50 protein-coding genes and 3 pseudogenes (1 of these 53 running past the window's edge) are annotated in these 57,671 nt (G+C 43.8%); 41 read left to right on the forward strand and 12 right to left on the reverse strand.

Going from position 1 to position 57,671, the window contains the following annotated elements; translation table 11 throughout:
* On the forward strand, positions 1-928 hold a 928-nt coding region (gene dusA / locus PSI14_RS14310), incomplete at its 5' end, for a tRNA dihydrouridine(20/20a) synthase DusA (protein WP_273576523.1).
* A 91-nt stretch (positions 929-1,019) separates the two neighbouring features.
* Here dusA and PSI14_RS14315 read toward each other — a convergent pair.
* Positions 1,020-2,003: a quinone oxidoreductase gene (locus PSI14_RS14315; RefSeq protein ID WP_273576524.1), complete on the reverse strand. Its 984-nt coding sequence runs from the start codon at positions 2,001-2,003 to the stop codon at positions 1,020-1,022.
* A 267-nt stretch (positions 2,004-2,270) separates the two neighbouring features.
* Between PSI14_RS14315 and PSI14_RS14320 the strand changes: the two genes are divergently transcribed.
* Together PSI14_RS14320 and PSI14_RS14325 are read left to right on the forward strand one after the other, a co-directional pair.
* A complete protein-coding gene (locus PSI14_RS14320; protein ID WP_273576525.1) occupies positions 2,271-3,488 on the forward strand; it encodes a tyrosine-type recombinase/integrase in 1,218 nt (405 codons plus the stop codon).
* A gap of 128 nt (positions 3,489-3,616) precedes the next feature.
* On the forward strand, positions 3,617-3,895 hold the full coding sequence (locus tag PSI14_RS14325) for a helix-turn-helix transcriptional regulator (RefSeq protein ID WP_209028133.1): 279 nt from the start codon (positions 3,617-3,619) through the stop codon (positions 3,893-3,895).
* 171 nt (positions 3,896-4,066) lie between these two features.
* On the opposite strand, the gene PSI14_RS14330 is transcribed toward PSI14_RS14325, so the two are convergent.
* Positions 4,067-4,252, reverse strand: coding sequence for a YlcI/YnfO family protein (locus PSI14_RS14330; RefSeq protein ID WP_038205529.1), 186 nt, complete (start codon positions 4,250-4,252; stop codon positions 4,067-4,069).
* A 168-nt stretch (positions 4,253-4,420) separates the two neighbouring features.
* Between PSI14_RS14330 and PSI14_RS14335 the strand changes: the two genes are divergently transcribed.
* The 14 genes and pseudogenes from PSI14_RS14335 to PSI14_RS14400 all read left to right on the forward strand — a co-directional run bounded on the left by PSI14_RS14335 (position 4,421) and on the right by PSI14_RS14400 (position 16,374).
* Positions 4,421-4,546: a hypothetical protein gene (locus tag PSI14_RS14335; protein WP_262070620.1), complete on the forward strand. Its 126-nt coding sequence runs from the start codon at positions 4,421-4,423 to the stop codon at positions 4,544-4,546.
* Positions 4,539-4,946, forward strand: a complete 408-nt coding sequence (locus PSI14_RS14340; RefSeq protein WP_273576526.1) for a hypothetical protein — start codon at positions 4,539-4,541, stop codon at positions 4,944-4,946. The genes PSI14_RS14335 and PSI14_RS14340 overlap by 8 nt, the downstream gene beginning before the upstream one ends.
* Before the next feature lie 2 nt (positions 4,947-4,948).
* Positions 4,949-7,363: a primase-like DNA-binding domain-containing protein gene (locus tag PSI14_RS14345; protein ID WP_273576527.1), complete on the forward strand. Its 2,415-nt coding sequence runs from the start codon at positions 4,949-4,951 to the stop codon at positions 7,361-7,363.
* 486 nt (positions 7,364-7,849) lie between these two features.
* Entirely contained in the window at positions 7,850-8,593 is a 744-nt protein-coding gene (locus PSI14_RS14350) for an Hcp family type VI secretion system effector (protein ID WP_273576528.1), read from the forward strand.
* A 4-nt stretch (positions 8,594-8,597) separates the two neighbouring features.
* Positions 8,598-9,773: a hypothetical protein gene (locus tag PSI14_RS14355; RefSeq protein ID WP_273576529.1), complete on the forward strand. Its 1,176-nt coding sequence runs from the start codon at positions 8,598-8,600 to the stop codon at positions 9,771-9,773.
* Position 9,774: 1 nt separating this feature from the next.
* Positions 9,775-10,173: a hypothetical protein gene (locus tag PSI14_RS14360; protein ID WP_273576530.1), complete on the forward strand. Its 399-nt coding sequence runs from the start codon at positions 9,775-9,777 to the stop codon at positions 10,171-10,173.
* A 121-nt stretch (positions 10,174-10,294) separates the two neighbouring features.
* Positions 10,295-11,449 (forward strand): phage major capsid protein, encoded by a 1,155-nt coding sequence (locus tag PSI14_RS14365; protein WP_273576531.1) that lies wholly within the window; start codon positions 10,295-10,297, stop codon positions 11,447-11,449.
* Positions 11,450-11,493: 44 nt separating this feature from the next.
* Positions 11,494-12,042, forward strand: a complete 549-nt coding sequence (locus PSI14_RS14370) for an HK97 family phage prohead protease (protein WP_273576532.1) — start codon at positions 11,494-11,496, stop codon at positions 12,040-12,042.
* A gap of 137 nt (positions 12,043-12,179) precedes the next feature.
* Positions 12,180-13,188: pseudogene (locus PSI14_RS14375) on the forward strand (phage portal protein).
* Complete coding sequence (locus tag PSI14_RS14380) at positions 13,185-13,520, forward strand: phage head closure protein (RefSeq protein ID WP_074024798.1); 336 nt, start codon at positions 13,185-13,187, stop codon at positions 13,518-13,520. Before PSI14_RS14375 ends, PSI14_RS14380 begins: the two are co-directional and overlap by 4 nt.
* Complete coding sequence (locus PSI14_RS14385) at positions 13,517-13,819, forward strand: head-tail connector protein (RefSeq protein ID WP_273576533.1); 303 nt, start codon at positions 13,517-13,519, stop codon at positions 13,817-13,819. Before PSI14_RS14380 ends, PSI14_RS14385 begins: the two co-directional genes overlap by 4 nt.
* A pseudogene (locus PSI14_RS14390) lies at positions 13,819-14,244 on the forward strand (HNH endonuclease signature motif containing protein). Before PSI14_RS14385 ends, PSI14_RS14390 begins: the two are co-directional and overlap by 1 nt.
* Positions 14,245-14,362: 118 nt before the next feature.
* Positions 14,363-14,716, forward strand: a complete 354-nt coding sequence (locus tag PSI14_RS14395; RefSeq protein WP_086954051.1) for a phage terminase small subunit P27 family — start codon at positions 14,363-14,365, stop codon at positions 14,714-14,716.
* Positions 14,713-16,374, forward strand: coding sequence for a terminase large subunit (locus tag PSI14_RS14400; RefSeq protein WP_273576534.1), 1,662 nt, complete (start codon positions 14,713-14,715; stop codon positions 16,372-16,374). The genes PSI14_RS14395 and PSI14_RS14400 overlap by 4 nt, the downstream gene beginning before the upstream one ends.
* A gap of 233 nt (positions 16,375-16,607) precedes the next feature.
* Here the strand turns inward: PSI14_RS14400 and PSI14_RS14405 are convergent, their stop codons facing one another.
* Positions 16,608-17,522, reverse strand: a complete 915-nt coding sequence (locus tag PSI14_RS14405) for a restriction endonuclease (protein ID WP_273576535.1) — start codon at positions 17,520-17,522, stop codon at positions 16,608-16,610.
* Between the two features lie 525 nt (positions 17,523-18,047).
* Between PSI14_RS14405 and PSI14_RS14410 the strand changes: the two genes are divergently transcribed.
* From PSI14_RS14410 to PSI14_RS14435, 6 genes are all read left to right on the forward strand, one after another.
* Positions 18,048-18,305, forward strand: a complete 258-nt coding sequence (locus PSI14_RS14410; protein ID WP_069318057.1) for a helix-turn-helix domain-containing protein — start codon at positions 18,048-18,050, stop codon at positions 18,303-18,305.
* Between the two features lie 426 nt (positions 18,306-18,731).
* Positions 18,732-20,141, forward strand: a complete 1,410-nt coding sequence (gene dnaB / locus PSI14_RS14415; protein ID WP_273576536.1) for a replicative DNA helicase — start codon at positions 18,732-18,734, stop codon at positions 20,139-20,141.
* A 102-nt stretch (positions 20,142-20,243) separates the two neighbouring features.
* Positions 20,244-21,323, forward strand: coding sequence for an alanine racemase (gene alr, locus PSI14_RS14420; protein WP_273576537.1), 1,080 nt, complete (start codon positions 20,244-20,246; stop codon positions 21,321-21,323).
* A gap of 64 nt (positions 21,324-21,387) precedes the next feature.
* Positions 21,388-22,581 carry an amino acid aminotransferase gene (locus PSI14_RS14425; RefSeq protein WP_273576538.1) on the forward strand — a complete coding sequence of 398 codons (1,194 nt, stop codon included), beginning with the start codon at positions 21,388-21,390 and terminating at the stop codon, positions 22,579-22,581.
* 230 nt (positions 22,582-22,811) lie between these two features.
* On the forward strand, positions 22,812-23,564 hold the full coding sequence (locus PSI14_RS14430) for an RNA ligase family protein (protein ID WP_273576539.1): 753 nt from the start codon (positions 22,812-22,814) through the stop codon (positions 23,562-23,564).
* Positions 23,561-24,688, forward strand: coding sequence for an AAA family ATPase (locus tag PSI14_RS14435; RefSeq protein ID WP_273576540.1), 1,128 nt, complete (start codon positions 23,561-23,563; stop codon positions 24,686-24,688). The genes PSI14_RS14430 and PSI14_RS14435 overlap by 4 nt, the downstream gene beginning before the upstream one ends.
* 153 nt (positions 24,689-24,841) lie before the next feature.
* Here PSI14_RS14435 and PSI14_RS14440 read toward each other — a convergent pair whose 3' ends face one another.
* From PSI14_RS14440 to uvrA, 3 genes are all read right to left on the reverse strand, one after another.
* Positions 24,842-25,408, reverse strand: coding sequence for a disulfide bond formation protein B (locus PSI14_RS14440; protein ID WP_273576541.1), 567 nt, complete (start codon positions 25,406-25,408; stop codon positions 24,842-24,844).
* 12 nt (positions 25,409-25,420) lie between these two features.
* Positions 25,421-25,579, reverse strand: coding sequence for a DUF5993 family protein (locus tag PSI14_RS14445; protein WP_306309301.1), 159 nt, complete (start codon positions 25,577-25,579; stop codon positions 25,421-25,423).
* Between the two features lie 259 nt (positions 25,580-25,838).
* A complete protein-coding gene (gene uvrA / locus PSI14_RS14450) occupies positions 25,839-28,670 on the reverse strand; it encodes an excinuclease ABC subunit UvrA (protein ID WP_273576542.1) in 2,832 nt (943 codons plus the stop codon).
* Between the two features lie 270 nt (positions 28,671-28,940).
* On the opposite strand from uvrA, the gene ssb1 reads away from it, so the two are divergent.
* Complete coding sequence (gene ssb1, locus PSI14_RS14455) at positions 28,941-29,468, forward strand: single-stranded DNA-binding protein SSB1 (protein ID WP_273576543.1); 528 nt, start codon at positions 28,941-28,943, stop codon at positions 29,466-29,468.
* A gap of 67 nt (positions 29,469-29,535) precedes the next feature.
* On the opposite strand, the pseudogene PSI14_RS14460 reads toward ssb1, so the two are convergent.
* The 3 genes and pseudogenes from PSI14_RS14460 to PSI14_RS14470 form a co-directional block, all read right to left on the reverse strand.
* Positions 29,536-29,835: pseudogene (locus PSI14_RS14460) on the reverse strand (IS1 family transposase); the annotation flags it as partial.
* Positions 29,836-29,956: 121 nt separating this feature from the next.
* Complete coding sequence (gene glk / locus PSI14_RS14465; RefSeq protein WP_273576544.1) at positions 29,957-30,925, reverse strand: glucokinase; 969 nt, start codon at positions 30,923-30,925, stop codon at positions 29,957-29,959.
* Between the two features lie 165 nt (positions 30,926-31,090).
* Entirely contained in the window at positions 31,091-32,356 is a 1,266-nt protein-coding gene (locus tag PSI14_RS14470) for a DUF1479 domain-containing protein (RefSeq protein ID WP_273576545.1), read from the reverse strand.
* A gap of 647 nt (positions 32,357-33,003) precedes the next feature.
* Between PSI14_RS14470 and PSI14_RS14475 the strand changes: the two genes are divergently transcribed.
* The 3 genes from PSI14_RS14475 (at position 33,004) to PSI14_RS14485 (ending at position 37,183) form a co-directional block, all read left to right on the forward strand.
* The gene (locus PSI14_RS14475; protein WP_273576546.1) at positions 33,004-34,350 is read left to right on the forward strand and encodes an NCS2 family permease; all 1,347 of its coding nucleotides are present in this window, start codon (positions 33,004-33,006) and stop codon (positions 34,348-34,350) included.
* A gap of 261 nt (positions 34,351-34,611) precedes the next feature.
* Positions 34,612-36,261 (forward strand): Na+/H+ antiporter, encoded by a 1,650-nt coding sequence (locus PSI14_RS14480; RefSeq protein WP_273576547.1) that lies wholly within the window; start codon positions 34,612-34,614, stop codon positions 36,259-36,261.
* A gap of 22 nt (positions 36,262-36,283) precedes the next feature.
* Complete coding sequence (locus PSI14_RS14485) at positions 36,284-37,183, forward strand: carboxylate/amino acid/amine transporter (protein WP_273576548.1); 900 nt, start codon at positions 36,284-36,286, stop codon at positions 37,181-37,183.
* On the opposite strand, the gene metR is transcribed toward PSI14_RS14485, so the two are convergent.
* Positions 37,068-38,024 (reverse strand): HTH-type transcriptional regulator MetR, encoded by a 957-nt coding sequence (gene metR / locus PSI14_RS14490; protein WP_273576549.1) that lies wholly within the window; start codon positions 38,022-38,024, stop codon positions 37,068-37,070. The genes PSI14_RS14485 and metR overlap by 116 nt on opposite strands.
* A gap of 108 nt (positions 38,025-38,132) precedes the next feature.
* Between metR and metE the strand changes: the two genes are divergently transcribed.
* Entirely contained in the window at positions 38,133-40,412 is a 2,280-nt protein-coding gene (metE, locus tag PSI14_RS14495; RefSeq protein ID WP_273576550.1) for a 5-methyltetrahydropteroyltriglutamate--homocysteine S-methyltransferase, read from the forward strand.
* 448 nt (positions 40,413-40,860) lie between these two features.
* On the opposite strand, the gene PSI14_RS14500 is transcribed toward metE, so the two are convergent.
* Positions 40,861-44,184, reverse strand: coding sequence for an autotransporter outer membrane beta-barrel domain-containing protein (locus tag PSI14_RS14500; protein WP_273576551.1), 3,324 nt, complete (start codon positions 44,182-44,184; stop codon positions 40,861-40,863).
* 250 nt (positions 44,185-44,434) lie between these two features.
* Between PSI14_RS14500 and PSI14_RS14505 the strand changes: the two genes are divergently transcribed.
* From PSI14_RS14505 to hemB, 12 genes are all read left to right on the forward strand, one after another.
* Positions 44,435-45,820, forward strand: a complete 1,386-nt coding sequence (locus PSI14_RS14505; RefSeq protein ID WP_273576570.1) for a GntP family permease — start codon at positions 44,435-44,437, stop codon at positions 45,818-45,820.
* Positions 45,821-46,131: 311 nt separating this feature from the next.
* A complete protein-coding gene (gene udp, locus PSI14_RS14510) occupies positions 46,132-46,887 on the forward strand; it encodes a uridine phosphorylase (protein ID WP_273576552.1) in 756 nt (251 codons plus the stop codon).
* A gap of 144 nt (positions 46,888-47,031) precedes the next feature.
* Positions 47,032-47,814, forward strand: coding sequence for a tyrosine-protein phosphatase (locus PSI14_RS14515; RefSeq protein ID WP_273576553.1), 783 nt, complete (start codon positions 47,032-47,034; stop codon positions 47,812-47,814).
* 76 nt (positions 47,815-47,890) lie between these two features.
* On the forward strand, positions 47,891-48,421 hold the full coding sequence (locus PSI14_RS14520; RefSeq protein WP_273576554.1) for a DedA family protein: 531 nt from the start codon (positions 47,891-47,893) through the stop codon (positions 48,419-48,421).
* A 193-nt stretch (positions 48,422-48,614) separates the two neighbouring features.
* Positions 48,615-49,970 carry a DNA recombination protein RmuC gene (gene rmuC / locus PSI14_RS14525; protein WP_273576555.1) on the forward strand — a complete coding sequence of 452 codons (1,356 nt, stop codon included), beginning with the start codon at positions 48,615-48,617 and terminating at the stop codon, positions 49,968-49,970.
* A gap of 74 nt (positions 49,971-50,044) precedes the next feature.
* Positions 50,045-50,800 carry a bifunctional demethylmenaquinone methyltransferase/2-methoxy-6-polyprenyl-1,4-benzoquinol methylase UbiE gene (gene ubiE / locus PSI14_RS14530; RefSeq protein WP_273554719.1) on the forward strand — a complete coding sequence of 252 codons (756 nt, stop codon included), beginning with the start codon at positions 50,045-50,047 and terminating at the stop codon, positions 50,798-50,800.
* A 1-nt stretch (position 50,801) separates the two neighbouring features.
* A complete protein-coding gene (gene ubiJ, locus PSI14_RS14535) occupies positions 50,802-51,470 on the forward strand; it encodes a ubiquinone biosynthesis protein UbiJ (RefSeq protein ID WP_273576556.1) in 669 nt (222 codons plus the stop codon).
* Positions 51,457-53,094: a ubiquinone biosynthesis regulatory protein kinase UbiB gene (gene ubiB / locus PSI14_RS14540; protein ID WP_273576557.1), complete on the forward strand. Its 1,638-nt coding sequence runs from the start codon at positions 51,457-51,459 to the stop codon at positions 53,092-53,094. The genes ubiJ and ubiB overlap by 14 nt, the downstream gene beginning before the upstream one ends.
* A 132-nt stretch (positions 53,095-53,226) precedes the next feature.
* Positions 53,227-53,493, forward strand: coding sequence for a Sec-independent protein translocase subunit TatA (gene tatA / locus PSI14_RS14545; RefSeq protein ID WP_092519887.1), 267 nt, complete (start codon positions 53,227-53,229; stop codon positions 53,491-53,493).
* A gap of 3 nt (positions 53,494-53,496) precedes the next feature.
* Positions 53,497-53,988 (forward strand): Sec-independent protein translocase protein TatB, encoded by a 492-nt coding sequence (tatB, locus tag PSI14_RS14550; protein WP_273576558.1) that lies wholly within the window; start codon positions 53,497-53,499, stop codon positions 53,986-53,988.
* Positions 53,989-53,991: 3 nt separating this feature from the next.
* The gene (tatC, locus tag PSI14_RS14555) at positions 53,992-54,726 is read left to right on the forward strand and encodes a Sec-independent protein translocase subunit TatC (protein WP_273576559.1); all 735 of its coding nucleotides are present in this window, start codon (positions 53,992-53,994) and stop codon (positions 54,724-54,726) included.
* 120 nt (positions 54,727-54,846) lie between these two features.
* Positions 54,847-55,863, forward strand: coding sequence for a porphobilinogen synthase (gene hemB / locus PSI14_RS14560; protein ID WP_273576560.1), 1,017 nt, complete (start codon positions 54,847-54,849; stop codon positions 55,861-55,863).
* A 169-nt stretch (positions 55,864-56,032) separates the two neighbouring features.
* On the opposite strand, the gene rfaH is transcribed toward hemB, so the two are convergent.
* The gene (rfaH, locus tag PSI14_RS14565) at positions 56,033-56,521 is read right to left on the reverse strand and encodes a transcription/translation regulatory transformer protein RfaH (protein WP_273576561.1); all 489 of its coding nucleotides are present in this window, start codon (positions 56,519-56,521) and stop codon (positions 56,033-56,035) included.
* 329 nt (positions 56,522-56,850) lie between these two features.
* Here rfaH and ubiD point away from each other — a divergent pair, with 329 nt between their 5' ends.
* Positions 56,851-57,671, forward strand: partial view of a 4-hydroxy-3-polyprenylbenzoate decarboxylase gene (gene ubiD / locus PSI14_RS14570; protein WP_273576571.1) — the 5' portion only. 652 nt of this gene lie beyond the right edge of the window; 821 of the gene's 1,473 nt are visible here — the first part of the coding sequence; the start codon lies at positions 56,851-56,853; its stop codon lies beyond the right edge, outside the window.

A 57,671-nucleotide genomic window follows, 5' to 3' on the forward strand; every position in this document is an offset into this window, starting at 1 on the left:
TGACCGTCATTGCCGTTACTTTCATCGCTTATTAAGTAAAGAAGCGTTGCTTTATACGGAAATGGTCACAACGGGCGCGATTATTCATGGCAAAGGGGATTATCTGGCTTATAACGAGCAAGAGCATCCATTGGCATTGCAATTAGGTGGCAGTGATCCTGAAGCCTTGGCGCAGTGTGCCAAAATCGCGCAGGAGCGGGGTTACGATGAAATCAATTTGAATGTTGGTTGCCCTTCTGATCGTGTGCAAAACGGTCGCTTTGGTGCTTGTCTGATGGGAGAAGCGATGCTGGTAGCCGACTGTGTTAAGGCGATGCAGGATGTAGTAGATATTCCTGTTACTGTCAAAACCCGTATCGGCATTGATGAACAGGATAGCTATGAGTTTCTGTGTGATTTCATTGATACCGTCGTGAAAAACAGCGATTGCGATAATTTTGTTATCCATGCGCGTAAAGCGTGGCTGTCTGGTTTAAGCCCAAAAGAAAACCGCGAAATTCCACCTTTGGATTACCCGCGAGTTTATCAATTGAAAAAAGATTTCCCACAATTGACGTTCTCCATTAATGGCGGAATTAAATCACTGGAAGAAGCGAAGCAGCATTTGCAGTATGTTGATGGCGTGATGATTGGGCGAGAGGCTTATCAAAACCCATCCATTCTGGCACATGTGGATCGTGAATTGTTTGATCAAACAATTTCAGTGACCAATACGGTTGATACGGTTAAAGCGCTTTATCCTTATATCGAACAGGAATTGTCTAAAGGCACTTATTTAGGGCATATCACTCGCCATATTTTGGGGATTTTTCAGGGCATTCCCGGCGCACGTCAGTGGCGTCGTCATTTAAGTGAAAATGCCCATAAACAGGGCGCTGGCATTATGGTTGTTGAAAAAGCACTGGAAATGGTAACAGAGCGGATTTAATCCGCTCTGAAATTAGAAACTATAGGATCAATAAGAACTATAGGATCAATAAGAACTATAGAATCAATAAGAGCTATGGGATCAATAAGAACTATGGGATCAATAAGCTGGAACCGTGGGTTGCACGGCTTTCCAGTGTCCTGTGTGCTCTTATTGCTTCGCTCAATGGGAACTTCTGGCTTTCTGGAATGTCCACATTGATTTTGCCGCTGGCAATAAAATCAAAGAGTACTTTGCTGGCTTCATTCAATTCATCACGGGTAGTGATATAACCAGACAGAGAAGGCCGGGTGAGAAACAGCGAGCCTTTCTGGTTGAGGAGTCCTAAATTTACTCCTGTTACAGGCCCGGAAGCATTACCAAAGCTGACCATCAGCCCTCTGGGTTTCAGGCAATCGAGAGAATCCAACCATGTCGCTTGACCGACAGAATCGTAAACCACATCCACTTTTTTACCATCAGTGATGTCCAAAAGACGTTCCACGATATTATCGCGATTATAATTGATGGTCTGCCATGCTCCTGCTGCTTTGGCAAGGTCGGCTTTTTCATCTGAGCCCACTGTCCCAATCAATTTTGCTCCCAATGCCTTTGCCCATTGGCAAGCAATCAAACCAACACCCCCCGCTGCTGCATGAAATAGGAAGGTTTCCCCTGCTTGAATCTTGTGGGTTTGATAGAAAAGATAATAAACAGTCAGACCTTTCAAGAATGATGCGGCGGCTTGTTCGAATGATATGGCATCTGGCAATAGGGCTAATTTGTTTTCTTGTACATTATGTACTTCACTGTAAGCACCAGAAGCGGATAGGGCATAAACCACACGATCGCCGACCTTAATGGACGTTACATTTGCCCCAACTTTAGTGACGATACCTGCCGCTTCTGTTCCCAGCCCACTAGGTAGATTAGCTGGCGGATATAACCCGCTACGTATGTAGGTATCAATATAATTAATACCGATAGCTTTATTCTCAACTTGTACTTCATCAGCTGTAGGATCAGCAGGCGTAAATTCACAATATCGGAGTACTTCTGGGCCGCCAGTGGCGGAAAATTCTATATGTTTTGCCATGGTAACTCTCTCATCATGTTAGAAGTGTTGGAAACAGCCTCGCACGTTTACATTGCAATTGTTGCAAACTGCGTTAATGTGTCCGAAATCATTACAGACTATATATATTTACTTTGTGTTCTGAAGTTTGTCCATAATTATTATTTTCATATAAATATCAAGTAATTAATTAATCATTAAACTGTATGTTGTTACAGTGTTTATTGACGTTTTCTCACCTTTGCAGCACACTATGTATAAACAATTGTATAAATACCTTTAGCGATCATGGCTGCCGAACTAAACAAGCTCAGTGATAAAAAACTTAGAACCCTGCACGGAAAAGAAAGGGGCAATATTGAATTTTTTGCCGATGGTGCGGGGTTGAGCGCCAAAGCATCTAAAGCTGGTGGAATTAGTTGGGTTTTTACGTACCGACTTGATGGAAAAAAGTTAAACCGCCTTACCATTGGGCGCTATCCTGATGTGCCTCTGAAGCAGGCTAGAGAAACGCGGGATAAATGTCGTAGTTGGTTAGCATCTGGTAAAGATCCAAAGCTGCAATTTAACTTAGTGATGCAGGAATCATTAAAACCAGTCACTGTGAAAGACGCTATTGAATATTGGATAGAACACTACGGCAGAGAAAATCGAGTCAATATTGATACCCTTATTCTGCAATTAGAAAAACATATTTATCCTTATATTGGTGAAATGGCATTGTCTGATTGCGAAACAATATATTGGCTGCAATGCTTTGATAGAATGAAAAAGAAAGCTCCGGTGGCTGCTGGTTCTGTATTTCAATTGTGCAAGCAAACTCTAAAATTTTGCCGGGTAAGAAGGTATGCAGTCAGCCATGTATTGGATGATTTAACTATTCAGGATGTTGGAAAAAAACAAAATAAAGGCCAGCGATATTTAGACGATCATGAACTTGGTCAATTATGGGACTCCATAAATACAGGTATTTACCTACCTTATTATAATAATTTATTGAAAATTTTGGTTGTATTTGGTTGTCGGACAAGGGAGATCAGGTTATCTAAATGTTCAGAATGGAATTTGAATTCTATGTTATGGACCGTCCCAAAAGAAAATAGCAAGACAGGTGAGAAAATCATTCGTCCAATACCAGAATATATGAAGCCATTTTTAATGGATATTATTCACCAAAACCATAAAAGCGGTTATCTCTTAGGGGAAATTAAAAAACTTGAAGCAGTCGCACAATATGGCAGAAAAATATGGAAAAAATTAGAGCATGACGAGGAATGGTCTTTGCATGATTTAAGGCGAACGTTTGCAACTAAATTAAATGATATAGGCATCGCACCTCATGTCGTTGAGCAACTGTTAGGCCATGCACTGCCGGGCATTATGGCGATATACAACAAGAGCCAATATTTACCAGAGAAGCTGGACGCTTTAAACAAGTGGTGTCAGCGACTGGATGTATTGGCGGGTAATTATGAGAATGTGGTTATATTAAAAGCAGCTCAATAATGGGAAGTAATGAGTTGTGAGAATGACCATTGTGATATACACGTAACAAATGTGGCTTTCTTTTGTAATAATTTCTGTTAAGTAAAATACCCTCACAAAAACAATTAAACAGTGAGGGTAACATAATCATGCAATACAGTACTCCTACACCAGAAGAACGCCGCTCTATCCTTTCCGAATATGGTGAACCTTATGATCGTCTTATACGTGAAAAAGAACGCCAGCATATCACCTCTATTTCCAGAACGTCAGCATGGAAGCTGGAAAATGAAGGCCGCTTCCCTGCCCGTAAGCCATTAGGCCGCAATTCCTGTGCTTGGTTGCTTAGTGATCTGCTGCATTGGGTGCGTAATCCGCCAACAGTAGAGAACGTGAATAACCCATATAGCCGTAAACCTACTAACTAAAAAATAATGCAATGAAAAATTAACTGCCTTAATTGGCAGCGGTCAAATTCACCCTAAAAGCAGCTTAATTTCGGGAATAGTTGGTGTGATGATAGATATTTGCTATAGAAATTCTTTGCTATTAAATAACCATCAATTTGAGAGACAACCCTCTTTAAGAGGGTTAATTGATTATTCTTGCTCAGATGATGCTTTGGATTTGCGCTGGCGGCGTTTAATTTCACCTGTCATAGCCGAAATTATGAATTGTGCGGTACTTTCACCCTCTTCTTTAAGTTTTTCCATTGAGTCAACAAGTTCATGCGGTACACGTGCTTCTAATTTTTTTGACTTTGCATTTATTGCTTTCGTTGCCATATCTGTATCCATTAGTAGTTGGTGGCTGACAGTATACACAAAAAATTTTCGTGAAAAAGGATTGACGTGGCTGACACCTTGAGTCATTCAAGGAACAAAAACAGCGACGCCCCGAAGTGCGGTAACACTATCGAGGCGTCTAACCACAACATTATCGGAGCTAATGCTATGGCTGACATACAGTCTAACCAAACTCGCCTAAAATTTACATTCCTAATTGCATCCGGCACTCAGCGGCTGGCTGGTATGTCCTCACTGATCTTCGTATCACGTCAGGAGACACACCATGAGTAATAAACCTATCTCATTAAAACAGGCGCTATATCGCGCAAGTCTGGGTGTTTCACTCTTCACATTTATTACCAAAAAAGCTAAAGATGAATGCGAAATCAACTTAAATAATCTGATTGCACTGGCGGGCGATATTCATCAGGAGGTTCACCGAGCTTTGTTGAAACATTCGCCACAGCCTCTTGTGAATAAATTATTAAATTGCATTGTGTATAGGAAATCCGACCGATTAGATCAGGCCGCGTTTCGGGCGGGTTTATGCATCTCTTTATATGAGATCATTCTTGAACAGTCTAGCCAGCACTGTTCCGAAGAATTACATGATTTGCTTTCACTGGCCTGTGATATCAATCAGGAAGTTTACTATTCGCTTTATGCGGCTGTTAATGGCGGGGACGAGTGATCATGAGTCAGGGAAATAATATTCAAAAAAGCCGTCCGTTAGATGTTATTCGTGCAGTGAAGCAATCCGCCGCCAATCACTGGCAACTTTTGTTACCCGCCTGCGGTATTGACGTTCCGTTAAAGGGTAAGCATGGTGCTTGTCCGATATGCGGCGGCACTGATCGCTTTCATTTTATCGATGATAACCATAACGGTGATTGGCACTGCCGCCAGTGTGATGATCCCAATCACGGTGACGGGCTGGATTTAGTGGCAAGAACTAAGGGGATCGCCATCTTTTCCGCCGCTAAGTTGGTAGCTGATGTGTTAGCACTTCCCTTGACTGAACCTAAGCCAGCCAAAGAAAAGCCCAGAATGGCAAAACCGATTGCAGAGCGCATCACTGCACTGGTCGCAACCTCTGTTACGGGTGAATCCCAATATTTGGCTAAAAAGGGGCTGCAATGCCCCAATCAACGATTGTTGAAAGATGGCTCTTTGTTACTGGTTACTCAGACACTGGACGGTACGATAACAGGCGCACAGACCATCAAGCCAAACGGTGAAAAACGCCTTGTTACAGGCACGCAGAAAAAAGGGAGTTTTATACCTGTATCCGAGATTGCCGGAACACCGGACACTTTCATCATCACCGAAGGTTATGCAACAGCATTAACTGTCAGCCAGTTACATAAGGGCGTGGTATTGGCTGCAATTGATGAAAGTAATTTACTCACGATTGCCGAACAGGTCAGAACCCAGTGGCTAGATGCGAAAATTATCCTTTCTGCTGATAACGATTGGCACGAACCGGAAGAACGGGACAAAAACGGCAGGTTAAAAAAGAACGTTGGCAAAATGGCAGCAGAAAAGGCCGCTATAGCGATTAACGGCTGGGTCACGCTACCGCCTACGGCATTGAAATCTGACTGGGACGATTATCGCCAGCATCACGGCATTGAGGCAGCAAAGCAGGCATTCAGCAACGGGTTATATCAGGTTGGAGAGAAAAAACTCATGGAAGCAGAAGCGGTGATTATCCACGAAACGAAGCCCAAAAAAGCCAATAACAATCTGGCACAAATGGCAGCCAGTCAGCGCGGGGCACTGTTGGTTGAGTATTACGGAAAAATCGCGGTCAACCCTGAAAGTGAAATGACCTATCGTTATAACAGAGCAACATGGGAAAGCGTGCCGGATAGCGAGCTGCGCTGCTCTATGGTGGCAATCTTCGACCAGCACGAAACCCCTTACAGCCCGAACGGCATTAATAACGCGATTAGTGCGATGAAATTACAAATTCCTGTTATTGGTGAGCAACGGCAGGATTTAATCGGGTTCAGTAATGGTGTGTATGATTTATCAGCACAACAATTTATCCCACACCAGCCAGAACACTGGCTAATGAACCATAACGGCATCGAATTCACTCCGCCTGCTATTGGTGAAAATTTGCCGGATCATGCTCCAGATTTTTATCGCTGGCTGTCTCATGCAGCGGGGAGCAATGAAAACAAGATGAACCGTATTAAAGCCGCCCTGTTTATGATCCTGGCAAACCGTTATGACTGGCAGTTATTTATTGAGGTGACAGGCGAAGGTGGTAGCGGGAAAAGTATTTTTACTTATATAGCGACCTTATTAGCGGGCGAACACAATACCGCTAGTGGCAATATGAGAGCGTTGGATGAAGCGCGAGGGCGTTATCAGTTTGTTGGGAAAAGCCTGATTACGTTGCCTGATCAGGTTAAATATGTTGGCGAGGGCGCAGGCATTAAGGCGATTACAGGCGGCGATCTGATTGAAGTTGACGGGAAATATGAAAAACAGTTCTCCACCATTATTAAAGCTGTGGTATTAGTCACCAATAACGAACCGATGAGCTTTACCGAACGTAATGGCGGTATTGCACGGCGGCGGGTGATATTCCCGTTTAACATTCCGGTCAAAGAGTCAGAGAAAGATCCATACTTGTCGGAGAAAATCAGCCGGGAACTGCCGGTCATTATCCGCCATTTATTAAACGAATTTGCCGACCAGAACAAAGCGAAAAAGTTGCTACAGGCACAGCGCGATTCTAACGAAGCGTTAACGGTGAAAAGCAATTCCGAGCCATTGTATCGTTTCTGCGGTTATCTGGTAACCGTCAATGAGTCCACTGGGATGAAGATGGGCACTAAGAACATCAGCCCACGCGCACCGAGAGTGTATTTATATCATGCTTATCTTTCTTTTATGGAAGCGCACGGCTTTGAACGCCCGCTCACACTGACCAAGTTCGGCGAATCTCTTCCCAAAATTATGCTGGAGTACAAAAAGGAGTATCGGAAAGTGCGAACCAAGAAAGGTTATTCTTATAATGTTGAGTTGTCGGAAGAAGCCGAAGAATGGTTGCCGTCTGTGCCTGAGTGCCGGGATTTTAAATCCCTTATATAAACCTTTTGGGCTTAAGTCTGCATTCCATACATCATTTTAAATATCTATCTGTATTTAAAAGAAAATAATAGATGTATAGTTATTTCTTAGCTATACATCAAATATACATTCTCTTCATTCGAGTCAAAAAGGGGTGAACAGAGGATACAGTGAATGAATATCATATTAATTACTGCAAACCCAGGTGTAGCAAGGCTTTGAGAAGAATGTGCAGAGGGTGCATAACTGAGAGGGTGAAAAAGATTTATAGGGGCTATCTCTGGCAGGTAAATAAAAGTCGGATGATAGGAGACAGTAAAATAAGGTATCAGCCTGATTTGGTATTACCAGAAATTTAAACGATGTAATATTCTGATTTTATTTAAGAACAGAGATTAATCACAAATTTACTGCTGAATTTTTCTTCATGCTAGAATAGATAAATATTCCTGCTGTATCCTGTTTCATTCATTCGATTTTATCGGAAGTCAGATCACAGGAGACAAGATGTCACACGTTATCTACTTATCACTAAAAGGCAAGAAACAGGGATTAATTTCAGCGGGATGTTCAACGCCCGAATCCATCGGAAACCGCTATCAGACAGGAAGGGAAGACGAAATACAGGTACTGAGTGTCAGCCATTCAGTGAGCCGCGACCAGAACGCGCATCATCACCCGGTCAGCTTTACCAAACCCATTGATAAGTCCTCACCACTGTTAGCAATGGCAATCGACGGAAACGAATTGCTGGAAGCACGCTTTATGCACTACCGGACAAGCCCGATGGGACAACTGGAATTCTTTTACGAAATTAAACTGACAGGCGCAACGATTGTCGATCTGTCCTACAATTATCCCCATTCCATCAATGACAACGGCGCAATCCCCCATGAAGTGGTGATGCTCGATTATAAATCTATCTCATGCCAGCATATTGCAGCGGGGACGTCGGGCTACAGCATTACACAATTAGCCGGGCGTGAAGAAGGCAGGCCGCTTTTGTCTGGGTTCTCGAATGTGAAGCCACTTAAGAAGCCGCTGGTTGAAGAAACTCCGGTAAAATCCGCTAAACATCATGCCCGCTATCGTTGTGTGGATGATGACGGCAATCTTTTAACCGAATGCAAGTATCGGGTTTGCCTGCCGGATGGACAGATAAAAGAAGGAAAGACGGATAAACAAGGTTATACCCAATGGCATCTTACGGATGACAAACAGAACCTGAGTTTTCATATTTTAAAGGATTAATACCATGCCAACTTATACTGTCTACACAAAAATAGAGTCAAATGTACCTGCTGAACACTTGCTGTACGATTTAATCATTTATCGTAAGGACGCAAAAGGAAACCATCATATATTGCTTGATATTTTTCAGGCACAATTACAGAGTAATTATGAAACTCAACAGCATGTCACTGAAGAAACAGACGATGATCTTTCCGTGACGTATATTATGCAAATCATGCTTTACCGCAAACATGGTTCAAATACGATTCAGGCATTACAAGCCCCTTTTAAAAAGATGTATACATTGGGAGAATTCGTAGCAGGTAAAGCCTGCTCAGATAAAAAACGAGAAAATGCCTGTTATTTTGAAAGTACGATTGAAACAAAACCTGTCAGCGAGGGTGATAATACCGTTGAATTAAAACTGACTATTCCTGAAAGGGCGTTTATTGCGAAAGAATATCCAATGGGTCACAAAGATGATCCATTTGAAAAAAGTAAATTTGAATCAGAACTCCAGAACAGGCTTTCTAAAAGAAGCGTTCCCGATCAGGGTGGTGCAAGTTTATGTGGTCCTGCGGCATTTTTTTATTGCTTACAAATGGATAGACCAGATATTTATGAACAAGCTGCTCGTGAGTTATGGGAACATGGCAGAACTAAAATTAGTCAATTGGAAATTGAACCGGGTGATGGTTGTCGTCATCCTAAAGGAACTTTTTATAACGAGTACGGTGCAAGAATATCTGGGTTAGACTGGTTGACATTAGCAAGTTTAAGAGATTCAGAAAATATCATTTTTAGCTATGATGAAGTTGATGATCAGGTTGCTGGTATTACAATGTGGGGAATGTTAACAGAATGGTTTGAAAAGGCTGGGTATGAAAAAATATTTAGTAATGTAGGATTATCTCATTGCAATATGAATGACTTAATGACTCTTAATGATTATGCATCGCAAGGATATAAAGTAGTTACATTGATATCTGACACTATGTTAGGAATGGGAAGAAATAATGGTGTTACATATAAAAGTCATTGGATTGTATGGAATGGAGTAGTGAAAGAAAATAAGCAACAAGTTGAACTTGAATTATTCTCATGGGGTAATGCATATCAACAAATAAAAAGAAATACTACAATGGATTCTTTTTTGAATCAATTATTTGGAGGATTGGTTTTTAAACCATTAAAATAAAATGAATAAACATTTAATGATAATGGCTGTTTTCTTTCTCACTGCCTGTGGTAGTTCCGTTTCATTTTCACCTAAAGAAAACGAACTACCTGATGCTAAAGTGGGTGAGTCGTATTATAGCACTATAAATATAGAGGGTGGACGTGTTATAGGGATGCTAACTGGTAATAGTGTAAAACCGGATAATTTAGGACTATATGCCCAACATTGTGAATTACCCAAAGAGGTGATAACAAAAAATACCATATCAAAAAAGGATAATAACTGTATCATAATAAGTGGTATTCCTGCCAAGGCAGGAACGGCAACAGTTAATATACATGGAGCTATCTATGGTAATATGTTTAAAAGCTCCGAGGAATTTAATAAAGTCTACACTATAAAAATAAATAGCCATTAGCAAAATGGCGATTTAAGTCGCCATTTTTGTATGCTATCCCAACATAATAAGAATCATTTATTATTATTTTTTATGATGTTAAAAAGTTATTTATTGAAAAATAACTATTCCGAAACACACCATGAAAAAACTACTCGAATTACGCCAGCAAAAAGCCGATTTAACCCATCAAATGCGCTCACTGCTCACCAAAGCCGAAGACGAGAAGCGCTCACTTAATCCCGAAGAAGCCAAACAGTTCGACGAATTACGCAATCAGTCTGATGCACTCAATACGGAAATTGCCCGTTATGAGGTTTTATCTGATGAAGAACGCAATCAGGCAAAGAACCAGCCAACCAGTAAAACACTCAATAATGACGAGCTACGCCACTATATTCTGACGGGCGAAGCCCGCTCCCTGTCTACAAGCGTTCCGGCAGACGGCGGCTATACCGTTATCCCTGAGCTGAACAAACAAATCATGCAGCAACTGGCTGATGAGTCGGTCATGCGCCGGATCTGCACGATTAAGACCACGCGCAGCAACGAGTATAAACAGTTGGTTTCAGTCGGTGGCGCAGCCGTTGCCCACGGGGAAGAAGGTAAGGCACGCAGTGAGACGGCAACACCGAAGATGGAAGAAGTCAGTATCAAGCTGTTTCCTATCTATGCCTATCCTAAGACTACCCAAGAAATCATCGATTTTAGCGATGTCGATATTCTGGGCTGGTTAACCTCAGAAATCGCTGACACCTTTGTTGATACCGAAGAAACCGATCTTGTGAGTGGTGACGGCAGCAAGAAAGCAAAAGGCTTCCTGTCGTATCCCCGTGATACTCAAGCCGACAAGATACGTGCGTTCGGTACACTGCAAAAGCTGGAAGCAACCAGCCTTGAAGCCGATAGCCTGATTGACCTGAAATTCCTGCTCAGGAACAAATACCGCAAGAACGCCGTTTGGGTGATGAACTCCACGACCGCCGCCAACGTGCAGAAGCTGAAAAATGGCAATGGGGATTACATCTGGCGCGAACGCCTGCAAGCAGGTGATCCTGATATGTTGCTGGGCTTGCCTGTCCATTATCTCGAATTTATGCCGGATAACATCATTGCTTTGGGTGACTTCAAGCGCGGTTACTTCATCGTTGACCATCAAACGGGCATCCGTACTCGTCCTGACAATATCACCGAACCGGGATTTTATAAGGTACACACTGATAAATATCTGGGCGGCGGGTTGGTGGATTCCAACGCAATCAAAGTGCTGGAAATCAAAGGCACTAAAGCGAATTAACGATAAAGGGGCATAAATCCCCTTTTCAGTCTTGGAGTCTATTGATGAAGAATGATTTTGAAATTCGTACCGCTTCGCTTTCTGCCAGTGATAAAAAGCTGACAGGCTACGTGATTAAGTGGAACAGCCGATCACAAGTTTTGTGGGATGAGTTTGTCGAGCAATTTGCCCCGAATGCGTTCAGTGCCAGTTTAACGGCAGGCGCAGATATTAGGGCACTTTATGAACATGATCACATGAACCTGTTAGGCCGTACTACGTCCGGTACATTGCAACTTAGCGAAGATGCCACCGGATTACGTTTCGAACTCACCCCGCCTGATACGCAACTAGGACGCGATGTGCTGACACTGGTTGAGCGGGGTGATATTGCCGGAATGAGTTTTGGATTCAGAGCAATAAAAGATCAATGGGATACAAGTCAAGAGCCGCATATCAGAACTGTCTTAGAAGCTGAATTACGGGAAATCACGATCACTAGCTTACCTGCTTATCCTGAAAGCGGCGTAGAGATTGCCAAACGTTCGCTAAATGCGGTGAAGGCCTGCAATGCGGATTTGTATCATTACTGGCTGCGACTGTCTGAGGTGTAATGATGTGGCCTTTTAAGCGAAATTCTCCAGAACGACGTAGCATGACGGTAGATGAATTTTTTTCTCTGGCAGGTATGACTAACACCAAATCCGGCGAGCATGTTTCACCCTCAACAGCCGAAGGTCTGCCCGCGGTGATGAATGCTGTCACGGTGATTAGTGAAGCCGTGGCGACCATGCCTTGTTACCTGTATCGGGTTCGGCACCAGAACGGCAAAGAGTCCCGCGAGTGGCTCAGTGATCACCCGGTTGATTACCTGCTCAATGAATGCCCGAATGACTGCCAGACCCCGTTTCAGTTTAAGCGGACGCTGATGCGTCATTGCTTACTGAATGGCAATGCGTATGCGGTCATAGTTTGGGGAAAAGATGGTCAGCCACAATCATTGCACCCTTACCCGCCTTCGGCTGTTGTTCCGCAACGGTTATCGGATCACCGATTCGCCTATACCGTCACCGAACCTTATAGCGGTAAGGTCAAAACCTACCTACAGGAAGAAATCTTACATTTGCGCTATGCCACCGAAGACGGTTTTCTTGGTCGCTCGCCTGTCACAATTTGCCGTGAAACGCTGGGTTTGGGGCTGGCACAACAGCGCCACGGGGTAAGCATTATGAAAGAAGGCATGATGGCGGCAGGCGTGATTAAAGCCGCTGATTGGCTGGATGGCATCAAAGGGAATAAGGCACTGGAAGCCCTTGAACGCTATAAAGGTGCTCGCAATGCAGGCAAAACGCCGTTTCACTATTGAAGATATCGCCCGGATGTTCAACGTTAGTCCTATCTTTCTGCAAGAATATTCGAACAGTACCTACAGCAACTTTAGTGAGGCTTCCCGTGCTTTTCTGACGATCACCATGCGCCCGTGGCTAGCCAATTTTGAGCAGCAAATCAAATCCGCCTTGCTGCTGAACTCACCAAAACGAGGCATTCGTTATCAGGTGGAATTTGATACTGCCGATCTGCTTCGCGCCAATCCGAAAGAACGTTTCCAGAGTTATGAGACGGCGATTAAATCCGGTGTGATGTGCCCGAATGAAGCCCGCGAACGGGAAGGATTATCGCCCCGTGCCGGTGGCGATGAATTCAGTCAGGCATGGAAACAAACAGTGGAAATCAAACAACAATCGGAGGCCAAAAAATGAGAGCAGGCAGATTACGGCATCGGATAACGATCCGAAAAAATGAAGCCAGTCGGGGTAAATTTGGTGAAGTACTCAATAACTGGGTGGATTTAGCCACGGTCTGGGCAGAAGTGAAAGCGATTAGCGGGCGGGAGCTGGTGGCATCCGGCGCCGTGTTCTCAGAAGCCACCGTGCGTATCTGGCTGCGTTATCGTGCTGATGTGACCACAGCGAACAGCATTACCTTTCACGGAGCGAACACGACGGGCACAGCTTTTAGCATTATGGCGGTCATCCCCGATGCGAAATACACCCGCCTAGAGTTGCTTTGCAAGGGAGGGATATTCCGATGAGCCAGATTGAAATTCCCTTGAACGAAATCAAACAACATTGCCGATTGGATGAGAGCGATACCCTTGATGATGCCTTACTCATGGGCTATGCCGCCGCTGCGCTTGAAGTCTGTCAGCAACATATCGGTAAGCGGTTTGGTGATGATCTGGCTTTTACCCCGGCGATTAAAGTGGGTTGCCTGCTGTATATCGGTTTGTTGTATGAGAATCGGGAAATGGCAACCGATGTTGAGCTGAAAGAAGTGCCTTTTACCATCAAATCACTGTGGTCTGTCTATCGTGATGTGGGGATCTACTGATGCCGTGGCAACCGTTAAGACGTTGTAGCTATCCGAGTTGTAAGTAACGGGTAAAGTCTGGTCGCTGTGAGGAACATCGGCGGGAACAGAACAGGCAGCGCGGTACACGTACCGAACGTGGTTACAGTAACCGATGGAGCAGATACAGATTGATGTATCTCAAAACGCATCCCTTATGTGTGCATTGCCTCAAGCTGAACTGCTACATGCCTGCAACCATTGTGGATCATATCATCCCGATAAAAGGTGAAGCGGATGTGCTGTTTTGGCCTGCATCTAATCATCAAGCGTTATGCCAGACCTGTCACAACCGTAAGACCGTCCAGACAGACCCCATCACCAAAGCCAAGCGCAAACAGGGAAGCTATCAGGAGCAGGAGGCAGAAGCGGCACGATTGGTTAACTTCGGGATAATAACAAACTGAAATAACGGGGTAGGGGTATCAAAAATGACAAACTCCCCTCTGAGCAGAACCGCCCCCTCCTTCAATTTTTACGTACGGCAATTTTTTTGAAAATAAATCACAAGGAACAGAGAACATTATGGCAAGAGCACCCAAACCACCTACTTATTTAAATGATATTGCCGCCAGTCAATGGAAGGCCAAAGGTAAAATCTTAAGCGAGCGGGAAGATTTGAACGCCGCCGACTGGAACAATTTAGAACTGTACTGCGTTAATTACTCTATTTACCGAAAAGCCGTGGCAGACCTTGATATCAGAGGCTTTAGCATTGTGAACAGTCAGGGCAGTGAAAGCCGTAATCCATCATTGAGCGCCAAAGCTGATGCGGAAAAAATCATGATAAAAATGTCTTCATTACTGGGTTTTGATCCGGTATCACGGCGGAAAAATCCGGTGGAAACGGAAGAAGAGGACGAGCTAGACCGACTATGAACGCATGGGAACAATACGCTTTTGATATCGAAAACGGCACAATTCCGGCCTGTAAGCGGGTAAAACAGGCGGTGAAACGTTATTTTAACGACCTTAATAACCCATTTTATCTATTTGATTCGGAGGTGGTAACGCAGTTTATTGCCTTTTCCCGTTACTGTCCGCACGTCAAAGGCCATTTGCGGGGCAAACCGATTATTCTGGAGCCGTGGCAGCAATTCGCCTTTGCTAATCTGTTCGGTTTCAAAGTCAAAGCAACCGGACGGCGGAAATATCGCAGTGCTTACATTCAAGTGCCACGCAAAAATGCCAAATCCACCGTTGCTGCGATACTGGCAAACTGGTTTCTGGTGATGGAGAACGGGCAGCAGGATATCTACACCGCCGCTGTGAGCCGTGATCAGGCGCGTATTATATTCGATGATGCCCGCCAGATGTGCCTGTTATCAAAGCCGCTGAAAAAACGGGTGACTATCCAGCAACACAAAGTGAATTACCCGAAGAGTAACAGCCTGTTAAAACCACTGGCAGCCAAAGCTGCCACGATTGAGGGTACAAACCCTTCTCTTGCTATTGTCGATGAATACCATTTACACCCTGATAACGCTGTGTACTCTGCCCTTGAGCTGGGAATGGGCGCACGTCCCGAAGGTATTTTGTTTGCCATCACCATGGCAGGCAGTAACGTAATCTCTGCCTGTAAACAGCATTATAATTATTGTTGCCAGATACTGGATGGCGAGGAGCAAAACGCATCATTGTTTGCCTTGATTTACGAGCTGGACGATGAGAACGAGATTGATGATAAATTACTCTGGATAAAGGCCAATCCTAACCTTGATATCTCAGTAGATAGCGCCGCACTGTATGACACTATCCAGAAAGCGCGGGGTATTCCCTCACAATGGACAGAAATGCTCACCAAACGCTTTAATATCTGGTGTCAGGGTGAAACGCCGTGGATGGGTGAAGGCGCATGGAAAGACTGCCAGTCAGACTATGACGAAAACGACCTCAAAGGCTTAGAGTGTTACGCCGGGTTAGATTTATCCTCCACGGGCGATATCACCAGTATCTGCTACACGTTCCCCGTGGATAACGAACTGTTATTACTGACCCGCCATTACTTGCCCGAAGCCCAGCTACAGAATCCGGCCAATAAGAACCGGGCAGTGTATCGCCAGTGGGCACAAATGGGCTGGATACGCACTACGACAGGCGATTGCATTGATTATGACCGTATCCGTGATGATATTCTCAAAGACAGCCAGCACTTTGATATCAAACTGATCGGTTTTGACACGTGGAACGCCACCCACTTAAGAACTCAGCTACAGGGAGCAGGCTTGGATGTTGAGCCATTCCCGCAAACCTATATGCGATTTAGTCCCGTTGCCAAATCAACCGAGGTGTTTGTTAACCGCAAGGTCATTCGTCACAATGGCGATCCGGTTCTCTCATGGGCAATGTCCAATGTGGTGATAGAGACCGACGCTAACGCCAATATCAAACCGAACAAGAAGAAATCGGCGAACAAAATCGACCCTGCAATAGCGTTCCTGATGAGTTTTGGTACATGGCAGAGTGAGTATGATGATTTTGCGTTTAGCTTGAGTGAAGAACAGCAGCAGCGACTGGATAACTTTGACGGGATTTAGATAACTAATTGATTTTTTAATGCCTGTGCAGTATGGGAATTGATGAAATCAAATGCTCAGAAGGTTAGATATCACATTGGGATGAGTCGCTACTTTATCTGACCGTATTCTGTAGAAAAGAGCGACTAAATCTGACAGTCAGCGCTATGAGCGAGAAGCGGATTTCTCCCGGATAATCTCCTCCGCTCAGGAGAACGAATTAGCGATTTAGGTTACATTGTTTACCACACTCACTAACCATGAAACTTATTGGTTGGCAAATACGCTTCACCTGTTTGTGAGGCGTGCCGCCTTACTCTTGAAATTATTTCTCCGAAACTCATAGCACCTGACAAAAATAAATAAAGATGACTAGCATCCATTATTATTAAAGTCGTTTTACTTCCTGATGCCTCAGATATTGCCACACTACTGTAGCCGCTGATAGATACCATTATCCCCATTGTATTATCAGCCATTTTATTAACTTTTGCTTTAAGCGAATCAATTTCTTGGGCTCCAGACTGGTCTTTGGTAAACTTTAACTCTACGAGATAGGTAGTACCTTCATAAGTTAAAGAACCATCTATTTGTCTACCATCGGTTTTATATGGCTTTCTGTTTTGTATCTCACAAAAGTTAAGTAACTGATAAAACCATTCTTCAAACTCGTAACCACCTTCTTGCGTGCCAACTCTTGAATGCATAACGTCTAATAGTTGTTGAAGTTTTCTCTTGTCCATTAGAGAACGTTGAATAAGCTCTCTTTCAATACGAGCTCGCTCCTTGATCTCTGAGCGTTCCTTCTTACTCTGAGCTTCTTCATCTTGTTGTTTTAAATATACTTTAAGTTCTTGCGCTGCTTTTTGAGCATCTTGTATTTTTTGTGTCGAGTCTTCCCAGTTTCTAAGATCTGGAAAAGAGGACTGTTCTGACAAACTGCGTGCCATTAGAGAGATAACAGCTTTTCCCTTATCTGTGGTTTGCAACTTTTCGAAAAGACGATCAAGAAGGTCACGCTTAGACTCATCATCTGGCCACGCTGAAACAAAACTATTGGAAATATTTGATGCCAAGAGAAATTTTCGAAGAGCATTTCTCCTCCAGTAAGACTTGAGCACAGCCTCATAAGTTAGCTCAATCAGGCGGGGGGTGATTTGTGTAGCCAAAACAGAACCTTCCTCTCTACGTTTGTATTTTGCGCACCATAAAATGTGAGCAGTGGCTTTACATTATGATTTGGCTGAATATTATGCCAGTACTTTATTAAAATATCTGAGAATGAAACAGCAATAATAGAGAAGAGTTTTGATATTTTCCAATGTCCGCTTCTGGCACTGAGCTGACTGTCATATTTGCTTGAATCCAGAGTAGCAAGAGTGTCAGCTTGCATGAGCTGTTTAATAGAATATAACGCAAAAAGGTAAGCTGTTTTTACTGGTTCGCTTATTGAGTCCGATAAACCAATCAGTTAAAGTAGCCCCGCCATTGGCAACATCCAGTGGTCAGGGTTTCGCAGCCTTGTAAACATACCCCACTGGTAGGAAATTTCTACCAGTGTGTCTGCTATCGCCTATTCAATGGCGGTTCTGATAGGGGAGGTTTCGGCCTCGCCGGATGGGTATGTTCCGGTACTGCGAACCCTGTCTGAATCGCCACCATCAATTATTAATTAATGGAAAGGGGTAGCAGGAATGAATAACGTTAGAAATGACTGGCATCAAGCTGATATCATCGCTGCATTACGTAAGCGTGGTACAACCTTAGCGGCTGTTTCTCGTGAATCTGGCCTCAGTTCATCTACACTGGCAAATACTCTCAGCAGACCGTGGCCGAAAGGCGAATGGATTATTGCTAACTATCTCGAAATACATCCCTCAGAAATCTGGCCTAGTCGCTATTTTGATTCGTATGGTGAATTGATTGAACGCAAGGTTCGGGATAAATCATAAAAATAATCAGTTCCATTTGAAAATCATCGGGAAGATAGCCATAACGGGGGTATCTTCTCACTGATAGGGACATTCTTTCCTGTGACCTCAATAGTTCCCGACGAAGTGTGTTGCAACCTCTCACAAGGTCAGAACGCTTAGTTTATTGACCTGGCTTTATTGATCACAAATTCACTTTCATTCTTTCTTTCCTTTCACTTTGTTTTTATCTTATGCTTTGTTTATAGATTTGTTCAGTGTTCTATGTATAAACAATTATATAAATAAACAAGAATAAACTCGTTGAAAAATGAGGTTTATTTATTCAATATCAATCGGTTGTGTTTTAATTGCGAGTATATACTATATATAATTATTCAAGGTTGTTCTCATGGCGTATACTGATGCGCTATTTCGTTTTTTGTTTAGTGAATTGATGCGGTATACATGGCTGGAAAAAAACCAACTAACAACAGTATGGCTGAACCAAAAGATCGCCAAATGGAAGGGCTGAAACTTCCACCACACTCTTTGGAAGCAGAGCAATCCGTGTTAGGCGGTTTGATGCTGGATAATGAACGTTGGGATAATGTATCCGAGCGGGTTACCGGCAATGACTTTTTCAGCCGACCACACAGGCGTATTTTCTCTGAAATGCAGCGTTTGCTTGAAAGAGGCAAACCTATCGACCTGATTACATTATCTGAATCTCTTGAACAGAATGGTGATCTCGATAATGTTGGCGGGTTCGCCTATCTTGCCGAATTGTCAAAAAATACTCCAAGTGCAGCGAATATCAATGCTTATGCCGATATCGTCCGCGAGCGTGCGGTAGTACGCGATATGATCGCAGTAGCAAATGAAATTGCAGATGCAGGTTACGATCCACAAGGCCGGACCAGCGAAGAACTCTTGGACTTGGCAGAATCACGCGTATTCCAGATCGCAGAAAATCGGGCGAATAAAGATGAAGGCCCGAAAGGTATAGAGCAGATCCTGGAAGAAACCGTTGAGCGAATTGAGCTGCTCTATCAGCGCCCACATGATGGCGTAACGGGGGTTTCGACGGGCTACCAAGATTTGGATAAGAAGACCGCTGGCTTACAAAAATCAGATTTAATTATCGTGGCAGCGCGTCCTTCAATGGGTAAAACCACCTTTGCAATGAACCTGTGTGAAAACGCAGCGATGATGCAGGATAAGCCTGTTCTGATTTTCAGCCTTGAGATGCCCGGCAATCAGATCATGATGCGTATTCTGGCATCCCTATCCCGCGTAGATCAAACACGTATTCGTACCGGTCAGCTTGATGATGAGGATTGGGCGCGAATCTCCAGCACCATGGGGATTTTGCTGGAAAAACGCAATATGTATATTGATGATTCATCCGGTTTGACGCCAACAGAAGTGCGTTCCCGTGCGCGACGGGTTTTCCGCGAGCATGGCGGACTCAGCTTGATTATGATCGATTACCTGCAATTGATGCGGGTGCCTTCTTTATCTGACAACCGAACACTGGAAATTGCGGAAATCTCCCGCTCACTGAAAGCATTGGCAAAAGAGCTTCAAGTGCCGGTTGTCGCACTCTCCCAGCTAAACCGTAGTCTGGAACAGCGAGCCGATAAGCGACCAGTTAACTCCGACCTGCGTGAATCAGGCTCTATCGAACAGGATGCTGACTTGATCATGTTTATTTATCGTGACGAGGTTTATCACGATAACAGTGAACTAAAAGGCGTGGCTGAAATTATCCTTGGTAAACAGCGTAACGGCCCTATCGGTACAGTAAGGTTGACGTTTAATGGTCAATGGTCACGATTCGATAATTACGCTGGGCCAAATTATAGCGACGAATAAATCTAAGCACCTATCGCTTATGTTCAAATGACTGAATAATCAACATCGAAGGTAGGCTGTTATTTATCAAACCTGACCGAAAAATTATAAAAAGGGGATGAAATGAAAGCGGCAACTGCTGTTATCGACCGCCGCGCTCTGCGACACAATTTGCAACAGGTGAGAGTACAAGCTCCTGACAGTAAACTGATTGCAGTTGTGAAAGCAAACGCCTATGGACATGGTTTATTAGAAACTGCGTACACAATGGAAGACGCTGATTGTTTCGGTGTCGCTCGAATTGGGGAAGCGCTTGCCCTGCGTAGTGGTGGAATTGACAAACCCATCTTACTGTTGGAAGGTTTTTTTGAAGCGGCTGATCTGCCTATTTTAGTCATCAACCATATTGAAACTGTGGTGCATTGCATTGAGCAGCTTGAAGCACTGGAACAGGCGGATTTGTCCTACCCGATTAAAGTATGGATGAAACTGGACACAGGTATGCATCGCTTAGGTGTCAGGGTCGATGAAGCAGAAGAATTTTATCAACGCCTGAGCCGCTGCCATAATGTTGAACAACCCGTTAATATCATCAGCCATTTTAGCCGTGCAGATGAGCCTACGGTTGAAACGACGCAACAACAAATTGATTGCTTTATGGCATTTATTGCGGATAAAGCCGGAGAAAAATCTATCGCTGCCTCCGGGGGGATTTTATTGTGGTCACAAGCGCATCTGGACTGGGTGCGTCCCGGCATTATGATGTACGGTGCTTCACCAACGATAGATAAAACGGCTACTGACTTCAATTTAGTCCCTGCGATGACACTAAAATCCAGCTTAATCGCAGTACGTAAGCATAAAGCAGGGGAGTCGGTAGGATATGGCGGCACGTGGCGCAGCGACCGTGATACCTGCCTTGGCGTTGTGGCGATGGGGTACGGTGATGGCTATCCCCGTAGTGCACCAGTCGGTACACCTGTATTTATCAATGGCCGGGAAGTGCCGCTTGTTGGTCGCGTATCTATGGATATGATTACTGTGGATCTGGGGCCTGCATGTCAGGATAAAGTTGGGGATGACGTTACACTTTGGGGGAATGTTCTGCCAGTGGAAAGAATTGCAGAGCATTCGGGGATCAGCGCTTACGAGCTGATTACGAAGCTGACCTCACGTGTTGCAATGGAATATCTAGACGAATAATCCGGTAAGTTATATTGTTTGCTATTGTATCTTTTATAAACTCACTAGCAGGGAGTATAACGTAGTGTTCCAGAATGTTGATGCGTATGCGGGTGATCCTATTCTGTCGTTGATGGAAGTATTTAAAAACGACCCCCGTGCAGAAAAAATTAATCTGAGCATCGGGCTATATTACGATGAGCAGGGTATAACACCAAAATTGCAGGCTGTTGCGGCTGCCGAAGAACAAATGCGCGCTTTGCCACAGTCTGCTTCCCTTTACCTCCCAATGGAAGGGTTGTTTGCCTATCGCGTAGCAATTCAGGAATTGCTGTTCGGCAAAGATCATCCATTGCTAAACCAGAAGCGTATTGCAACCATTCAAACATTGGGTGGCTCAGGTGCACTAAAAATAGGAGCCGATTTCTTACGCCGTTATTTTCCAGATTCTGAAGTATGGTGCAGTGATCCAACTTGGGAAAACCATGCTGCCATTTTTGCCGGAGCTGGCGTCAAGGTGAACTATTACCCTTATTTTGATGACAAAACCAAAGGGGTGAAATTTGACGAAATGCTGGCAACATTCAAACAACTGCCTACAAAAAGTATCATTTTAATGCATCCTTGCTGCCATAACCCAACAGGCTCAGATCTCACCAATGATCAATGGGATCAGGTGGTTCAAGTTGCCCAAGAGCGGGAATTGCTGCCTTTCCTTGATATCGCTTATCAGGGTTTTGCCGATGGCATGGAAGAAGATGCTTATGCGATCCGAGCAATGGCAAATGCGGGGTTGCCTTGTCTGGTCAGTAATTCATTCTCGAAAATTTTCTCACTGTATGGTGAGCGAGTTGGTGGGGTATCAGTTATCTGCGACGATACAAAAGTGGCTGAACATGTTTTAGGGCAATTGAAAGCGGGAGTGCGCCGTATTTACTCCAGCCCCCCAAATTTTGGGGCGCAGGTTGTTGCCAGAGTATTGAGTAATACCGAGTTAAAAAACCAATGGCTGGAGGAAGTAGAACGGATGCGCTTGCGTATTCTGGAAATGCGGACAGTATTGGTAAATGCATTAAAAAAAGCCTTGCCGGAGAAAAACTTTGACCACTTACTGAAACAGCGCGGCATGTTCAGCTATACCGGATTCAGCCAGAAACAAGTTGATAGATTACGTGAAGAGTTCGGTGTTTATTTGGTTGGTTCTGGTCGCGTTTGCATGGCTGGAGTGAATCACCATAACGTACAGCGTATTGCAGAGGCATTTTCGGCGGTGAGTTAGTGATTTTATATCACTGGTAGAATTTCAAGTTGCGGCTAATAAAGCTGCAACTACTAAATCCCAATCGAATATTTAACTTAATCCTTCTTTATGAAAGGATTAAATAAATGGAAATAAAGAAAATGTAATACCAACTCTTGAGCTCTTTCATCGGTCATTCAGATGAACATTAGTCTGTAAAGGTGCGATTGCGCTTTTATTGGGATAATTATCAAAAGAGTCAAAGCATTATGGATATGCAATCAAGAAAGTATGGAAGAACGTTCCATTATCCGTTCTCGCCAGGCACGACCAGTGATGATCGTATTAATCCTCATTGGTGGCACGATATGAAAAAAATTAAGCAGCTTATTCATACCGAAAAATTGGACGGTGAAAATAACTGTTTGAATCGCTATGGTGTATTCGCCCGTTCACATGCAGCACCAACCCAATCAGCATGGACACAACAAATTCGTCAGCGTTGGCAATTGCTCAAAGACGATTTAGGCGATATCGAGATCTTTGGCGAAAATCTTTATGCCATTCATTCCATCGAATATCGTCATATTGAAGAATATTTCTTTGTATTTGCGGTGCGCATTAAAGATTGCTGGCTCAGTTGGGAAGAAGTCAAATTTTATGCCGCATTATTCGATTTTCCGACAGTGCCTGAAATCAATATTCCTGAAACATCGAATGAATCTGCATTTATGCAAAATATTATTGAAACGGCAAGGCAGGGAAGTTGTTTTTCTTCTTGGGATACACAAATTAAGCAAGAGTGTTCTATGGAAGGCATTGTTAGCCGAGATGCAGGGGAATATGTGATAACTGATTTTGCACATCGTGTTTTTAAATATGTACGAAAAAATCATGTTAAAACGGATATGCATTGGAAACGTCATTGGCAAAGAGCACCTCTATATTTCGAACATCTTTCTGGTTCAAATAAAAGTATTTTTGGTTCAAATAAAAATAAGGCAAAAGGAGAAAGAGAATGAGTTGGGTATTCAGCCACCATAAGTCATGGGATTATTTATCCTCAACCTTCTCTTTTATCGCTGATATGAATGGTGTTCAGCAAGATCCCATTCATCATGCCGAAGGCGATGTCGCAATCCATACTCAAATGGTATTGGCGGCATTGGAGCAATTGCCCGAATATTCATTATTGGCCCCGGAAGAACAGGAAATTCTTTGGACAGCGGCATTATTGCATGATGTAGAGAAGCGTAGTACGACGCGGATAAATTGGGATGGACGCATTATTTCTCCGGGACACGCCCGTAAAGGAGAATTAACGGCCAGAAAAATTCTGTTTCAGCAAATACCCACACCCTTTGCAATCCGGGAACAGATCGCCGCACTTGTGCGTTTCCATGGATTACCATTGTGGTTAATGGAAAAGCCCAGTCCACAAAAGGCATTATTGGCGGCATCATTGCGTGTTGATACTTATTTGCTGGCTCTACTGGCAAAAGCAGATGTATTAGGGCGCACATGTCATGACGCACAGGAATTACTGGAACGTATTGAGCTGTTTGAGCTTTACTGTCGTGAACAGGGTTGCTGGCGGGAATCACGGGTATTCTCATCCAGTGAGGCTCGTTTCCATTACTTTTTTACGGATAGTGAGCAGCCAGATTACCAGCCTTATGATAACTATGGCAGTCAGGTAATCTTGTTGTGTGGATTGCCGGGGATGGGTAAAGACCATTTTATCCAACTATATGGTGAAGGAATGCCTGTGATTAGTCTGGATGCGATTCGTCGTGAACATCAAATTAGCCCAGAAGATAAAAATGCCAATGGTTGGGTTGTACAGCAAGCAAAGCATCAAGCCAAAGATAGATTGCGCAGCAGGCAAAATTTCATTTGGAATGCCACTAACCTGACAGGACAGATACGCCAGCAACTCATCAAATTATTTGTGAGTTATGATGCCAAAATTAGGATTGTTTACATTGAACAAGGCCATAAGCGCTGGCGTCAACAAAACAGCAATCGTCAATATGCTGTACCGGATAAAGTGATGGATCGGATGCTTGGTAAGCTGGAAGTTCCGACACCAGAAGAGGCACATGAAGTTTGCTATTTCATTGATTCGGAGCTTTTGAATCGATAATCACAGAATATATTTCTGGTAATTTCGCTGAAAAGATCTTATTGGAAAAGCTAGAATTTAGAAAAGATAGAAGTTAAAAAGATAGAAGTTAGAAAGATAGAAGGCTGTTGGAATTATATAGCCTTCTATTTTAATGATTTCAGTATGAACGAATTATTTCTTTAGTAATTGATAGAACGTCGGGTTGTCATCACATTGTCCGCTGCCACATTCCAATATGGTAGAAACCAAATTGGCTGCAATTAAAAATGCGAATAATCCCATAGCAATTTTGCCCAATATTGGTGGCGTATATTTTGCTGAATCAGTATTACCTGCTTTCAGAGGCATAATAACCGCGATGGCAATGATAGTCAGAATAGACAGAATTGCGGCCCAAGTATAAAAATGCAGGCCGAAGAAAGTTGAACCATATCCCATATCTCCCGGCAGGATATGGAGAGAAACCTGACGCATGGCAACGAAACCAGTCACAATACAGCCGAGTAATGAGAAGCTATAATGGGCGTTTTTTATACCGAAGTAAATATTAAACAAAAAGCCGAAACCAATCATGATAATGCCTGCACGCTGCAATAAACATAATGGGCAGGGAAGTTCAGAACGCGCTAGCTGATAATAAAACGCGACTATCAAAATTACACTAATACCGAACAGACCGAGGATATTCAAGGCCATTGCGAGGTTAACATTACGTGGTGCTGACATTATATTATTCATTACGGCCTCCGATTAAAAAGAAAGGTTCAATGCATCAGTTGCATGATATTTAAACCAAAATACCGTAATGATGAATAAAGCAAACCAAAGCATATACGTCAGCTTTTTCTTGGCAGTAATAACAGTGACGATTGTAACTAGCGCAATTAAGAACGGTAAAAACATATACATGTTTAATCTCCATTGTAAATTTAAAGCATATGTTATGCCATTATGGCATTAATACATCGGTAATATGATCATTAATAATATTAGAACAACAATACAAAATGCTGATTTATGGAAGGTTGTTTCATTCGAAATAATAGTAAGAAAAGGCTTTCTTGCGCGTATGAAGGTGATCTTGGTTAACAATTGGTTAGAAAATGAATAAAAAAACTCCCCATCGAATGGGGAGGATTGTCGATAATTTAGTTGCAGAATGAGTAAATTAATCTTCCTTAAGTATCGGCTTCAAAAAACGAGCTGTGTAAGATGTTTCGCACTGGGCTACTTCTTCTGGCGTTCCCGATATCAGTATCTCACCGCCGCCGCTGCCGCCTTCAGGGCCAAGGTCGACAATCCAGTCAGCCGTTTTGATGACATCCAGATTATGTTCGATGACTACAATGGTGTTTCCTTGATCCCGCAGTTGATGCAGAACAGACAGCAATTGCTGAATATCCGCAAAATGCAGACCCGTTGTTGGCTCATCAAGGATATACAGGGTCTGGCCTGTACCCCGTTTGGATAGCTCCCGCGCCAGTTTTACCCGTTGTGCTTCCCCGCCTGAAAGTGTTGTTGCGGATTGTCCCAGACGAATATAGGAGAGGCCAACATCTATCAAGGTTTGTAGCTTGCGGGCAAGGGCTGGGACTGCATCGAAAAATTCACGGGCCTCTTCAATGGTCATATTCAGCACTTCATTAATATTCTTGCCTTTATATTTGATTTCCAGCGTTTCGCGGTTGTAACGCTTGCCTTTGCATTGGTCGCAAGACACATAAACATCAGGTAAGAAGTGCATCTCAACTTTAATTACGCCATCACCCTGACAGGCTTCACAGCGCCCACCTTTAACATTAAAACTGAAACGCCCCGGCGTATAACCACGGGTTCTGGACTCAGGAACGCCAGAGAATAATTCCCTTACTGGGGTGAACACCCCCGTATAAGTAGCAGGATTTGAGCGAGGGGTTCTGCCAATCGGGCTTTGATCGATATCGATCACTTTATCAAAATGCTCAAGACCCTGAATATCGATGTAAGGTGCCGGAGTAATATTTGTTGCTCCGTTTAACTGGCGCTGGGCGATAGGAAATAATGTATCGTTGATCAACGTTGATTTGCCGGAACCAGAAACACCAGTAATACAAGTAAACAGGCCAACAGGCAGTTTTAATGTCACCTTTTTCAGATTATTGCCTTTTGCACCAATCAATTTCAGCATTTTGTCTGGATTGGCTGGCACGCGCTGTTCAGGAATGGCAATTTTGCGTTCACCACTCAGGTATTTTCCTGTGAGGGATTTTTGGCTCCCCATAATATCGTCGATAGTCCCTTCGGCAACAATCTCACCACCATGTACCCCTGCTCCTGGCCCGATATCAATAATATGGTCAGCCGCACGGATGGCGTCTTCGTCATGTTCGACGACGATAACGGTATTGCCCAAATTGCGCAGATGCAGCAACGTTTCCAGCAAACGCTCATTATCCCGTTGATGCAGACCAATGGAAGGTTCATCCAGCACATACATCACACCAACAAGACCAGCGCCAATCTGGCTCGCCAGACGGATACGCTGCGCTTCCCCGCCAGAAAGGGTTTCTGCTGAACGAGAGAGAGTCAGATAATTCAATCCAACGTTAACCAAGAATTTCAGGCGATCAAGGATCTCTTTCAGGACTTTTTCGGCAATTTTGGCCCGTTGTCCACTCAATTTGATATTTTGGAAAAACTCCATTGCATGACCGATACTGAAATCCGAAATTTGCGGCAGCGTAGTATTTCCGATAAAAACATGACGGGCTTCTTGACGCAATCGAGTTCCGTCGCAAGAAACACAGGAACGATTGCTGATATATTTTGCCAACTCTTCCCGTACTGAGGTGGATTCCGTCTCTTTATAGCGGCGTTCCATATTATGCAAAACACCTTCAAACGGATGGTTACGCACGGTCACATCGCCACGGTCATTGGTGTATTTGAATTCGATAGATTCTTTATCTGAACCGTATAAAACCGCTTTTCGAATGGCCGGGCTTAACTGATTAAACGGTGTTTCGATATCAAATTTGTAGTGTTCAGCCAGCGATTTCAGCATCTGGAAATAATAGAAATTACGGCGATCCCAACCGCGGATTGCACCACCTGCGAGGGAAATATCTTCATTCTGAACAACACGCTCAGGATCGAAAAATTGCTGAACGCCTAAGCCGTCACAAGTTGGGCAAGCACCAGCGGGATTGTTGAAGGAAAACAGACGTGGCTCCAGCTCGCTCATACTATAGCCACATATCGAACAGGCAAAATTGGCGGAGAAAACCAGTTCTTCGGCCTGGGTATCATCCATATTGGCAATGACGGCAGTGCCACCGGAAAGTTCCAACGCAGTTTCGAATGATTCCGCCAATCGTTGAGCGAGGTCAGCCCGTACTTTGAAACGGTCGATGACGACTTCGATAGTATGTTTTTTCTGTAATTCGAGTTTTGGTGGATCAGAAAGATCACACACTTCACCATCAATACGGGCACGGATATAACCTTGTGCCGCGAGATTATCCAGCAGTTTGGCATGTTCGCCCTTACGCTCTTTGACGACAGGAGCCAGCAGCATCAGGCGTTGACCTTCCGGCAGTGTCAGGACGTTATCCACCATCTGGCTAATCGTTTGTGCCGCCAGCGTGATATCGTGCTCAGGGCAGCGCGGCTCGCCCACTCGTGCAAATAGCAAACGGAGATAATCATGAATTTCAGTTATCGTTCCGACTGTAGATCGCGGGTTATGGGAAGTAGATTTTTGCTCAATGGAAATGGCCGGGGATAACCCCTCAATATGATCGACATCCGGTTTTTCCATCAGTGACAAAAATTGGCGGGCATATGCAGAGAGTGATTCAACATAACGACGTTGGCCCTCTGCATACAGGGTATCGAAAGCCAGAGATGACTTACCGGAGCCAGATAGCCCAGTAATGACTATTAGCTTGTCACGGGGAATTATTAAATTGATATTTTTGAGATTATGGGTGCGGGCGCCCCGAACTTCGATGTTATCCATAGACCACTTCCCAGATTATTGATGGTGCAAGACTCTATTTATAGTGCAAAACTCATAAATGCGTCATTATTGCACAAACATTGCTGAATGGATATACAGTGTTTAATGGAGAGTTATACTGTAACCCTGACAATGTAAAGTACGATGAGCTTCGCAAAGTATAATATAACGGCTCTCTGTTTAAACTTAGTCCTCGCATGGTAAACTACTTCGCTTATAATTAGAGAAGTCCATTTTTTAGCAAAATTCATTTCATCAGGAGTATTCCCAATGGCCAGCAGAGGCGTAAACAAAGTTATTTTAGTGGGTAATTTGGGGCAGGACCCGGAAGTTCGCTATATGCCGAATGGCGGTGCAGTCGCCAACATTACTCTAGCAACGTCTGAGAGCTGGCGTGACAAGCAAACCGGTGAGATGAGAGAGAAAACCGAATGGCATCGCGTAGTGATATTCGGCAAATTGGCAGAAGTCGCCGGTGAATACCTGCGCAAAGGCTCTCAGGTTTATATCGAAGGTTCTTTACAGACTCGCAAATGGCAGGATCAGAGTGGTCAAGATCGTTATACCACGGAAGTTGCGGTCAATCCTATAGGCGGCACTATGCAAATGCTAGGCAGCCGCGGCGGTGCAGCAAGCCAAGATGCACCAGCACAAGGTGGTTGGGGACAACCACAGCAGCCACAAGCAACATCTCAGCAATTCAGCGGCGGCGCTCCATCTCGTCCGGCACAGTCTCCGTCTCCTGCACCACAGAGCAATGAGCCATCAATGGATTTCGATGATGACATTCCGTTCTAACGTTTACTTAAGAGTATTTAGGTAAGTTTCTGTCTATAAGGCCCCGTTTATACGGGGTTTTTTGTCTTTACGTAATGTTTTTTATCGGTTTTTTGGCATAAATAGGTTTATTGACCATCTTTGGAAAGGTAATTCGAGTGCGCAAAGTCAAGTTCTCCCGCTCAATACGTTGAGTAAAAGTCTTCCCGACGAGATGCTGGCTTTTTAGTAATAGGTTGTAGGCCTTGAAATTATCGGTACACCAGAACACAACATTGAACGAGGCGAGCTTTTTAAGCCGTTTCCTGAGCGGGACAACGGCATTAATACTGATATGTCATGTACGGGCAGTATCACAGATACCTGCGTTGTTCATGGCAAGATCAACGGCTATGTGATCTATACATAAGGCACCCATGCTAAATATCGCTTATATTTTTCAGCAGAAAATCAAACAAATAAATAGCATGAGCAGATATAAATATATTGAGGTTATTTACCCAATATATTTACTCAATGATTTTACCCAACGATTGGCGAATATAATAACCTGTACCTAATAACCCCGGTTTATCATGGGTAATCAGATACACGGGAATATCCTGCAAATAGTTTGTAAACCGGCCTTTGCTTTCAAATCCCTGCCGAAAGCCTGATTTTTGGAAGAAATCCAGGAAACGTGGGACTACCCCACCCGCAATATACACGCCACCAAATGCACCAATATTCAGCGCTAAATTTCCGCCAAAGCGCCCTAATGCTGAACAAAAGAGTTCTAACACCTGTTTGCAGGTAGGGCAATTTCCGCTCAGCGCACGGTCGGAAATATCGCGTGGGGTAAGCTCTTCTGCGGGTTGACCGTTCAACTTCATCAAAGCACGATAAATATTCACCAAGCCAGGCCCGGAAAGGACACGTTCGGCGGAGACATGACCATATTCTTCCCGTAGTACACTCAATATATGATCTTCTTCTGTGCTGTCCGGTGCGAAATCTACATGCCCACCTTCGCCGGGCAGGCTCATCCATTGGTTTCCCGTATGAATAAGATGGGCGACACCCAATCCAGTACCTGCTCCATAAACCGCGATGGGACGTTTGGCTTGAGGTTGCGTTCCACCAATCTGAATCACATCATCAGCTCCCAGAACCGGAATGGCGAGGGAAACAGCGGTAAAATCGTTAATCACCTCAAAACATTCCCATCCCAGCGACGCTTTCATTTGACTAACGGAAAAACGCCAACTGTGGTTGGTCATACTGATAACATCATCCGTTACCGGACAGGCAATGGCGATGCAACCATAATTGACTTCACAGTTTTGCTGTTTCAGGTACTGGCGGATAACAATTTCAAGCGATGCATAATACGCACAGGGATAGACTTCGACTGCGCTCAGTTGCCCAGTATCCACATCACATAATGCCAGTCGTGCATTTGTACCGCCGATATCGCCTACCAGGGCGTAAGTTGTCATGGTTTATCTCTCCTTAAGTCTTACAGAACTCTATATCCTAATGAACCAGTCAAAAGTCGAATTGAGGGGATTTTACACAAGGTCAGGCGCAAAGACCGCATAAAAATATATCGATATTTCAGAGGAACCTAACACCGACAGAGCTATCGGTGTCAGGTTGGCGCTTTAATTCAAGCTAAGACCACGTCGCCCAATGGGGGTTAAATCGTCAGTAGTAAAACGGTTTTTCCAGTTCTTTTCATAGTCTTCTCGGGGGAAATCAGCCGGAGATGTGCCATCTTCAAGCGATTTTGCCACCTTATGGGCATAAGCAAGATTTCTGTTACACAAAGGGGCAGCAGGGATATACATCACATTTCCCCAGCCTTGCTGATTTTTCACAGGCGCAACGGAATGGATAAGATCACAGTGCCACCAGACAGAATCACCCGCCTGTAAAGAGGGGATGCTGCATAGCCCATTAATGAGATGAGGATGCCATTTCTCCAGAGTTGGCAGCGCCTTACCGGGAGCTACGCCACAAAGTTCATCGTCAGGTACATCATTCAGTAAAGGTCGTAACAGCAGATAGGCCATTGCTTCTGGCACGGGAACGACATGCAATAATCCCTGATTGAGTGTCATATCTGATAGCGCTGTCCAGCCTTGAAAGGTGCGAAAAACTGAGCATCGGGTTACGTTATCCAGCTCGTATTCATTTATCTCTGGGCGATACGCCGCATCCCAAGGATCGTATTTTGCAAATTGGTTATTAAAAATATGTCTAAATACTTTTTGGTAAGCAGGATGTAGCCAACGTTCCAAAGCACCAGAATCAGTATGGGCACCAAGCCCTTTGGATGTCGTGCCCGGTGGTCTGCGGCGAATGCGGTCGGGGTAAATAATGCTGATATCAGGATCAAACCAACGTGAGCCATCTGATGATTCAAATTTCCACAAACGATTGAGAAAAGATTGTACCTGCGCGATTTCTTTACTTTGTCGGGCTTGCATTTGTGCTTGAGACCAGTAAATGGAGTAAATTTCCGGACGAGATGCTTCAAGGTTGCCAAAATAGTTATCACCAGTGCCTTGATAAACGCTATCAAAGTTATTGATCGCAAGGTAATCAAGCATGGATTTATCCCATGCGAGTGCGGTATCGCGGGGAAAGTTTCCTCTGACGACTAAACATCCTCGGCGTTTAATCTTTTGTACCGTTTCTGCTGTGACTCGATTGTTTGCCAAATCATATAAGTGGATTTCAGGCCAAGCGCTGCCTGTATTTTTTTCATCTTCTCGAGCCGCTGCGAGCTCTTGTTCTATTTTATCGCAAACTTGTTTGAACAAACCTTCGACATTACCAATTTGCTTGCATATGGCTTGTTTCATTTGACGGATATTCTGGCGGTAATTATCAGGAAAGCGGGGAGAGATAAAAGATGTGTCCATAGCAGATCCTATTTGTTCATCATGATTGGTGTAGTTTTTAAAGCGTTTATTTTTAAAACCGTTTATTTTTAAAACCATTTACTTTTGAAAACTGTTTACTTTTTGATGTAACAGGCTCGAATCGTGGTTAGCCCTTTTTTAGGGTACAGGAATTAAATAATTTCTTGATTAGATGACCAGAGCGGTTGTGATTCAATGGATATTGTCAGTTCTTTTTGTTTAAGACGATCACCGAATAGCACTATCGCTTCATCGCCATATTGCTTTGATGCCCAGGTTATCGCTTGAGCTGATGGGGGTATCTCGGTAGATTTGATAAGGTATAGATATTGTTGATATGGTTTATATCAATTACATTAGATGCCCAAAATCTCACATAAATACTCCAAGATCCCAGCACAAAATTTGTGATTATCGCTTGATTCTTATCCCTGATTCACTGGATAATCATTCGCCTCAAATTTTCTCACCATCTTTTTGCCTTTAAAGCCAAACGATTGCGTAAATGAATGGCTGAACCAGTGAGTACAGCACGGAGTTTTGTTGTCCGGTGACGTAATCGTTTTCGTTAGGCTTTTGTCAGGTGAAGAGAGGGAGAAAAGCGGTAGATTTTAAAGCGACATATTCAACAAAAGCAGGGGAAAAACATGTCTGGTATGCAGGCACCAACTCAATGCAAACTCGATAGGTATTTTAAGATTACTGAACGCGGATCAACGGTACGTCAGGAAATTCTCGCTGGATTAACGACATTTTTGGCGATGGTCTATTCCGTTATTGTGGTTCCGGGGATGCTTGGGCAAGCCGGATTTCCTCATACCGCCGTGTTTATTTCTGTTTGTTTAGTGACCGGAATCGGTTCATTATTAATGGGATTGTGGGTGAATTTGCCAATGGCAATTGGCTGTGCGATCTCGTTGACGGCATTTACCGCGTTCAGCTTGGTATTGGGGCAGCAGGTAAGTATTCCTGTGGCACTCGGTGCGGTTTTCTTAATGGGATGCTTGTTTACGATAATTTCAGTGACGGGTGTGCGGGCGTGGATTTTGCGTAATATGCCAATGGGCATTGCACATGGAACAGGTATTGGCATCGGGTTATTTTTATTGTTGATTGCGGCCAATGGTGTTGGTTTGGTGGTTAAGAACCCACATGTAGGCTTACCTGTTTCCTTTGGTTCATTGACTTCATTTCCTGTGGTGATGACGTTATTGGGATTGGCGGGAATTATCGGCCTGGAACGAAAGAAAGTGCCGGGTGGTATTTTACTGATGATTATCGCGATTTCTATTATTGGCTTGATTTTTGATCCGGCCGTTAAATATCAAGGTTTTTTTAAGCTTCCCACGTTAGGGAACGATGGTCTGTCCCTGATGTTCAGCATGGATATTATGGGTGCTTTGCAGCCTATGGTATTACCCAGTGTTCTGGCATTGGTAATGACAGCAATATTTGATGCGACGGGAACAATTCGGGCCGTAGCGGGGCAGGCGAATTTATTGGATAAGGGAGGCCAGATTATTAATGGTGGCAAGGCACTGACCGCTGATTCTGTCAGCAGTATTTTTGCAGGAGTTATCGGCTCTTCCCCTGCTGCGGTTTATATTGAGTCCGCCGCAGGAACTGCCGCTGGTGGTAAGACGGGTTTAACTGCCTCCATTGTTGGTATTTTGTTCCTGTTGATTTTATTCTTGTCTCCGTTGTCGTATCTGGTGCCTGCCTATGCTACGGCTCCCGCCTTGATGTACGTCGGGTTATTGATGCTGAGTAATGTGCGAAAGCTAAACTTTGATGATTTTGTTGATGCGATGTCAGGTTTGCTGTGCGCTGTATTTATCGTTCTGACTTGTAACATCGTGACAGGTATTATGCTGGGCTTTAGTGCGCTGGTTGTCGGACGTATTTTTTCTGGTGAATGGCGTAAACTTAACATTGGTACGATTATTCTTGCCATCGTATTAGTTGTATTTTATGCCGGAAATTGGGCCATCTGATTAAAATAGAATGCGCAAATGATAGGGTTTGCGCATTCTTTCCATCCTTATACATACATCTAAAATGTGCTAATTTTCCAACACACTTTCGCCGATAAGTATAAAATATACGAATGAGTTGATGCTCATTGATTCGCAGTGTGATTGCTTTTTGATTTCCTTTAATAACTGCCATATTTATAGTTATTAGCGCTGTTATTAATGATAAAAAACAGTCACAATCTTTTTATCGACGGATTTTTGGCAATTTGTAAGGGTAACATGGAAATATTCTTTACTATCTTGATCTTGATTTTGGTGGTGTCAGTTTCTGGAGTTCTTACTAAAATGATTCCGTTCCGTGTCCCCTTGCCTATAGTGCAAATAGCAATGGGGGCTTTGCTGGCCTGGCCTCATTTTGGTTTACATGTTCATTTTGATCCTGAACTATTCCTCGTTTTACTTATCCCCCCTTTGTTATTTGTTGATGGTTGGAAAACGCCGACTAGAGAGTTTTTCCAGCATGGACGTGAAATTGTCATCTTAGTTTTAGTGTTGGTATTGGTGACGGTCGTTGGCATTGGCTATTTGATCCATTGGTTATTGCCAAGTATCCCACTTATTGCTGCTTTTGCACTGGCGGCGGTCTTGTCACCAACGGATGCGGTGGCATTATCCTCGATTGTTGGAAAAGGACGCATTCCTAAAAATATGATGAGCGTGCTGGAAGGGGAAGCATTAATGAATGATGCTTCTGGTCTGGTGGCGCTGAAATTTGCTGTGGCGATTGCCATGGGAACGATGGTCTTTACTGTCACTGGCGCAACGATAGAGTTTTTCAAGGTTGCGATTGGTGGTTTGTTATCGGGTATCGCTGTCACATGGTTGTACAGTAAATCACTACGACTGATGAGTCGCTGGAGTGGGGATGATCCCGCAACTCAAATCATGTTTATGATGTTGCTGCCGTTTGCCTCCTATATGATTGCTGAACATATCGGTGTTTCAGGGATTCTGGCTGCGGTTGCAGCAGGTATGACTATCAGTAAGGCGGGAGTCATCCGCAATGCACCACTGGATATGCGTCTGCGTGCCGATAACGTATGGGGGATGCTGGCCTTTGTCTTCAATGGCCTTGTGTTTATCATGCTGGGGCTGCAATTACCGGGTATCTGGGAAACATCGGTGTATGAGGCTGAGATTGATTCACAAGTTGAAACCTGGATGCTATTCGCTGCCGTTGGGATCATTTACTGTGCACTGTTATTACTGCGATTCAGCTGGTTATGGCTGATGAAAAATACCAGCAAAGTGTTGATGAAGAAGAAACCAATTGAGTTTACTTCCTATACTACCCGTGAGTTGTGGTTGGCTTCATTTGCTGGTGTTCGTGGTGCAATTACGTTGGCGGGTGCGCTGTCTGTGCCATTGTTTTTGCCGAGTGGTGAGTCATTCCCGGCACGTTATCTGCTGGTTTTCATTGCTGCGGGTGTGATCCTATTCTCTCTTTTTGTGGGCGTTATCGCGTTACCTTTGCTGCTGCGCGGCATGACGATAGGTGATAAGCAGGCAGACCTCAATGAAATCAGAATGGCAAAAGCTGCAATGGCTGAAGTTGCTATTGTCAGTATGAATAAGATGGAAGAGCGTCTGTCGGCCAGTACTGAAGAACAACTGGATGCTGAGGTCATTAGTGAAGTTGCATCTCGAGTCACAGGTCATTTGCGGCGTCGCACTGCGGGAACAGATGAAATCGAGCATAATCTGATGATTGAAGAGCTGGAGCGTCGTTTCCGTTTGACGGCATTAAGGGCTGAACGAGGAGAGTTATATCACATGCGTGCAACCCGTAAGATCAGTAATGAAACACTACAAACGTTGCTGCATGATCTTGATTTGCTAGAAGCGCTTTTAGTTGGTAAAGAACAATAAAAAGGTAAAAGATCAATAAATTATGTGGCTGTTAACGATCACAACATTCTTGTGGGCTGCCTCATTTAGCCTGATTGGCGTTTATCTCGCTGGTCAGGTTGATAGCTGGTTTTCTGTTCTTGTCAGAGTAGTGTTGGCAGCAATGGTATTTTTACCATTTTTGCGCTGGCGTGGGTTATCGCTGAAAATTATTTCACTGTATATGGCTGTCGGTGCCTGTCAGCTTGGTGTGATGTATTTATTTGTATTTCATGCCTACCACTATCTGACGGTGGCAGAATTTTTACTCTTTACCATCATGACGCCGCTCTATGTCACATTGATTTATGATCTGATGGGGCGCCAACGGCTGCGCTGGGGTTATGCCTTGAGTTCTTTATTGGCAGTGGTTGGTGCAGCAATTATTCGTTATGACCAATTGAGTGAATCTTTCTGGATTGGCCTGATATTAGTGCAATTGGCAAATATTTTCTTTGCGGTTGGTCAGGTTGGTTATAAGCGTTTGATGGAAGTTCATCCGATCCCGCAGCAAGTGGCATTTTCATGGTTCTATCTGGGCGCTTGTGTTGTCGCCAGCATTGGCTGGTTGATGTTTGGTGATCTGCAAAAATTGCCAACAACTGAGCTACAGTGGGGAGTCCTGATTTGGCTGGGCATCGGAGCGTCGGGTATTGGCTATTTTATGTGGAATTATGGGGCAACTCAGGTGGATGCCGGAACACTGGCAATTATGAATAATATGCTGGTTCCGGCGGGTTTGTTGGTCAATTTTGCAATTTGGCAGCAGCATCCTGATTGGCTGAATTTTACCATTGGGGGCAGCCTGATTGTTGCATCACTTTGGGTGCACCACCGCTGGATACTGAAACCTGCTTCACAAACGGCAACTTATCCACCGCGTGCTGGCGCGCAGAACGAATAAATGTATCAATAGCGGGTTGACGTTGTTCTCCTTCACGGTTGGCAGCGTACAATCTGCTCCATAATCCCTCTCCCAACGTTTGGGTTACAACCAACCCTTGTCGTTCGAATGTTTCCACTGCCCAGTGCGGTAATGCGGCGATACCCAATCGGGCCGCAACCATTTGAATCAACAATAGCGTATTGTCGACAGTTTTTAATGTAGGAGTCACTCCCGCAGGCTGGAGAAAACGTCGCCAGATGTCAAACCGTTGTCGTTGGACAGGATAGATCAGTAAAGTTTCAGCAGCGAGATCTTGTGGACTAATATCGCGTTTATTTGCCAATGGATGATCCGGTGCAATCACCAGCTTCACTTCATAATCAAACAATGGCGTATAATGCAGATTGCTGTCCGCAATAATGTCAGAGGTCAGAACAATATCCAGCTCGCGTTTTTGCAGTGCGGGTTGGGGATCAAATGTCACGCCAGATTTGAAATCCACATTAACCTGCGGCCAACTTTCACGAAAACGCTTAAGCGCTGGAGTCAGCCATTGAATGCAGCTATGGCACTCAATGGCAATGCGTAAATTTGCCTCTTCCGGCTCATGGCATTCACGTAAGGAAGCTGTAATCAGGGGTAAGACTTGATTTGCCAACTTTAATAATACCTCTCCTTGAGACGTTAGCTTCAAGGGTTGGCTTTTACGAATGAATAACTTAAATCCCAGCCGATGTTCTAACTCACTGAATTGATGTGAAAGAGCAGATTGCGTCTGATGCAGGTAATTTGCCGTTGCTGCTAGTGAGCCACAATGGTTCAGTGCTTGTAGTGTTTTTAAATGTTTTATTTCGATCATGAAAAACCTTCAAGATGATAATGAATAATTTGCGCTTGTGGTTTATACACTACCTGTTGATTATAGAAGTGTAAACATCTAGACGGCTAAAATTTTATGGGTGACGACATGACGGTTTTGAATCATACACTAGGTTTTCCACGTATCGGATTGAAAAGAGAGCTAAAAAAGGCGCAAGAAAACTATTGGGCGGACAAAATTTCCCAACAGGAATTGCTGGAAACAGGCCGTGAATTACGTGCACGTCACTGGCAGCAACAAAAAGAAGCGGGCGTTGATTTAGTCCCCGTTGGTGATTTTGCCTGGTATGACCAAGTATTGACCACGAGCCTATTATTGGGCAACGTTCCTCCGCGTCATCAAAATGAAGATGGAAATATTGATCTGGATACTCTGTTCCGTATTGCCCGTGGCCGGGCACCAACAGGTACACCTGCGGCTGCTTCGGAAATGACTAAATGGTTCAATACAAATTATCACTACATCGTGCCTGAATTTCAGGAAGGGCAGGAATTTAAGCTGGGTTGGACTCAATTGTTGGACGAAGTTGATGAAGCTCTGGCATTAGGACACAAAATAAAACCTGTTCTTTTGGGACCAGTGACCTACTTATGGCTTGGTAAGGTAAAAGGCAAAGTTTTTGATCGCCTGTCTCTGTTAAAGGATATCCTTCCGGTATACCAGCAAGTGCTGGCAGAGCTGGCAAAACGTGGCATTGAATGGGTACAGATTGATGAACCTGCGCTGGTACTGGAACTGCCTGAAGAGTGGCTGGCGGCATTCTCCACGGCTTACCAATCACTTGAGGGACAAGTGAAATTACTGCTGACGACCTATTTCGATAGCATCGGTCACAATCTGGAAACAATAAAATCGCTGCCAGTGCAAGGATTGCACATCGATTTGGTTGCAGGGCAGGATTCTCTTGATAATTTGGATAAATCTTTGCCGGAAAATTGGCTGCTTTCATTGGGTGTGATTAATGGCCGCAATGTTTGGCGTGCCGATTTAAGTGAGAAATACCAGCTTGTTGTGCCATTGTTAAATAAGAGAAATATCTGGATCGGCACTTCCTGTTCATTGCTTCATAGCCCCATTGACTTAAATGATGAAGCTGGGTTGGACGAAGAAGTGAAAAGTTGGTTTGCTTTCGCCTTGCAAAAATGCGCGGAACTCTCTTTATTGTCACAAGCATTGAATGCGCCAGAAGGCAATAAACAGGCTGAGCTTGATGCCTATAGTGCTCCAATTCGTGCTCGTCGCAGTTCTACAAGGGTGAATAATCCATCGGTTGCTGAGCGTATTGCGACGATTCAGCCACAAGACAGTGAACGTAATCAGATATACCCTGAGCGTGCCAGACTTCAGCGCCAACGGTATAACTTACCGTTATGGCCAACAACAACCATTGGCTCATTCCCGCAAACAACGGAAATTCGTGGCTTGCGTCTCGATTTCAAAAAAGGTCGGGTAGATAGTACACATTACCGAACCAATATCAGTGAACATATCAAACAGGCGATTCAGGAGCAGGAGCATCTGGGGTTGGATGTATTGGTACATGGTGAAGCTGAACGTAATGACATGGTGGAGTATTTCGGTGAGCACTTTGATGGCTATGTCTTTACCCAAAATGGTTGGGTGCAAAGTTACGGCTCTCGTTGCGTGAAACCACCAGTGATCATTGGCGATATTAGTCGTCCAGAAGCGATAACGGTAGATTGGGCGACATATGCACAATCTTTGACTGATAAACCAGTCAAAGGCATGTTGACGGGACCAGTAACCATTCTCTGTTGGTCATTCCCAAGGGAAGATGTCAGCCGTGAAACCATCGCTAAACAGATTGCACTGGCTTTGCGTGATGAAGTTGATGATTTGCAGAAAGCGGGCATTGGCATCATTCAGATTGATGAACCTGCATTGCGAGAAGGTTTACCCCTGCGTAGAGAAGAGTGGAAAGAATATCTGGATTGGGCGGTAGATGCTTTCAAACTGAGTGCAGCAGTTGCGAAAGATGATACCCAAATCCACACCCATATGTGTTATTGCGAGTTCAATGACATCATGCCATCCATTGCAGCACTGGATGCAGATGTGATTACCATTGAAACCTCTCGCTCGGATATGGAGCTGTTGGATTCGTTTGAAGATTTCTCATATCCAAATGAGATAGGGCCTGGTGTGTATGATATTCACTCACCAAACGTCCCTAGTGTTGAATGGATTGAAGCATTGCTACGCAAAGCGGCTGACCGTATCCCGGTTGAGCGTTTGTGGGTAAATCCGGACTGCGGCCTGAAAACTCGTGGTTGGACAGAAACCAGACAAGCACTGGCAAACATGGTAGAAGCAGCAAAACGCCTGCGTTCTTCAGTAAGCAGTTAATTTAACATCAGTTTAAACTTAAATAAGTTGAAGACACCCGCCACATTATTTCATTCACTGTGGCGGGTGAAAGGCGAGTAAAAAGTAACTCATTTCCCTAACCGTTTATTTTTCAATTAGTTCGCTAATTCCTCTCTGATCCTCAACCCAATCTATCATATGCTGGAGCTGCTGATTTTTCCCGCGACTCAGCATATTGGCAATTTGATCAAAAAAGCCCATTGTGGCTCTCTCTCATCAGTTGAGGTTTTATCTGTATGACCCGATAAAGCACTTATTTAGGTACGTTTACAGGGATATGTGACCGGCGTGTTGGATAAAATCATCCTCTTCATAAGTATCCTATCGACCACAGCATTGTGCTGTGGTCGATAGAGTCATGAATGTTTCTTTTTTCATCATGTAACGAGAGAGATTTTACAATCTGCTTGTATAATCTGCTTGTATATTAGAAGCGCCAGGTAGTTGACAGATTTCCTGATACCGAGTTGTGGCCAGAACGGTATACCTCACTGGTAACTCCAGCTCCCAATTCAATGTTCTTGTTTATTTGATAACGCATACCTGCTTTCAAACCCAGCGAGTCACGTCCAGCCACTTGATTTTTACTACTAAAACCTACGTTTCGGTAGTTGGCAAAACTCGCATTTTGCACCAAATCAGTATTAAGCAGTTCATGATTCCAAGCTAGTTGCAGATCGGTTGTGACTACTGCACCAGAAGAGAGCGGTAAACTCCAATTGCTGTTCACCCCAATGCTGGAACGCAGCGAGTTGAAAGTATTCGAATCCAATTTCAGGCGGCTGCCATCACTACCTGTTTCCGTCATGCCACGGCGAGATAAGGTGGTGTAATTCAATGAAGCTGTTGGTCCGGCACTCAATTTTTCGCTCAACGCCCAGCGGTAGCCACCGCCTGCCATGAATGAACCACTCAATCCTTTCCAGCTGGCATGGTTGCTTGCCGTGTAGTCATTCACATGTATGTTGCGATCCATTCGTCCGTCTTCAATGCCAAATCGACCATTACCGAACATATAAGCGCCAGCCAATGGATTGACGGCGTAACGCGCTTGTATACCTAGATTGAATGCGGTCATTTTACCAGTACCGCTTTCTGGTAATTTAATGGTGGCAGATTGGCCACTGATGGCTCCGTGTAAGCCAAATATCCAGTTGCGATAACTCTCACTTTGTTTTTCAGCACCAAATACAACTCCATAGCTAGAAGCGTTATACCCTACGCTATTGCCTTGGTGCTTCTGGCTTAAGTTACTGACAAACGGCACGGCAAAACTCTGCCATTCATTTTTGACTAATTGCATTGGTGCTATGACGGTATGACGCCCGCTGATGATATTGGCTATCTGTTGCTCACGATTAAGGGAGTTGGCAAACATAGCGCTGTAGCCTGCGGGGGAAAGTTGGTCCAATGTATTGCTGATAGCACTGCCGTCTGCGGCAGAAAAGTCCAGCACGCGATACAGTTGCTGTATATCCGGCTGTGCGGTTGACACTATGCTATCCAATGCTTTTCCCACCTGATTCGCATTGTTGTCCTGTGCATACTGGCTGTAGGCATTTCGCGCCCGCAGCATAGTAAGCTGCCAAGCTCCATTCCTTTGCGGGGTTGTTTGCAGTCTCAGTGTTGGGGAGTGAAGCTGGCTATTCACTTTGCTGAATTCACCACTACGTGACTTTGTTTTTAACAGGCCGCTTGAATCCAGTTGCCAGTTTGCGGCGTACCAATCACGCTGCGGTACAAACGTCAGTTGACCATTGAGTTCGGCATGACCATTGACAATAAAGGTATCATGTCCGCCGCGGCCATCTACCTTAAGCTGCAATTGGCCATTCTTGCGTTGTTGATAGTTTCCTGCCACGGTGATCTTTCCCAACGGATTATTCGGATTGTCAGGAGCGATGATCCCATTATTTACAAAACGACCCTCTTGATTCAGGGTGTAGTCACTGTTCCCGGATAAAGTGGCTTTAGGGGCAATATACATACTATAAATCTGATGGTTGCCGTTAAGCGATGTCACCCCACCGAGAGCATTCAAATCCAGATTGTTGATACCTTTGATGTTACCTTTGTAATGCAGCATGAAATGGGGATCTGCCTGATCTGTTGCGCGCCCCTGCGAGTCAGCCAGACGTCCAAAAGAAAGCTGTGTCAGACGTTGTCGACCATACGCATCCTTCTGGTCATATTTAGAGTCAATGTTACCTTCCAGCTGAGCACCGTTTAATATATTAATGTTGCTCACCAGCGCATTCTTCGACATATAAATAGCCGCCGTTTTACCGGCAACACGTCCGCTGATATCGACATTATCCACCAGCGCACCATTCAGCTCCGGTAATAACTTTGTGGACTTTTCCTTCTCTTTGATAACATGGATATAGGAACCACGGTACTCCTCCTTATTTCCCAATGAGTTATTACCAAAGTCAAAGCTGATAGCCACACCATTATTTCCTAATGCCTGAATATCTCCGCGCTGAATCAGGTTGTGACCTTTGCCATATGTGAACATCACGCCACGACCATTGTATCCATCGGCATAGATACGTGTCTCTGGTTCAATGCTCAGAGTGTTATTTTGCCCGTCTACACGAATACCGGCGGCGCCAGCACCCAGAGTTAACAGATCCGCTTTTTGGAAGATCCGGTTATTGCTGCCATAAACATGCAAACCGAGGCCTCGCTCAGCCATGTTGTATTTACCGGGCACATATGCATTACCTTGCGCATTACGCAGGAAATAGCCATGTCGGTTAATCAAAGTCTGTCCATTATCATATACTGAGAATCCGAAGAAATTACGCCGATCTATTTGATAACCCATATCCTGCATCACGGCCAGTTCTGCTTCCATAAAGCCTGTGTAGTTACGGTAGTTCTGGTGGCTCATCAGGCTGTTTTTCAGCTCGATATGGCTCATGTAATTATCGTCAATTGAGCCATAATCACCCAGTATTTTTATCGGTATACCGCTCATAGCACCTGCCAGAACTTCATTTACGTGCTGGCTAGTGAAATATCCTTTATCGCGTCGTAAATCGAATCCTTGCGGATCATTGGTATTATTGCATCCTTTGCACAGTATCACCTGCCCGGGTTTTGCTGGATTTCTATTGTCGTCGTGTAAGTGTTTAGTCCAGGAGTTAAAAGGCCTATTAGAATCAAAAACGGGGGCTTTTTCACCATTGCGATCAGATACCATACTTAAGATACCCAATGCATGAGCTAATTCATGAGTTGAAGTACTTACTAAGTCTGCCTTATTTGTAGGGGGTAATTGTGAGGGTATATAAGTTGAATGATCACGGTCTAGTTCCCCGAATTTCCCTATTATAACCTGACCATGGGCTCCAAATTCTAATTTTCCAGGATCCTTACCGTTCAACGCTGCCTGCAACTGTGTGAGGCTAATTGAGCCATCCTTTACAAGGTCACTCCCCGCTTCGGCGTTATTTTCGTCATACGTACCTACATTTATGATTGCAGGTAATTTTTCTGGCTTGGGTTGGATGATATTTGCCCAGTAACGTATTCCAGCCAATATTTTTGCTTTATGTTGTTGATCCAGATTCCATGTCGATTTTTGCGGGTCGGACGCAAAAGGCCCATCATCAACATCAAAGAAACGAACTTCAAATACAGCCGTATTCTGCGAGTTGTAAACCAAATGGCTGTCGTATTTTGCATACAAATGATGACTGGGTAACATACATACCAATGATATGGCCAATGAGAGTTTTTTCATGTTAGGCATCCTTGTAGTTAGTCTTAGAACAGTGATATTTGCTTCGTATATTGAATATCATTCCTTACATAAATAAATAGTAAACAGATTAAATATTCGACAATAAAAATAATTAAATGAGTTCATGAATAGCAGTTCTGGCACAGGAGATGATCAAAATTGTGACTTTCAGCACTGAATTGCTAACATCCGAATATTGGGAACTGTATTTCGCAGGTATGCCCGAACAAGATTGAAATGGGGTTTTATGATGGAGTTTTACATTCCAATTATTGGATTGGGAGTGGCGGTATTTACGCTGATTTTTCTGGTCTTACGCACTCGTGTTCACGTACTGATTGCCATGCTAATTGTTGCAATAATCGCTGGTACATCTGGCGGTTTAACGATGGGCAACATTGTTGAAGTGATCTCCAAAGGATTTGGATCAACATTAGGCAGCATCGGTATCGTGATTGGGCTGGGATGCATGATGGGGCGAATATTGGAGGTTTCAGGGGCAACTGAACGAATCGCCTATAGTTTGATTAAATGGTTGGGTAAAAGACGCGAAGAGTGGGCTTTGGCGATTACCGGCTATATTGTCAGTATCCCTATATTTGTGAATTCAGCTTTTGTGATCCTTTATCCTCTGGTGAAAGCACTGGCAAAGAAAGGTAAACGAAATGTATTGACGCTAGGGGTATCACTGGCGGGAGGGTTGGTGGTGACTCACCACATTGTCCCTCCGACACCCGGGCCACTTGGGGTCGCAGGGATATTCGGAGTGAGTATAGGTTCAATGATGCTGGCTGGTATGATACTGGCCGTGCCATGTGTCATTGGGATTACCTGCTATGCAAAATGGCTGGAGACTAAATATCCTGAATATCAGCTTGATGATACGGAAGAAAATGCAGAAAATTTGCAACAAGTTCATCAGCGTTATATGGAAGAAAAAGAGCAAAAATCGCTACCGAGCCTGTTTCTTTCCCTTTTGCCCATCGTTGTGCCGATTGTCCTTATTTTGGTCGGTGTAATTAATGGAATGCTACTGAAAACCGATGCATTTGCAGGAAAAGAAAATGATTTCTATTTTCAGATTCTTAATTTCCTTGGGTCACCAATTATTGCGCTGGCAATCAGCGTATTACTGGCGGTTTATACGCTAATGCCAAACGTTAGTAAGCATGAAGTGATCGAACATTTGGAAACAGGGTTAAAAACTGTAGGCATTATTTTGTTGGTGTCAGGAGCTGGGGGTGCGTTAGGAGCCGTGCTGAACGAAGGCTCGACGGGAACAATACTGGCGCAATATATTGCCAGCCTGCCAATAACACCTGTTTTGATCCCATTTATCATTGCAACGCTAATACGCATAATTCAAGGTTCTGGTACGGTAGCAATGATAACTGCTGCCTCTATCTCTGCGCCTGTTATCAAACAGATACCGGATGTTAATATGCTGGTTGCCGCTCAGGCTGCCATGATGGGTACACTGTTTTTTAGTTACTTCAATGATTGTTTTTTCTGGGTAGTTAGCCGGATGATGGGCATTAAAAATGTGCGGCAGCAGATTATCGTCTGGTCGATTCCTACCACAATTGCCTGGGGAATTGGATTGTGTGGCGTGCTGCTTCTCAACCTTATCATGTAGCTTGTCATGCAATTTGTGATGTAAATAGTGATGTAATTAGTAATATAAATAGTGATGGCGCTCTGTAAAGGGCGCTTTTTTATTTTCAGGTTTCGTATTTCAGGTTTTGTGATTGTTCTTCGAATATTGTTTCCATTTCCGCTTTATGCTCACCATATTAATTCCTTGTTTAAATGTGATTTATATCACAAATATATGTATGTGTTTCTTTTATATATTAATTAAAGGTGATTTTGATCACTAAAAAATGTCAGAGTATTGATTAAATTTAGATATCCATATTTTGAATCATGTCCGTTGAGGAGTCTGATATGTCTGATGTATTTCACTTAGGTATCACCCAAAGCGACCTGCAAGGCGCGACTCTGGCAATTGTGCCAGGCGATCCTGACCGTGTTGAGAAAATTGCGCGACTGATGGATAACCCAGTACATCTGGCTTCCCACCGTGAATTTACAACATGGCGTGCAGAAATCGACGGAAAGGCTGTTATTGTCTGCTCTACAGGAATTGGTGGCCCCTCAACGTCAATTGCCGTAGAAGAGTTGGCGCAATTAGGAGTACGTACTTTCTTGCGCATCGGAACAACGGGGGCGATTCAGCCACATATCAATGTAGGAGATGTATTAGTAACGACCGCTGCGGTTCGTTTGGACGGTGCCAGTTTGCACTTTGCTCCAATGGAATTCCCTGCGGTTGCTGATTTTGAGTGTACAAATGCACTGTGTGTGGCAGCAAAAGCATCAGGTTCTGCGACTCATGTTGGTGTTACAGCATCTTCTGATACTTTCTATCCGGGACAAGAGCGTTACGACACTTATTCCGGCCGTGTTGTGCGCCGTTTCCAAGGTTCCATGAAAGAATGGCAAGAAATGGGCGTAATGAACTTCGAGATGGAATCAGCAACATTGCTGACTATGTGTGCAAGTCAGGGGCTGCGTGCTGGCATGGTGGCTGGGGTTATCGTTAATCGTACCCAACAGGAAACCCCAGATATTGAGCTGCTGAAGAAAACTGAAAGCAATGTATTAGGAATTGTTGTTGAGGCTGCTCGCCGCCTGCTGTAATGCCTTTTATCGAGGGTCGGAGGATTCTGGCCCTATCGTTTGTGCGATCTTCACTTCCCTTCATTTCAAAATCTGATAATGTCATAACATTTTGCACATAACTTGAAAGATGAAAGGTATCTTTTAATCTCAATAAGAGTGACTATGACCACAACATTTCTATCTCACCCTTCACTACTTCCTCTGAATGGTGGCATTAATTTCCGTGATTTAGGTAATAAGACACTGAATAATGGTGCCAAGATCAAGTCAGGACTGCTTTTTCGTTCCGGTTCACTGGACAGACTGACAAAAAACGATCAGGCTTTTTTAGTGGATCAGAATCTTTTTCAGATCATCGATTATCGTGATAGCAGTGAAATTATGGATAAACCGGATCAAGTATGGCATGGGGCGCATTACCACCATGCTCCGGCTAATCCTCTTTCCAAAGAAGTGAATGCTAATCTGGATAAGCTAGATAAGGAGATATTGGAGCAATTTGATGCAAAAGTATTTATGTCACGTCTTTACGAATTGCTGCCCATTAATAATCCAGCTTATAAAACATTAGCGGCATTGTTGTTGCAACCAGAGAAAGGTGGAATTGTACAACACTGCGCGGTGGGTAAAGATAGGACGGGAGTTGGCTCCGCACTAGTTTTACTCGCATTGGGTGCTGATCTGGATACGGTAATGGAAGATTATTTGCTGACCAATATTACGCTGGCACCATATCGAGACTATTTATTGAGTGAACACGCAAAAGTCATGAGTGAAAGTGTTGTTGAAAAATTTTCTTATGTTTATTCAGTGCGGGAAGAATTTTTACTGACTGCCCTTAATAGTATTAATCAACATTATGGCAGCGTAGATATTTGGCTGGAAAAAGATATCGGACTCAATATTGCGGCGCGTGAAAAACTACAATCCTATTTTCTTGAATAAAAATAATAGCTTAGCATTGAGTTGGTTGTGCAGTGCTAACCTATGACATGTTACTGATAACACAGGAAAGACTAATGTGAGCTTGCATGAAATTATCGAACTGGTCACAAACTTTGTAAAAGCCCATGAAATTTGGGCAATTCCAATTGTTTTCCTACTTGCATTTGGTGAATCGTTGGCGTTTATTTCCCTACTGTTGCCGGCAACGATTATTTTGTTAGGGTTAGGGGCATTGATTGGTGAAAGTGGGTTAACTTTCTGGCCAATATGGGTAGCCGCAGCTGCCGGAGCTTTCTTTGGAGACTGGGTTTCTTACTGGTTTGGTTTCCATTACAAAGAGAATGTCGGCAAGATGTGGCCACTTTCTCGCCATCCTCAAACTTTAGTTCGCGGCCATCGATTTTTCGGACGATGGGGAGTATGGGGCGTTTTCATTGGACGTTTTTTTGGCCCATTGAGGGCTGTTGTACCACTGGTGGCGGGAATCTGTGCCATGCCACAACGTCATTTTCAGCTCGCTAATTTTGCTTCTGCATTAATTTGGGCATTCGGTATTTTAGCACCGGGAGCGTTTGGTCTGCGTTGGCTGGCCGAATGGATGGGATAAGTGAGAAGTGGCTGGAATTAGTGAAAATGGATGGAATAAGTGAATGGCGTAATTGCGAGCCGCTTTGCAAACTGAAAGAAAGCTATTGAATACTCTGGACATCTATACAGCATCTATTTAACTTACATTGAGGCTGGTAAGCCCCAAAAGTTGACCTAAATTTAGCGACAATGGTGTTAGTGAGGGTGTATAGGTGGATATCCAGTGGTTATATATGCTGATTGGTGGATTAAGTGGATTGCTGGGCGGAGGGATCTTCGTCTGGCTTTCTGTTCATCAGCGAATCCAGCAAAAAGAGCAGGAATTGCGTGAATTATACCGCCAATTGGCTGTCAGCCATGAAAAGCTGGAACAATCCCACCATTGGCGCACTGAATGCGCTCAATTAAATCAAGAGTTATTGGCTCAACGCGAAATTAATAGTGTGCAGGAGGCTGAGCTGCGGGAATTGAGTACTCGGCTTGAAGAAAGCAGGCTGGCAGCGGAAGAAAAACAGCGTTTACTGATCAATAGTGAACAGCGATTGAGTATCCAGTTTGAAAATCTCGCCAATCGTATTTTTGAACAGAATCGACACCGTACCGACGAATATAATCGCCAAAATCTCAATAACCTTCTGATACCATTTCGCGAACAACTTGAAGGGTTCCGCCGTCAGGTACAAGACAGCTTTGGGCAGGAAGCTCGTGAACGCCATACTCTGACTCATGAAATTCGTAATCTTCAGCAACTCAATGCACAGATGGCAAAAGAGGCGATCAATCTTACCAAGGCCCTGAAAGGAGACAATAAGATACAGGGAAATTGGGGAGAGATGGTATTGACCAGAGTTTTGGAAGCTTCCGGTTTGCGTGAGGGGTATGAGTTCGATACACAGGTCAACATTAAGACCGAGAATAGTGAACGTTTTCAACCTGATGTCATTGTGCATCTGCCACAGGGAAAAGATGTGATTATTGATGCAAAAATGTCGTTGGTCGCTTATGAACGTTATTTCAACAGTGATAGCGAAGAGCAGCAGGCACAAGCATTGCAGGAACATATCCACTCCATCAAAGGGCACATTCGCGGCCTGAGCCGAAAAGATTATCAACAATTACCCGGGTTGCGATCACTGGATTATGTTTTGATGTTTATTCCAGTGGAGCCTGCTTATCTGGTTGCACTCAATCAGGCTCCAGAGTTACTTGATGAAGCATTGAAGCATAATATTATGCTGGTTAGTCCATCTACTTTGCTGGTTGCTGTTCGTACAATCAATAATTTGTGGCGTTATGAATATCAAAGCCAAAATGCACGTCTGATCGCTGATAAAGCGGCCAGGATGTATGACAAAATGCGGTTGTTTGTGGATGATATGCAAGGGTTGGGGCAAAGTCTCAACAAAGCTCAGGCAAGTTACCATTTTGCAATGAAAAAGCTTGTTGAGGGAAGAGGGAATTTGATCAGTCAGGCAGAGGGGTTTCGTGATTTAGGCGTGGATGTGAAGCGTCCTATTGATTCACAGTTTATCGATAAATCTTTCCAATCGTTGCAGGTGAATGAGTGAAGTCTGGATAGGGTTTTATTGGAAAGGCTGGTACACTTGCTATCATTTTTTTGAATAAAAAGCGGACAAATAACATGGCAGATCAATCAAAAGAAACCACTGATTTTGGTTTCCGCACCGTAGCCAAAGAAGAGAAAAAAGAGATGGTGGCAGAGGTGTTCCACTCTGTGGCCTCGAAATATGACTTAATGAATGATTTGATGTCATTTGGCATTCATCGTATCTGGAAACGTTTTACCATTGAGGCAAGTGGTGTCCGCCGTGGTCATAAAGTGCTTGATCTTGCAGGTGGAACAGGTGATCTAACCGCGAAGTTTTCCCGAATTGTGGGGGAAAAAGGTCAAGTTGTTCTGGCTGATATCAACGATTCGATGTTGAAAGTCGGACGTGAAAAATTACGGGATATCGGTATCGTAGGCAATGTCAGTTATGTTCAAGCCAACGCTGAAGAATTACCTTTCCCGGATAACCACTTTGATTGTATTACCATTTCCTTTGGCTTGCGTAATGTCACGGATAAAGAAAAAGCCCTGCGTTCCATGTGCCGGGTACTTAAGCCGGGAGGTCGCCTGTTGGTGCTGGAGTTTTCCAAACCTGTATTGGCACCGTTAAGTAAGGTTTATGATGCCTATTCATTCCATGTTCTACCTCGAATCGGTCAGATGATTGTGAAGGATGCGGAAAGTTACCGTTATCTGACAGAGTCCATCCGTATGCACCCTGATCAAGAAACCTTAAAAGGCATGATGGAAGAAGCGGGTTTTGACCAAGTTTCTTACTCCAACATGACCGGTGGAATCGTTGCACTGCACAAAGGGTTCAAATTCTGAAATGGAAACACCCTCATTAAGCCATAGCGTGAGTTCTGCGGTGTCAAATGATAAGGTGCTGTTTACGATATTGACGGCTTTTCTGGAAACAACCCTGAATCATTTGTTATACCGTGAAACGGTATTAAAACCAGCCCGTTTGAGACTGGCAGGAAAAATACTGTCTATTGAACTGAAAGAAATCGAAACACCATTTGTGCTGATATTCAGTGAAAGGCAAGTGGATGTTTTAAGCCAATGGTCAGAACCAGCGGATTGCTCAATGAAAGCAACGATACCCGCGTTACTCAAGCTACGGGATCGTCAGTGTCTTTCAGCTTTGATTAACAGCGGTGAAATTGTCATTGAAGGGGATATGCAGGTTATTCAACAATGGTCAGCTTTGCTGGACATGTCAGAGTGGGACCCTGCTCATTATCTTTCCCCTTATGTCGGTGATATTGCCGCAGAAGGTATCAGCCGGATGATGAAGAAAAGTTTTGAACTTGCCAGCAATACCATTGCAAGGAAGAAAACGTACTTCGCTGAATCATTGACAGAAGAGTGGAAAATGGCTCCCAGTGCATTGGAAGTGGCCTATTTTAATGAGGAAGTTAATGCCGTTGCCAATAAAATAGACCAGCTCGAAAAACGGTTGGCGGCACTGGAGGGAAAACATGAGACCCAGTGAAATTAAGCGACTTTACTTTATCATCCGAGTCTTTCTTTCCTACGGGCTGGATGAACTCATCCCCAATATTCGTTTGACATGGCCGTTGCGTTTTGGGCGTCATTTACTGTTTTGGATACCTAACAGGCATAAGGGTAAACCCCTTGGTGAACGTTTACGTTTGGCATTACAAGAACTTGGTCCTGTGTGGATCAAACTGGGTCAGATGCTCTCCACGCGCCGTGATTTGTTCCCTACTGCGATCGCAGATCAACTTTCGATGTTACAAGATCGGGTTGTTTCCTTTGATGGTGCAATAGCACGAAAATCGATTGAAACTGCATTAGAGGGTTCTTTGGAAACGTGGTTTGAGGGATTTGATCCACAACCACTGGCTTCTGCTTCCATCGCTCAGGTACATACTGCCCGGCTGAAAGAGAATGGTAAAGAAATTGTCCTGAAAGTCATTCGTCCAGATATTCTGCCCGTTATTAAAGCTGATGTCCGGTTGATGTACCGTTTGGCGAATCTGGTTCCTTTTTTACCAGATGGTCGCCGTCTTCGTCCGCGTGAAGTTGTGCGTGAATATGAGAAAACGCTGCTTGATGAACTGAATTTATTACGTGAAGCAGCAAACGCAATCCAACTACGCCGTAATTTTGAAGATAGCTCAATACTCTACGTACCCGAAGTGTACCCTGATTATTGTCGGGAGAATGTCTTGGTTATGGAGCGCATTTATGGCATTCCGGTGTCAGATATTGCTACTCTGGAAGCGCAGAACACCAATATGAAGCTGTTGGCTGAGCGTGGGGTTCAGGTATTCTTCACCCAAGTATTTCGCGATAGTTTTTTCCATGCAGATATGCATCCCGGTAATATTTTTGTTAGTTATGAAAAACCGGAAGATCCTACTTATATCGGCATTGATTACGGGATTGTTGGTTCTTTGAATAAAGAGGATAAACGCTATCTGGCCGAAAACTTTATTGCTTTCTTTAACCGTGATTACCGTCGGGTAGCTGAATTGCATGTTGATTCTGGCTGGGTGCCGGCAGATACCAATGTGGAAGATTTCGAATTTGCCATTCGTACCGTTTGTGAGCCGATTTTTGAAAAACCACTGGCTGAGATCTCATTTGGGCATGTTCTACTGAACCTTTTCAATACCGCCCGTCGTTTTAATATGACAGTTCAGCCTCAATTGGTTCTGCTGCAAAAAACGCTGTTGTATGTGGAAGGCTTGGGGCGTCAACTTTATCCTCAGCTTGATTTGTGGAAAACAGCCAAACCTTTTCTGGAAGATTGGTTACATGATCAGGTTGGGCTTCCTGCTATTGTGCGTGCCTTTAAAGAAAAGGCACCTTATTGGGCGGAAAAGCTACCAGAGCTTCCAGAGCTGGTGTATGGCACGCTCCAACAGCACCGACGTTTGCAGACCAGCATTGATCAAATATCGCAACAATTCAGAGGCCAACAACTCAGGCAACGTAAATCTCTTTACCTATTGGGGATTGGTGCAACTCTCTTTATCTGTGGTAGTTTATTTTTCGTCATAGATCAGAAGCATCTGGCATGGGGGATGATAGGGGCTGGCGTTGCATCATGGGGATTGGGTTGGAGTCACTTAAATAAGCGTCAATGATGATGGGTATTAACCGTAACTGTAGATAATTCTGCTACGACTCTGGGTATGATCGCGTTATTTTCCGAATACAAAGTTCGTAGTTTATAATTAAATCACTAGTAATATTCTGATGAATAGAGGTAGGTCAGTATGGGTGGTATAAGTATTTGGCAATTACTCATAATTGCTGTCATTGTCGTACTGTTGTTTGGTACTAATAAGCTTCGTACTTTGGGTTCAGACTTGGGAGCATCCATAAAAGGCTTCAAAAAAGCAATGAGTGAGGATGAAAAGCCAGAGCAGCCGGGAAAAATGAGCCAGGATGCTGATTTCGAAACGAAAAACCTCACTGAAAAGTCTACGGCTGCACAATCTGAAAAATCAGAGAGTAAAAGTAAAGATAAAGAGCAGGTATAAACCGTGTTTGACATTGGCTTTAGTGAACTGCTGTTGGTGATGATCATTGGCTTGATTGTTCTGGGGCCAGAACGTTTGCCTATTGCGGTCAAAACAGTGGCTGGGTGGATTCGGGTATTGCGCTCTCTGGCAGCTAATGTGCAGAATGAGCTGACTCAGGAATTGAAGTTGCAAGAACTTCAGGACACTCTGAAAAAAATGGAAGAAAAAGCCGATTTGCAATCACTGTCTCCAGAATTGAAGGCATCAATGGAAGAGCTAAAGGCAGCGGCTGAATCATTGAAAAATAAGTACCAATTAAAACCGGATGAAATGAGGGAATTGGAAGAAGATGAAACTCATTTTCATTCTTCTATGCCTCAATTGGTTGAAAAGCACTCGGATTCAGACCGGTTAAGTTCAGAACCGTTAATTTCAAAACCCGTAATTTTAGCGAAATCGAGCGAAAAACCAGAGCAGCAAAAAAAACCTGAACAAGCAAATGGCGAACACTGAAACATGTCTGTGGATGATACTCAACCCTTTATCAGTCATCTGATTGAACTGCGTAAGCGGATTTTAAATAGCTTAGTTACTGTGCTGATAGTGTTTTTGGCATTGGTTTATTTTTCCAATGACATTTATCGGCTTATTGCTGCGCCTTTAATGGAACAATTACCTAAAGGCGCAAATATGATTGCGACAGATGTTGCATCACCTTTTTTTACACCGATCAAACTGACCATCATGGTGTCTATCTTTGTTTCGGTACCCATGATCCTCTATCAAGTGTGGGCATTTATTGCACCAGCATTGTATAAGCACGAACGGCGTTTGGTTATGCCCCTACTGTTTTCCAGTAGTGTATTGTTTTATCTGGGAATGGCATTTGCATATTTCGTTGTCTTTCCCATTGCGTTTGGTTTCTTTATCAATACTGTACCCGCAGGGGTTGTAATCTCGACGGATATCAGCAATTACTTAAGCTTTGTGATGGCGCTATTTATGGCTTTTGGCGTTTCATTCGAAATACCAATTGCCATTATTCTGCTGTGTTGGAGTGGGATAGTGACGCCGGAATCGCTGAAAAGAAAACGTCCTTATATTTTAGTCGGGGCGTTCGTGGTTGGTATGCTGTTAACACCCCCTGATGTTTTCTCACAAACTTTGCTGGCTGTTCCCATGTATTTGTTATTTGAACTGGGGATTTTGCTTTCGCAGTTTTACGTTGGCAAATTAGGCAGACGTAAATAGCCAATCCGGAAGATGAATTAGATAGTAATACTGATAGTAATTTTAAAAAATAATCTGAATTAGTTAGCGATGGCTATTAACCCAGCGTCTTGTCGCTGGGTTTTACATTAGGAGAACAGTATGAGCTATGTATTTCCGGGGGCATTTCCCGGTCGTCGTATGCGCCGTGTGCGCCGTCATGATTTTTCCCGCCGCTTAGTTGCTGAAAATCAACTTACCGTTAATGACCTGATTTACCCTATATTTGTTATGGAAGGAACGAATCAGCGTCAGGAAGTATCTTCAATGCCAGGAGTGTATCGTCTGACAATCGATCTTTTGCTGAAAGAAGCGGAAGAGATTGCCCGACTGGGTATTCCTGTTTTATCTCTGTTTCCGGTTATTGAAGCCGACAAGAAATCATTGGATGCGAAAGAAGCTTATAATCCAGACGGTTTGATTCAGCGTTCTGTTCGCGCTTTGAAAGATGCTGTTCCTGAGTTGGGTCTTTTGACGGACGTAGCACTTGATCCATTTACTACCCATGGACAGGATGGTGTTATTGATCAGGATGGTTATGTTATCAATGACATTACCAAAGATATTCTGGTTAAGCAGGCATTGTCCCATGCTGAAGCCGGGGCTGAGATTGTCGCACCAAGCGATATGATGGATGGTCGTGTCGGTGCTATTCGCGAGCAGCTTGAAATGGATAATTATGTCAATACCCAAATTATGGCTTATTCTGCCAAATACGCCTCTTGTTACTATGGGCCATTTAGAGATGCCATTGGCTCCAGCGGCAACCTGAAAGGTGGTAATAAAATGACCTATCAAATGGATCCTGCAAACAGTGATGAAGCGTTGCAGGAAATTGCACAAGATTTGCAGGAAGGTGCTGATAGCGTCATGGTTAAACCTGGTATGCCATATTTGGATGTGATTCGTCAGGTGAAAGATACTTTTGGCGTGCCGACATTTGCTTATCAGGTTTCTGGTGAATATGCCATGCATATGGCAGCCATTCAAAATGGTTGGTTGAAAGAACAGCCAGCGATTATGGAATCACTATTGTGTTTTAAACGAGCAGGTGCTGATGGTGTACTGACTTATTTTGCCAAGCGTGTAGCACAGTGGCTGCATGAGCAAAAATACTAAGTTTACTCAATTTATTATTAAAGAGAGTAAAGTCAGCCAATATCAAAGAGTTGGATGATGAAAGAGTACAGCAGCATACAGATGATAAATACAATGCTGATAATAAATACAATATAAATGATAAATACAATATAAATAATAAAAACGGGCAATTTTGCCCGTTTTCTGATTAAATTTTGGTAAAGTGCTTATTATCCAAGGCCTTAGGGACTTCTTTATTGAGGATTTTCAGCAAAAGGATGGATCGTGTTTCCCCATCTGGTTCGTTATAAATTGCTTGGATGCCTTCGAAAATTCCCTCAGTGATCAAGACGATATCACCAGTAATTGGGGTCTCAGGTGCAATATATTCCTGCTCTGTGATAGACATTAACTCATCAATTAATGTTTGTGGAATGGTGGCAGGTGTATTATTGAACCGAACGAAATGATTTACACCACGTGTTGAGTTAATTGTAGTGGTATGAATAACCTCTTCATCAAAGTAAACAAACAGATAATTAGGAAACAGTGGTTCAGTAACGGTGGTTCGTTTACCCCGAATGATTTTTTCAATTTTGGCTATCGGTGTCAGACAAATAACGCCTTGTCTTTCTAAGTGCTCTATTGCTCGAAAGATTTGTCCCCGCTTACAGTAAAGAAGACGCCATTTCTCCATAATATTTCGACTCCATTGCATAGAATGCCTAGCATAACAAAACTAGTACTAAAGGGTCATCAATAAAGATAGAAGTTATCTAAAGTGTAAACTGTATTTTTCGATAGTCTACAGCGCTTATCTTCAATGATAATGCAATGTGTTGCGTTATGGTGGAAAGATCAGCACTCATCATGAATGATATGATTATCTGATTTTCACAGAGAAATCTGATCCACAAGATTTCGCTAAGTCCATTGCTTTTTGGCAAGATATGAGTTTACCTTGTAACCCTCATGGGAGGGCTTATAATGGCTCTCCCTCCTGAAAAATCGGCACAAATGAACAATATGAAATATCGCGATCTAAGAGACTTTCTTTCCTTGTTGGAACAATCGGGTGAATTAAAACGAATTAGTATGGAAGTTGACCCATACCTGGAAATGACTGAAATCGCAGATCGTACTCTTCGTGCCGGTGGTCCAGCCTTATTATTTGAAAATCCTAAGGGATATTCGATGCCCGTGTTGTGCAACTTGTTTGGGACACCTCAGCGTGTTGCCATGGGAATGGGGCAGAATGATGTTAAGGCATTGCATGACGTTGGTAAGTTATTGGCCTTCCTTAAAGAACCTGAACCACCAAAAGGTTTTCGTGATTTGGTAGATAAGCTGCCTAAATTTAAACAGGTTTTGAACATGCCAACCAAGCGCCTTAGTTCTGCACCGTGTCAGGAACAGATTTGGGCAGGCGATGAGGTGGATCTCACTCGTATTCCAGTTATGCATTGTTGGCCAGAAGATGCCGCTCCATTGATCACATGGGGATTAACAGTAACTAAGGGACCTAATAAAGAGCGCCAGAACCTGGGTATTTACCGTCAACAGGTATTGGGTAAAAATAAGCTGATTATGCGCTGGTTATCACATCGTGGTGGTGCACTTGATTTTCAGGAATGGTGTCAGGCACATCCGGGCGAACGTTTTCCTGTGTCCGTTGCATTAGGGGCCGATCCTGCCACGATATTGGGAGCGGTTACCCCAATTCCTGATACTTTGTCAGAATATGCGTTTGCTGGATTATTGCGTGGACATAAAACGGAAGTCGTTAAATGTATATCCAATGATCTGGAAGTGCCTGCCAGTGCTGAAATTATCCTTGAAGGCTACAT

Source organism: Xenorhabdus anantnagensis, from assembly GCF_028598555.1.
GTDB classification, from domain to species: domain Bacteria; phylum Pseudomonadota; class Gammaproteobacteria; order Enterobacterales; family Enterobacteriaceae; genus Xenorhabdus; species Xenorhabdus anantnagensis.

What these genes read in the sequence shown, in the direction of transcription:
- PSI14_RS14315 (WP_273576524.1), bottom strand. Translation starts at nt 2,003, where the DNA reads ATGGCAAAACATATAGAATTTTCCGCCACTGGCGGCCCAGAAGTACTC.
- PSI14_RS14320 (WP_273576525.1), top strand. Translation starts at nt 2,271, where the DNA reads ATGGCTGCCGAACTAAACAAGCTCAGTGATAAAAAACTTAGAACCCTG.
- PSI14_RS14325 (WP_209028133.1), top strand. Translation starts at nt 3,617, where the DNA reads ATGCAATACAGTACTCCTACACCAGAAGAACGCCGCTCTATCCTTTCC.
- PSI14_RS14330 (WP_038205529.1), bottom strand. Translation starts at nt 4,252, where the DNA reads ATGGCAACGAAAGCAATAAATGCAAAGTCAAAAAAATTAGAAGCACGT.
- PSI14_RS14335 (WP_262070620.1), top strand. Translation starts at nt 4,421, where the DNA reads ATGGCTGACATACAGTCTAACCAAACTCGCCTAAAATTTACATTCCTA.
- PSI14_RS14340 (WP_273576526.1), top strand. Translation starts at nt 4,539, where the DNA reads ATGAGTAATAAACCTATCTCATTAAAACAGGCGCTATATCGCGCAAGT.
- PSI14_RS14345 (WP_273576527.1), top strand. Translation starts at nt 4,949, where the DNA reads ATGAGTCAGGGAAATAATATTCAAAAAAGCCGTCCGTTAGATGTTATT.
- PSI14_RS14350 (WP_273576528.1), top strand. Translation starts at nt 7,850, where the DNA reads ATGTCACACGTTATCTACTTATCACTAAAAGGCAAGAAACAGGGATTA.
- PSI14_RS14355 (WP_273576529.1), top strand. Translation starts at nt 8,598, where the DNA reads ATGCCAACTTATACTGTCTACACAAAAATAGAGTCAAATGTACCTGCT.
- PSI14_RS14360 (WP_273576530.1), top strand. Translation starts at nt 9,775, where the DNA reads ATGAATAAACATTTAATGATAATGGCTGTTTTCTTTCTCACTGCCTGT.
- PSI14_RS14365 (WP_273576531.1), top strand. Translation starts at nt 10,295, where the DNA reads ATGAAAAAACTACTCGAATTACGCCAGCAAAAAGCCGATTTAACCCAT.
- PSI14_RS14370 (WP_273576532.1), top strand. Translation starts at nt 11,494, where the DNA reads ATGAAGAATGATTTTGAAATTCGTACCGCTTCGCTTTCTGCCAGTGAT.
- PSI14_RS14380 (WP_074024798.1), top strand. Translation starts at nt 13,185, where the DNA reads ATGAGAGCAGGCAGATTACGGCATCGGATAACGATCCGAAAAAATGAA.
- PSI14_RS14385 (WP_273576533.1), top strand. Translation starts at nt 13,517, where the DNA reads ATGAGCCAGATTGAAATTCCCTTGAACGAAATCAAACAACATTGCCGA.
- PSI14_RS14395 (WP_086954051.1), top strand. Translation starts at nt 14,363, where the DNA reads ATGGCAAGAGCACCCAAACCACCTACTTATTTAAATGATATTGCCGCC.
- PSI14_RS14400 (WP_273576534.1), top strand. Translation starts at nt 14,713, where the DNA reads ATGAACGCATGGGAACAATACGCTTTTGATATCGAAAACGGCACAATT.
- PSI14_RS14410 (WP_069318057.1), top strand. Translation starts at nt 18,048, where the DNA reads ATGAATAACGTTAGAAATGACTGGCATCAAGCTGATATCATCGCTGCA.
- dnaB (WP_273576536.1), top strand. Translation starts at nt 18,732, where the DNA reads ATGGCTGGAAAAAAACCAACTAACAACAGTATGGCTGAACCAAAAGAT.
- alr (WP_273576537.1), top strand. Translation starts at nt 20,244, where the DNA reads ATGAAAGCGGCAACTGCTGTTATCGACCGCCGCGCTCTGCGACACAAT.
- PSI14_RS14430 (WP_273576539.1), top strand. Translation starts at nt 22,812, where the DNA reads ATGGATATGCAATCAAGAAAGTATGGAAGAACGTTCCATTATCCGTTC.
- PSI14_RS14435 (WP_273576540.1), top strand. Translation starts at nt 23,561, where the DNA reads ATGAGTTGGGTATTCAGCCACCATAAGTCATGGGATTATTTATCCTCA.
- PSI14_RS14440 (WP_273576541.1), bottom strand. Translation starts at nt 25,408, where the DNA reads ATGAATAATATAATGTCAGCACCACGTAATGTTAACCTCGCAATGGCC.
- PSI14_RS14445 (WP_306309301.1), bottom strand. Translation starts at nt 25,579, where the DNA reads ATGTATATGTTTTTACCGTTCTTAATTGCGCTAGTTACAATCGTCACT.
- uvrA (WP_273576542.1), bottom strand. Translation starts at nt 28,670, where the DNA reads ATGGATAACATCGAAGTTCGGGGCGCCCGCACCCATAATCTCAAAAAT.
- ssb1 (WP_273576543.1), top strand. Translation starts at nt 28,941, where the DNA reads ATGGCCAGCAGAGGCGTAAACAAAGTTATTTTAGTGGGTAATTTGGGG.
- glk (WP_273576544.1), bottom strand. Translation starts at nt 30,925, where the DNA reads ATGACAACTTACGCCCTGGTAGGCGATATCGGCGGTACAAATGCACGA.
- PSI14_RS14470 (WP_273576545.1), bottom strand. Translation starts at nt 32,356, where the DNA reads ATGGACACATCTTTTATCTCTCCCCGCTTTCCTGATAATTACCGCCAG.
- PSI14_RS14475 (WP_273576546.1), top strand. Translation starts at nt 33,004, where the DNA reads ATGTCTGGTATGCAGGCACCAACTCAATGCAAACTCGATAGGTATTTT.
- PSI14_RS14480 (WP_273576547.1), top strand. Translation starts at nt 34,612, where the DNA reads ATGGAAATATTCTTTACTATCTTGATCTTGATTTTGGTGGTGTCAGTT.
- PSI14_RS14485 (WP_273576548.1), top strand. Translation starts at nt 36,284, where the DNA reads ATGTGGCTGTTAACGATCACAACATTCTTGTGGGCTGCCTCATTTAGC.
- metR (WP_273576549.1), bottom strand. Translation starts at nt 38,024, where the DNA reads ATGATCGAAATAAAACATTTAAAAACACTACAAGCACTGAACCATTGT.
- metE (WP_273576550.1), top strand. Translation starts at nt 38,133, where the DNA reads ATGACGGTTTTGAATCATACACTAGGTTTTCCACGTATCGGATTGAAA.
- PSI14_RS14500 (WP_273576551.1), bottom strand. Translation starts at nt 44,184, where the DNA reads ATGAAAAAACTCTCATTGGCCATATCATTGGTATGTATGTTACCCAGT.
- PSI14_RS14505 (WP_273576570.1), top strand. Translation starts at nt 44,435, where the DNA reads ATGGAGTTTTACATTCCAATTATTGGATTGGGAGTGGCGGTATTTACG.
- udp (WP_273576552.1), top strand. Translation starts at nt 46,132, where the DNA reads ATGTCTGATGTATTTCACTTAGGTATCACCCAAAGCGACCTGCAAGGC.
- PSI14_RS14515 (WP_273576553.1), top strand. Translation starts at nt 47,032, where the DNA reads ATGACCACAACATTTCTATCTCACCCTTCACTACTTCCTCTGAATGGT.
- ubiE (WP_273554719.1), top strand. Translation starts at nt 50,045, where the DNA reads ATGGCAGATCAATCAAAAGAAACCACTGATTTTGGTTTCCGCACCGTA.
- ubiJ (WP_273576556.1), top strand. Translation starts at nt 50,802, where the DNA reads ATGGAAACACCCTCATTAAGCCATAGCGTGAGTTCTGCGGTGTCAAAT.
- ubiB (WP_273576557.1), top strand. Translation starts at nt 51,457, where the DNA reads ATGAGACCCAGTGAAATTAAGCGACTTTACTTTATCATCCGAGTCTTT.
- tatA (WP_092519887.1), top strand. Translation starts at nt 53,227, where the DNA reads ATGGGTGGTATAAGTATTTGGCAATTACTCATAATTGCTGTCATTGTC.
- tatC (WP_273576559.1), top strand. Translation starts at nt 53,992, where the DNA reads ATGTCTGTGGATGATACTCAACCCTTTATCAGTCATCTGATTGAACTG.
- hemB (WP_273576560.1), top strand. Translation starts at nt 54,847, where the DNA reads ATGAGCTATGTATTTCCGGGGGCATTTCCCGGTCGTCGTATGCGCCGT.
- rfaH (WP_273576561.1), bottom strand. Translation starts at nt 56,521, where the DNA reads ATGGAGAAATGGCGTCTTCTTTACTGTAAGCGGGGACAAATCTTTCGA.